The organism is Sphaerotilus montanus, from assembly GCF_013410775.1.
GTDB classification, from domain to species: Bacteria; Pseudomonadota; Gammaproteobacteria; order Burkholderiales; family Burkholderiaceae_C; genus Sphaerotilus; species Sphaerotilus montanus.
Genome location: NZ_JACCFH010000001.1, coordinates 1,357,226 through 1,411,771, shown reverse-complemented (window position 1 = coordinate 1,411,771; position 54,546 = coordinate 1,357,226). Strand labels below are relative to the sequence as shown.

Here is a 54,546-nt window from a genome sequence, read left to right as displayed (position 1 = left end):
GGTCTCCAAGTTCATCAACGGCGGCCAGCGCTTCACCCGCGAGGTCGAGGAGCGCGTCACGACCGCCGTGCGCGAGCTGGGCTACAGCTCCAACCCGATGGCGCGCGGCATGATCACCGGCCAGACCGGCAACGTCGGCATCGTCATCCTCGACATCTGCAATCCGCACTTCACCAGCCTCGTGAAGGGCTCGTCCCGCGTCGCGGAGCGGGCGGGTCTCAACCTGCTGTTCACCGACACGGCCGAGGGCCACACGCCCGAGCTGACCATGCTGCAGGCGCTCAGCCGCCGGGTGGACGGCATCATCGTCAGCGCGCGCCTGTCGGAGGCGGCGATCGAGTGGCTCAAGCATTCCGGCCTGCCGGTCATCTACTACGGTGGCCAGCAGCCTGATCCGGCCTGCTACAGCGTCGGCGTGGACAACCGGGCGGCGGCGCAGATGCTGGGGCGCCACCTGCGCGACCTGGGGCACCGCCGCATCAGCTACGTCGGGTTCAGCGGTGCGCGCTGGAGCAGCGAGCGCTGGAAGGGGCTGCAGGACGCCTTCGACGGCAGTGACGGCGTGCTGCGGCTGTTCGACGTCGAATCAGCGGTGGCGGACGAGGGCGAGCGGATCGCCTCCTCGGTGCTGCTCTGTGCCGAGCCGCCGGACGCGGTGGTGACCTACAACGATCTGGTGGCGCTGGGCCTGCTCGGCCAGGCGCAGCTGCTCGGGTTGCGGGTGCCGGACGATGTCTCGATTGCCGGCTTCGACAACATCATCTACGGGCGTTACGCGAGCCCGGCGCTGACCACTGTCGACACGGCCAGCGAACTGACGGGCGAGACGGCCATGCAGCGCCTCATCGAGCGCATCCGGGGCGATGCGGCGGTGTCAGGTGGCGGACACGAGACGCTGGCTTCGCGGGTCATCGCCCGTGGTTCGACCGCGCGGCGTGCGCCAGGGCGCTGAGGCCGGGACTTGACTTGGTACAGTGACGCGACCTCAGCCTGCTTCTCCCCCCATGTCCTCCATGTCAATTCCTGCCCGCCGCCGCCCGCGTACCCTGGCGCTCGAATTGGTCGAATCCCTGGGCGACCGCATCCGCAGCGGCCAGTTCGCCCCCGGCGACAAGCTGCCGACCGAGTCGGCGATCATGGTCGAGTTCGCTGTCAGCCGCACCGTCGTGCGCGAGGCGATCTCGCGGCTGCAGGCGGCTGGCCTGGTCGAGACGCGCCACGGCATCGGCACCTTCGTGCTGGGGCTGGGCGACACGCCGGGGTTCCGCATCGCGCCGGAGCAGATGGCCACGCTGCGCGACGTGATCGCGGTGCTGGAGTTGCGGATCGGCGTCGAGACCGAATCGGCCGCGCTGGCGGCACAGCGGCGCACCGACGAGGACCTCCAGGCCATGCGCACGGCGCTTGACACGGTCGTGCAGGCGGTGGAGGACGGGCGGGACGCGATCGGCGCCGATTTCCAGTTCCACCTGGAGATCGCCCGTGCGACCCGCAACCACCACTTTGCCGACCTGATGACGGCGCTGGGCAGCATGATCATTCCGCGGGCGCGGCTGGAGCCGTCCGCGGCGCTCGATCCGGAGCGGCTGCGCTACCTGCGCCGCGTCAATGCCGAGCACGAGAGCATCTTCGACGCCATCGCCAGCCAGGACCCGGACGGTGCGCGCGCCGCCATGCGCACGCATCTGGCGAACAGCCGCGAGCGGCGCCGCCGCGCGCAGGCCGAGGCCGGCTGAGCCGCGCGGGGATATTGGAGAATGGCGGGATGATTTCAGACGATGCCCTCCAGCAGTGGACCCCGACCGAGCGCCGTGAAGCCCAGGCGCTGGTGCGGGCGGTGCTTGACCGCGCACGGACCCTGGGGGTGGCGCTGTCCGATCCCCCGCCCGAGCCGACCAACTGCTGCGACAGCGACTGCATCGGCTGCGTCTGGGAGGCCTACTGCGGGGAAGTCGCCTACTGGCGGGACGAGTCGATCCTGCGCTGGACGGACTGAGACCATGGTGGATGGGACCGATGCGGCCTTGCTGGCTGTCCGCCCGGCGTTGAAGACCGAGGCCGAAGCGCTGATCGCTGCGGTGCAGGCGCGTGCGGCCGAGCGTGGCGTGGCGTTGCCTGTGGCGCCTGAAGCGCCGGTCAGTTGCTGCGGGCGTGGCTGCACGGATTGTGTCTGGGCCTTCTTCTACAGCGAAGTGCGCTACTGGCGCGACGAGGCGGTGCTGCGCTGGTCCGCGTGAGCCGCCAAGGCGCTCGCTCGCGGCTCGCTTGCTGGTAGTTCTTGCGCCAAGCCGCACAGCTGTGTGATAATCGCGAGCTTTTCGGGCTGCAATTAAAATTGCGCCCATTTTCGTCGTTCCGGTTCGTTCGACCGTCCGCCCTTCAGGCGGGTGTGCGGGTGAAGCGGCAACAACTTAGTCAGCCCGGCCAATCGTTGTCGGGTTATTGGAGAAGAACCATGAGTCTTAGCAATCGTCTCGGATTGCTGGGCCGCAAGGTGGGCATGATGCGCATCTTCACGGACGACGGTGATACCGTGCCCGTGACCGTGCTGGACGTGTCCAACAACCGCGTTGCCCAGGTCAAAACCGTGGAAACGGATGGCTATACCGCACTGCAGATCACGTTCGGCGCCCGCAAGGCCTCCCGCGTGAACAAGCCGGAAGCCGGACACCTGGCCAAGGCCGGTGTCGAAGCTGGTGAGCTGCTGCAAGAGTTCCGCGTGACTGCCGATGTGGCCGCGGAATACAAGGCCGGCGCTACCCTGCCGGTCACGATGTTCGCTGCTGGCCAGACCGTCGACGTGCAAGGCACCTCGATCGGCAAGGGCTTCGCTGGCACCATCAAGCGCCACAACTTCAGCTCGCAGCGCGCGTCGCACGGCAACAGCCGTTCGCACAACGTGCCGGGCTCGATCTCCATGGCGCAGGATCCGGGTCGCGTGTTCCCGGGCAAGAAGATGACCGGTCACATGGGCGACGAAACCGTCACGACCCAGAACCTGGACATCGTGCGCGTTGACGAAGCCCGCCAGCTGCTGCTGGTGAAGGGTGCCGTCCCGGGTTCGAAGGGTGGCTTTGTCACCGTGCGTCCCGCCGTGAAGGTCAAGCTCAAGAAAGGGGCCAACTGATGCAGCTCGAGCTCCTGAATGAACAAGGCCAAGCGTCCGCCAAGGTCGATGCTTCGGACGCCGTGTTCGCCCGTGACTACAACGAATCCCTGATCCATCAGGTCGTCGTTGCCTACCAGGCCAATGGCCGCCAAGGCACCCGCGCCCAGAAGGACCGCGAGCAGGTTCACCACTCGACCAAGAAGCCCTTCCGCCAGAAGGGCACCGGCCGCGCACGCGCCGGTATGACCTCGTCGCCGCTGTGGCGCGGGGGCGGTCGGATTTTCCCGAACCTGCCGGAAGAAAACTTCTCGCACAAGATCAACAAGAAGATGTACCGCGCCGGCATGGCCGCCATCTTCTCGCAGCTGGCCCGCGAAGGCCGTCTGGTGGTGGTCGACACGCTGTCGGTCGAAGCCCCCAAGACCAAGCTGCTGGCCGCCAAGCTCAAGGCCATGAACCTGGATCACGTCATGGTCATCGCTGACCAGATCGACGAGAACCTGTTCCTGGCTTCGCGCAACCTGCCGAACGTGCTGGTTGTCGAGCCGCGTTTCGCCGATCCCCTGTCGCTGGTCTTCTACAAGAAGGTCGTCGTCACCAAGGGTGCGATCGACAAGCTCCAGGAGATGTTCGCATGAGCCGCGCTCCCATCAATCGCAATTTCTCGGAAGGCCGTCTGGCCCAGGTGCTCGTCGCACCGATCATCTCCGAGAAGGCCACCAGCATTGCCGAAAAGAACAACCAGGTGTTGTTCAAGGTGCTGCAGGACGCCACCAAGCCCGAGATCAAGGCCGCCGTCGAACTGATGTTCAAGGTCGAAGTGGACTCGGTGCAGGTCGTCAACCAGAAGGGCAAGACCAAGCGCTTCGGTGGACGCATCGGTCGCCGTGACCACGTGCGCAAGGCGTATGTGTCGCTGAAGGCCGGGCAGGAACTCAACTTCTCCGGGGAGGCCGCGTAATGGCTGTCGTCAAGGTCAAACCGACTTCGCCTGGCCGCCGTGGCGTCGTCAAGGTCGTTCACAAGCACCTGCACAAGGGCGCTCCGGAAGCTTCGCTGCTGGAACCCCAGAAGCAGAACTCCGGCCGTAACAACAACGGTCACATCACGGTTCGCCACAAGGGCGGTGGTCACAAGCACCACTACCGCGTGGTCGATTTCGTGCGCAACAAGGACGGCATCCCCGCCAAGGTCGAGCGCATCGAGTACGACCCGAACCGCACGGCGCACATCGCTCTGGTGTGCTACGCCGACGGCGAGCGTTCGTACATCATCGCTCCGCGTGGTCTGGAAGCCGGTCAGACGGTCCTGAGCGGCGCCGAGTCGCCGATCAAGGCCGGCAACACGCTGCCGATCCGCAACATCCCCGTGGGCTCCACGATCCACTGCGTCGAGATGATGCCCGGCAAGGGCGCCCAGATCGCCCGTTCGGCCGGCACCTCGGTGACGCTGATGGCGCGTGAAGGCGTCTACGCCCAGGTGCGTCTGCGCTCGGGTGAAGTGCGCAAGATCCACATCGACTGCCGCGCGACGATCGGCGCAGTCTCCAACGAAGAGCACAACCTGCGCCAGTACGGCAAGGCCGGTGCGATGCGTTGGAAGGGCATCCGTCCGACGGTTCGCGGCACCGCCATGAACCCGGTGGACCACCCGCACGGTGGTGGCGAAGGCCGCACCGGCGAGGGCCAGGCGCCTGTTTCGCCGTGGAACACCCTGACGAAGGGCTACCGCACCCGCAACAACAAGCGCACGCAGAACATGATCGTGTCGCGTCGCAAGAAATAAGGGGTAGTAGCTCATGTCTCGTTCACTGAAAAAAGGTCCGTTTGTTGACCACCACCTGCTGAACAAGGTCGAGAAGGCTGTCGCTATCAAGGACAAGAAGCCCATCAAGACCTGGTCGCGCCGTTCGACGATCCTGCCCGAGTTCATCGGTGTCACGATCGCCGTGCACAACGGCAAGCAGCATGTGCCCGTGTACGTGACCGACCAGATGGTCGGCCACAAGCTGGGCGAGTTCGCGCTGACCCGTACGTTCAAGGGTCACCCGGCGGACAAGAAAGCCAAGCGCTAAGGAGCGGCGACGATGGAAACTCAAGCAATCGTCCGCGGCGTCCGCCTGTCCTGCGACAAGGGTCGTCTGGTGGCTGACCTGATCCGCGGCAAGAAGGTCGGTCAGGCCCTCGACATCCTGGCCTTCACGCAGAAGAAGGCCGCCGGCATCATCAAGAAGGCGCTGGAGAGCGCGATCGCCAACGCCGAGCACAATGACGGCGCTGACATCGACGAACTCCGCGTCACCTCGATCTACGTGGAGCAAGGTGCCACGCTGAAGCGTTTCTCCGCACGGGCCAAAGGCCGCGGCAACCGCATCAGCAAGCCCACCGCGCACATCTACGTGACCGTTGGCAACTAAGGCAGGAAGAAATCCATGGGACAGAAAATCCATCCGATCGGTTTCCGCCTGCCGGTCACGCGCAACTGGTCGTCGCGCTGGTACGCCGGCAACCGTCAGTTCGCGGCCATGCTGGCTGAAGACATCGAAGTTCGCGAGTTTCTGAAGAAGAAGCTCAAGAGCGCCGCCGTCTCGCGCGTCCTGATCGAGCGCCCCGCCAAGAACGCCCGCATCACCATCTTCTCGGCACGTCCGGGCGTGGTGATCGGCAAGAAGGGCGAGGACATCGAGAACCTCAAGCTGCAACTCGCCAAGATGCTCAAGGTGCCTGTCGCCGTGAACATCGAGGAAGTGCGCAAGCCGGAAGTCGATGCGCAGCTGATCTCCGAATCGATCACCCAGCAGCTCGAAAAGCGCATCATGTTCCGCCGCGCGATGAAGCGTGCGATGCAGAACGCGATGCGTCTGGGCGCCCTGGGCATCAAGATCATGTCGGCCGGTCGTCTGAACGGCATCGAAATCGCGCGCACCGAGTGGTACCGCGAAGGCCGCGTGCCGCTGCACACCCTGCGTGCGGACATCGACTACGGCTTCTCGGAAGCCAAGACCACCTACGGCATCATCGGTGTCAAGGTGTGGGTCTACAAGGGCGACCGCCTGGCCAATGGCGAAGCACCGGCTGCCGCACGCGAAGAGCGTCCGGAAGACGACCGCCGCCGCCGTGGTCCGCGCAGCGACCGTCCGGGCGAACAGCGCCGTGGCGCGCCGCGTGGCAACAACGACCGCCGTCCGGGTGCCGCTGCTGGCGCCCCGGCGGGCGAAGCGGGCGTCAAGCGCGTGGTCCGTGCTGCTGCACCGGCCGCCCCCAAAGGAGAATAAGGAATGTTGCAACCGTCGCGTCGCAAGTTCCGTAAGGAACAAAAGGGCCGCAACACCGGCGTCGCCACCCGTGGCGCTCTGGTGTCGTTCGGTGAGTTCGGTCTGAAGGCCACGGAGCGTGGCCGCATCACCGCTCGCCAGATCGAAGCCGCCCGTCGTGCCATCTCGCGCCACATCAAGCGCGGTGGCCGTGTCTTCATCCGCATCTTCCCGGACAAGCCGATCTCGCAGAAGCCGGCCGAAGTGCGTATGGGTAACGGCAAGGGCAATCCGGAGTACTACGTGGCTGAAATCCAGCCGGGCAAGGTGCTCTATGAACTCAATGGCGTGCCTGAAGCGCTGGCCCGTGAAGCCTTCACGCTGGCTGCCGCCAAGCTGCCGCTGCGCACGACCTTCGTGTTGCGCCAGTTCGGTACCTGAGCAAGGGGAACATGAATGAAAGCTTCTGAACTCCGCGCCAAGGACGTCGCCGCGCTCGAAAAGGAAATCAGCGATCTGCTGAAGGCCCATTTCGGTCTGCGCATGCAAAAGGCGACGCAGCAACTGACCAACCACACGATGCTGCGCAAGACGCGTCGTGACATCGCTCGCGCCAGGACCATCCTGACCGAGAAGAAGAAGGGAGCCGCCCAATGAGCGAAGCCCAAGTCCAGACTGCTGCCGCTCCGGCGCAGAAGAACACCCGCACCCTGGTCGGTCGCGTGGTCAGCGACAAGCGCGCCAAGACGGTCACCGTCCTGGTCGAGCGTCGCGCCAAGCACGAGCTGTACGGCAAGATCGTGGCGCGTTCGCGCAAGTACCACGCCCATGACGAGACCAACCAGTTCAAGCTGGGTGATCTGGTCGAGATCTCGGAAAGCCGCCCGCTCTCCAAGACCAAGAACTGGGTTGTGACGCGCCTGATCGAAAAGGCCCGTCTGGTCTGAGAACGACCTGATACGCGACAGTTTCCGGGGTCTTGCTGACCTCGGATGACGCGAAAACCGGCACGCTGGGATACTGGCGGCCGGTTTTTTTTATTCTGGCTCTTTCCTTTTCCCACCTGAACGGAGAACTCTTCCATGCTGAAGATTGGCGACCAACTGCCCGCGGGCACCCTGTTCGAATACGTCGAAGTCGAGGGCAATGGCTGCTCGATCGGCCCGAATGCCTTCGATGTGACCAAGGAAACCGCAGGCAAGAAGATTGCCATCTTCGCGCTGCCGGGCGCCTACACCCCGACCTGCTCTGCACAGCACCTGCCGGGCTACATCGCCCAGGCCGATGCCTTCAAGGCCGCAGGCGTGGACGAGATCTGGTGCGTGTCGGTCAACGATGCCTTCGTGATGGGCGCCTGGGGCCGCGAGAACGGTGCTGCCGGCAAGGTGCGCATGATGGGAGACGGCGGCGCGCTGTTCACGCAGGCGACCGGCCTGGTGCTGGACCTGACCGCCAAGGGCTTCGGCGTGCGCTCGCAGCGCTACTCGATGCTGGTGGACAACGGCGTCGTGAAGACGCTCAACGTCGAAGGCCCGGGCAAGTTCGAGGTCAGCGACGCAGCGACGCTGCTGGCCCAGGCTCAGGGATAAAACGCGGCGAGCGTGTAGCCGGCGATGCGCTGGTTGGTGCTGGTGAACTCCAGGCTCCAGCTCGCATCGCTGGAGGCCGCCAGCAGGTCCGGCTGCCGGAATTCGGTCGGGGCCAGTACCCGGCGTACCACCACGGCACCCGACAAGTCCGTCAGGCTCAGTTCGATGTGCGGCGCGGCAACGGTGTGACTGGCCCGGTTGTGCAGCGTCACCCCCAGCAGGTAGCTGTCGCTGCCGGGCGGTCGGCTGAGGGCGGTGCTGTCCACGACCAGTGCGTCGAGTTGCTGTGGTGGCTGCAACTGGCATTGCCATTGCGCGCAGGCGTGCTCCAGCAAGGGGCGCGTGACCGGCCAGCGAGCCGCGATCAGGTCATGCCACTGGTGACCGATCTGTGCCACCAGCACACCGCCCAGCAGCAGCGCGCCCAGGCCCAGTGCGGCGCGGACGATCGGACGGTGCCAGCGTGCCTGCTTGTCGGCACGGCGCACGAAGTCCGGCAGTACAGCGACCTCTTGGGTTGTGGACGTTCCGTCCTCCACCGCCGCAGCGGCCTCCTTGGGCTCGGCAGTGGCCTCCTCTGCGGTCGTCGGTGCGGGGCGCTCCTCCACAGATGCGCCATGGCTGGACATGCGCTCGGCACTCAGGTCCAGCGTCTTTTCCAGATCGTCGATGAACGGCAGGGTCGGGCTGGGTGGCGGGGTCGCTGCTGGTGATTCCGGGGCGGTTTCGCCAGACTCCTGCGGGCTGGTGTGCACGACTTCGGCCGCGGCGACCGGTTCGGAGGCTGGGGGCGGCTCTGTCGATGGCGGCAGTGGCATGGGTGCCGAAGGCCAGTCCAGCGGCAGATCGACGTCCGGCCGGCCTTCGCGCTGCAGGCGTGCTGCCGCGAAGGCGCTGAACGCTTCGGAGCGGAATTCGAGGGTCGTGGCCGGGTAGACGGTCTCGTCGCCTGAAGGAAAGGGGTCCGGATCCGCCAGCACGTCCGGTGGCAGCGTCGGCAGTGTCGTGTCGGCGCTTGTCGTGCGCCAGGCACCAGGATCCGGCTGGGTGGGCGCCATGCCGCGCTCCGGCTCCTGGACCGATGGATCCCAGGTAGCGGCGCGGCGGGTGCTGATCTCGACCCGCGTGGCGGGCACGCTGCGTGCTGGCGCCGGCAATGGTGCTGCCGGGGCGGGTGAGGGGGGTGTTGCGGGAGGCGGCGGTGCGCGGTTTTGCAGCGCTTCCTGTCGTTCGCGCAGCACCTTGCCGTCCGAGAACATCGCCGGCCGGGTTTCCAGCCACGCGGGATCGGTCGGGTTGGTCGTTGCGGGCGTGGCGAGATCCGGTGCACCGCTCCTGGTGTCCCGCCGTGCGAGGTCGAACAGCCCCTCCAGCGCGTTGAACACCTCCTGGCAATGCCCGCAGCGGACCCAGCCCTCGGAGATCTTCAGTTGGTCCTGCACTACCCGGAAGACGGTGCCGCAGGAGGGGCAGGAAGTGGCCAGACTCATGCCGGAATCATGCCATTACCACCCGATTTCAGGGGCGGCGCGCCGTCAGCAGCACCCAGCCATCTTCACGATCTGCCACTTCCAGCGCGAGCCAGGGGGCATACGTCGCCTGCAGTTCCTCGATCTGGCGTTCCAGCAGGCCTGCCATCACCAGCGAACCGCCCGGTGCGACATGACCGCTCAACAGCGGCGCCAGCAGCTTCAGCGGTGCGGCCAGGATGTTCGCCAGCACGACCGGGTACTGCCCTTCGGCCAGGTCCGGCAGACCGACCCGGTGCAGGGTCACGCCATTCGCTGCTGCATTGGCCCGGCTCGACTCCACGGCGGCGAAGTCGATGTCCACCGCGTCGATGTCACGGGCGCCGTGCAGTCCGGCGCCGATGGCCAGGATGCCCGAGCCACAGCCGTAGTCGAGCACACGTGGCCACGGGTTTGCCAGATCGGCGTGGCGGGCGATCCAGCGCAGGCACATGCGGGTGGTCGGATGCGTGCCCGTGCCGAAGGCCAGGCCGGGATCCAGCCGCATCACGCGCGTGGCGCCTGCCGGTGGCTTGTGCCACGAGGGCACGATCCAGAACTCGGACGTGATCAGCACCGGCTCGAACTGCGACTGTGTCAGACGCACCCAGTCCTGGTCCGCCACGGGGTAGAGCCCCTGGACGTGCAGATCGGTGAAGGCGCTGTCGCCATCCTCGCCGTCCTGGGCCAGCAGCAGGGTGCAGGCGTCGGTGGCGGCATCCTCGTCGTTGAACAGGGCCTTGACGACCGAACGCTGCCAGCCACCAATGCTGGCCGACAGCGTCGCGGGCATGCCCGGCTCGCCGAAGATGGGGGCTTCGTCGGGCGTGTCGGCGTCCGCGTCCTCGACGGTGACGGCCAGCGCGTCCAGCTCCTCCATCAGCGCATCGGACACCGCATCGACCTGGTCGGCCGGACAGAGCAGGGTCAGCTCGATCATCCCAGCGACTTCCGTGCGGCCAGCCAGCCTTCGAGGTAATGGATGCTGGTGCCACCCTCCACGAAGGCGGCGTCGGACATCAGCTGCCGGTGCAGCGGGATGTTGGTCTGGATGCCTTCGACCAGCATCTCGCTCAGCGCGCTGCGCATGCGGGCCAGCGCCTGGTCGCGCGTGTCGGCGTGCACGATGATCTTGCCGATCATCGAGTCGTAGTTCGACGGCACGAAGTAGTTGCTGTAGGCATGCGAATCGACGCGCACGCCCGGTCCGCCCGGCGGGTGCCACATCGTGATGCGACCCGGCGACGGCGTGAACTTGAACGGATCCTCGGCGTTGATGCGGCACTCGATGGCGTGGCCGCGCTGGGTGATCTGCTTCTGCGTGAAGGGCAGCTCCTCGCCGGCGGCGATGCGGATCTGCTGCTGCACGATGTCGATGCCGGTCACCAGTTCGGTCACCGGATGCTCGACCTGCACGCGGGTGTTCATCTCGATGAAGAAGAACTCGCCGTTCTCGTACAGGAACTCGAAGGTGCCCGCGCCGCGGTAGTTGATCTTGCGGCAGGCCGCCGCGCAGCGTTCGCCGATCTTCTCGATCACCTTGCGCGGAATGCCCGGTGCCGGCGCTTCCTCGATGATCTTCTGGTGGCGGCGCTGCATGGAGCAGTCGCGCTCGCCCAGCCAGACGGCGTGGCCGTGCTGGTCGGCGAGGACCTGGATCTCGATGTGGCGCGGGTTCTGGAGATATTTCTCCATGTAGACGGCCGGGTTGTTGAAGGCCGCGCCCGCTTCCGCCTTGGTCGTCTCCACGGCGTGCAGCAGGGCCGCCTCGGCGTGCACCACGCGCATGCCCCGTCCACCACCGCCGCCGGCCGCCTTGATGATCACCGGATAGCCGGTCTCGCGGCCCATGCGGATGATCTCCTTCGGGTCGTCGGGCAGTTCGCCCACCGAGCCGGGCACGGTCGGCACACCGGCCTTGACCATCGCGTCCTTGGCCGAGACCTTGTCGCCCATCAGACGGATCGATTCGGGGCGCGGGCCGATGAAGGCGAAGCCGCTCTTCTCGACACGTTCGGCGAAGTCGGCGTTCTCGGACAGGAATCCGTAGCCCGGGTGGATCGCCTCGGCGTCCGTCACCTCGGCGGCCGAGATGATGGCGGGCATGTGCAGATAGCTCTTCTGCGACGGGGCGGGGCCGATGCAGACGGCTTCGTCGGCGAGCTTGACGTACTTGGCGTCGCGGTCCGCTTCGGAATACACCACCACCGCCTGGATGCCCATCTCGCGGCACGCCCGCTGGATGCGCAGCGCGATCTCGCCGCGGTTGGCGATCAGGATCTTCTTGAACATGATGGCGCGGGCCTTATTCGATGATGAACAGCGGCTGTCCGTACTCGACGGCCTGGCCGTTCTCGACGAACACCTTGGTGACCGTGCCGTCCACGTCCGACTCGATCTCGTTCATGATCTTCATGGCCTCGATGATGCACACCGACTGGCCCTTCTTGATGACCGTGCCCACGTCGGCCAGCGCCTTGGCGCCGGGGTTGGAGGCGCGGTAGAAGGTGCCGACCATCGGCGACTTGACGACATGGCCGGTGATGACCTCGGCCACCGGTGCCGCCGGCGCGGCAGCCGCCACCGGTGCGGCAGGTGCCGGATGGGCCATGGGCTGACCGGGGTAGTGCGCGGCCATCACCATGGCGGGTGCCGTACTTTGCTTGACGATGCGCACCTTGCCGTCGGCTTCGGTGATCTCCAGTTCGGAGACGTTGGATTCCGACACCAGATCGATCAGGGTCTTCAGCTTGCGAAGGTCCATGGGGGCTCCGTGATACTCGGGTTGCAGTGAGCGGGGCAGTCGGATGCGTGCCCCGCTGGCCGGCGGCGGCCCTGTCGCGTCGGTTCGCGTGCAGGACTCGCGTCAGATGGGCCGTGTTGCCGCGGGTTTGTCAGCCAAACCCCAGACTTTACGCGCTTTTCTGTTCCATTCGATGACGGTCTTCACAAATTGAGACCCGGTCGGCGAGGTCCGCGATGATGCCACGGGCCGAGGTTCGCGCAAGAACCAAACCGTTCATCCTGTGGTGCCTGCGCCTGCAGCACCGACCCACTCTTGCAGTTCTTTCAGATTGGTCTCACCCAGTTTGCGGTGGAGCACCTGACCGTCCGCACCCAGCACCACGGTATAGGGCAAGCCCCCGGTCGTGTTGCCCATCTGGCGCGCCAGTTCGGTGCCGCCGAAACCGGCCAGTCCGATCGGAAACCCCACCGGCGTCTTCACCAGGAACTCGCGCACGGGCGTGGGGCCGTCCACGGCCAGTCCGATGACTTGCCAGCCGGCCTGTCCGCGTGCGGCCTGGGTACGGGCGAAGGTGTCGAGCAGCGGCATTTCCTTGACGCAGGGTGGGCACCAGGTCGCCCAGAAATTGATCAGCAGCGGCCGCCCGCGCAGGTCAGCCAGTGCCAGCGTGCCGCCCTCGGGCCGGTCGAAGCGCAGGGACCACGGCGCTTGCGCACCGCTGCCCGACGCCGACGCGGCGGCCGGGGCTGCCGTCTGGAGGGCCGGCGTGGCCGCACGCTGCCGGGCCCACCAGCCCGACCCGCCGGCCACCACGGCCACGCCGGCGCTCAATCCGATCCAGCTTCTGCGGTTCATGGGGTGTTCTCCTCGTTCATCAGGCGGCGCAGACCGGCCAGGTCGCCGCGCTGCGTGCGGCCCTGGGCGTCGGCCTTGAGGGCGCCGCGCAGGTCGTCATGGTCCAGGATGGTGAGAAACACCGTCACGGGTTCGCCCAGCGCATCGCAGCGCTGCGCCAGGCTCAGCACGTCGACCGGCTGGTGGCGCGGCCCGTTCACGCTGCCCACGTCGTAGTCCACGCCCTGGTTGATCAGCGCCAGCTCGGCCGACTTGCAGTCGTCGCAGTAGAGCTGCAGGTGGACGGCGGACAGCCGGGTGGCGGTGCCGCGCCAGACGGCGCCGGTCAGGTGCGGGCGGAACTCGGCCAGCCGCTCCATCCACAGCGCGGCCACGCTGCGCAGCGCGGCCAGCTCGGCCGGCTGCGTGTCGGCGCAGAACACCGCCAGGTACTCGCGCACGGCGTCCTCCACCGCGTCGTTGTCCGGCATGTGCACGCTGCGTGACGCGCCCCGGCCCAGGTCGCGGGCGGCACGGCGCTTGGCGGGGCCGTACTCCAGGCCTTCCTCGACCACCAGCCGGGCGGCACTGGCGGCAATTTCTTCGGTCAGGGTGTTGTAGGCAGTCATGGCAGTGGAACGGCCCCCATGCGCGCAGTGATCGTCGCGGCGCGGCTGACGAGGTAGGGCGAGCCGGGGCGCTGCTCGAAGCGCTTGGGCGCCGGCAGCATCACCGCCAGCCGCGCCGCCTGCGCCGGAGCGAGCCGGGCGGCGTCGACGTGGAAGTAGTGCTCGGCAGCAGCCTGCGCGCCGAAGACGCCTTCGCCCCACTCGACGTTGTTGAGGTAGATCTCCAGGATGCGCCCTTTGTCCAGCAGGCCTTCGAGCATGAAGGTGAGCAGGAACTCCTGGCCCTTGCGTGCGGCGGTGCGCTCGCCGGACAGGAAGAGGTTCTTGGCGAGCTGCTGGCTGATGGTGGAGCCGCCGACCACCTTGGGCTCGACCCGGCGCAGCGGCGTGGCCAGCGGCTTGCCGCGGCTGGCCGCCTTCTGCTCGCGCTGCTCGATCAGCCCGTTGCGCTTCTCTGCCGAAGCTTCGGCGCGCTGGTTGCGTTCCCAGGCCTTTTCCAGCGCATCCCACTCGACGCCGCTGTGCTCGTTGAAGCCGGCGTCCTCGCTGGCGATCACGGCACGCTGCAGGTGCGGGCCGAGCTGGTCGCGGTCGCGCCACGCCTGGCTCCACAGCACCTGGCCCTGTTCCGTGGCCAGACGCCAGATCTCGCTGCGCTGGAAGGGCGTCGACTGCGGATCGACCACCACCATCAGCGCGATGCGCAGCACGAAGTAGAGCTGCAGCGCCACCGCGCTCAGCAGCAGCAGGGCCAGCAGCCGCCAGAGGTGGCTGCGCCAGAGCGGGGCTGTGGCCGTCATCGCGGGTTCAGCGGACGCCGTCCACCTGCGCCCGCAGCGCGGCCAGCACCGGCGCCGTGTCCGGCCGCACGCCGCGCCAGGCGAAGAAGGCTTCCGCAGCCTGCTCGACCAGCATCCCCAGCCCGTCCCGGCCGGTGGCGCCATGCTGCGCCGCCCAGTCGAGGAAGGCGCGCGCACCGGCGCCGTACATCATGTCCACCGCCAGCCCGTCTGCCTGCAGCACGCTGGCGGGCACGGGCACGCCAGCGCCAGACAGGCTGCTGGCCGTGCCGTTGATGACGATGTCGAAGGCCGTGCCGGGTGCGTCCAGCGGCGCGGCGCTCAGCGCGACGCCGTGGTCACGTGCCAGATCGGCGTGGCGATCGACCAGCGCCTGCGCCTTCTCTGCGGTGCGGTTGGCGACGACCAGCGCGCTGGGGCCGGCCTCGATCAGCGGCCCGAGCACGCCTGCTGCCGCGCCGCCCGCGCCGATCAGCAGCACACGCCGGCCTGCCAGCGCCACACCGGCGTTGACCGTGATGTCGCGCACCAGCCCGATGCCGTCGGTGTTGTCGCACCACCAGCCGTCGGCGTCGAAGCGCAGCGTGTTGGCGGCTTCGGCGCGCTGGGCGCGTGGCGTGCGGCGCGGGGCGAGCTGCCAGGCCTCGAACTTGAAGGGCACGGTGACGTTGCAGCCATGCGCGCCGTCCGCGGCGAACTGGCGCACCGTCGCGGTGAAGCCGTCGAGCGGGCTGCGCAGGCGGGTGTAGTCGATCGACTGGCCGGTCTGGGCCGCGAAGCGGGCCTGGATGTCGGGGGAGCGGCTGTGCTCCACGGGGTGGCCGATCACGGCGTAGCGGTCCATGGCGGGCGTGGGGAAAGTGAAACGGTGGGTGGGGTGTCCGGGGCGCTCACTGCGCGGGGGCGTTCTTGGGCGTGGCATCCTCGACCGAGGCCTGCACGCCCTGGTCCCGCGTGAAGCGGAAGCGCGACACGAACACCAGCCGGTCGAACTGGCTGCGCATGGCCGGCGTGAAGTGGCCGTACGGTGCAGCGCCGCGCACGATGGACTGCGCCTTGCGGTCGAGTGCACGGTTGCCCGAGGTCTTGATCACCTCGGCCTCGACGACCCGGCCCAGGCTGTCGACTTCCATCAGCATGCTGAGTTCGCCGTAGAGCTTGGCGCCGTCGGCTTCGGGGAAGTTGCGGGTGCCGATGTCCTCGATGCGGCGGCGCAGCGAGTCGTAATAGATCGCGTGCACGCCTTCGCGCGCGGCGGGGCTGACGTAGCGGCGGCGCGGGCGGGCGTTTTCGTCGTTGATGCGCTTCTCGATCTGTGCGAGCTGGTCGATGAGCTGGCGGCGGCGCTCCTCCTCGGCGTGCGCGGCGGAGGGGGTCTTGTCGGCCGCCTGCACGGGGTCGGGGGTGTTGAGCCGGGCCAGCTCGCGCTTGATCTGGGTGAGCAGCTGCGTCTGCTGGGCCTGCATCTGCTCGATCTGGCGCGTGGCGTCGTCGATGGCGTTGCCGGCCTGGTCGGCAGGCGAGGGCGGCAGTGGCGAGGTGGCGACGCCCTTGTCCGCATCACCACCGCCCGCCAGGTTGCGCTGGGCGATGACCTGGGCCTTGGTGGGAGCCTCGGCCGAACTGGCGTTGACGAGCACCACCTCCAGCGGTGTGTCCTGCAGGATCCGGTCGAAGGCCTGCGGATCCACGACCCGCACCATCAGCACCGCCGCGTGCAGGCCGACCGACAGGAGCAGGGCGGTCTGGAGGGTCGAGAGTTGCTTGAGACGCTGCATCGTGGATCGGCGGGTCGGCGGGTCGGCGTGTCGGCGTGTCGGACGTGGGTCAGGATGCCGATGGTACTGGCGCCGCGGTGTCGGTGGATGCATCGGCGTCATGCACGTCGATCGCCAGGGCCAGTCCGGTCGCGGCGGCCTCGGCACCTTCCTCGGCATCGTCTTCGAGCACGGCGTCGTCGTCGCTGCGGGTCGAGTCATCCAGGCGGGTGAGCACGCTGCCGCCGACTTCCAGCGTCAGCAGGTCCGGCTCGCCCAGCCGCACACGGACCCGGGCACCGCGTGGCATCGCGTCCGCCCCGGCGGCGCGCAGCACCAGCGGCAGCGTGTCGGCGCGCACCAGCCCGTCCTTCATCACGGCGCAGTCGAGTTCGGTGATGCCGTTCTGGGTCAGCCAGCGCAGCGTCCAGAAGCGCTCGATGGCGTTCTGGAAGCCGTTGTAGGCCGAGTACGCGGTGTCGAAGCCGGAGATGATCGCCATCAGCATCATGTCCTTGGGCTTGAACGGCGCGACCAGCGCGGCGGTGCGGCCGTGGCGGGCGCAGGCGATGATCTGCCACTGGTTCACGAGGTCCACATAGCGCCGCAGCGGCGAGGTGGCCCAGGTGTAGTGCGCCACACCCATGCCGGCGTGCGGCTGCGCGCGGGTCGACATGCGGACCTTGACGCCCGGCGCCATGCTCGCCTGGCTGCGGTAGATGCCCGGCACGCCCAGCTCGGCCAGCCAGCCGCCCCAGGTGTTGTTGGCCAGGATCATGGCCTCGGCGACGATGGTGTCCAGCGGTGCGCCGCGGCGGCGTTCGCTGATCTGCACCGTCTCGTGGCCGCTCGGCGGCTCCACCGGCGACTGGCCGGCAGCATCGACGAGCTTGAAGTTGTAGTCCGGCCGGTTGAAGTTTTCCGGCTTGCCGCGCACGACCTCGCGCTGCGCCTTCAGGTGCCTGGCCAGCCGGAAGCCGAAGGACAGCTCGGCCGCGAACGGGAAGTCCGCCGGCGCCGCGCCCGTCAGCGCCGCCTCGGTCACCACCGCGTCGAGCTTGTCGTGGCGCAGGTTGGCGGCGATCGGCACGCGCTCCAGCTTCGTCTCGCTGGACTTCACTTCGAGCGTCGCCTCGTCCATCGTCACGTACAGCGACACGGCCGGGCAGTCACGCCCTTCCTGCAGCGTGTAGGCCTGCACCACGTCGTCCGGCAGCATGGTCAGCTTCCAGCCGGGCATGTAGACGGTGGACAGCCGGTCGCGCGCCACCTTGTCGATGGGCGAATCGGGGGCGATGGCCAGTGCGGGCGCGGCGATGTGCACGCCGAAGATGACGGTGCCCGTGCCCAGTCCCTGCACCGACAGCGCGTCGTCGATCTCGGTCGTGGCCGAGTCGTCCACCGAGAAGGCACGCACGGAGGCCAGCGGCAGCTCGTCCTTGATGGCGGGGGCCGTGAGCGCGGCGGGGAAATTCGTGCCCTTGGGGAAGGTCTCGAACAGGAAACGCCGCCAGTGGAACTGGTAGGGGCTGTCGATGGCCTTGCAGTCGAGCAGCAGGTCGAGCGGTGCGCGCTGCGAGCGCTTGGCGGCTTCGACCACGGCCTTGTATTCCGGCCCGTTCTTGTCTGGCTTGAACAGGATCTTGTACAGCTCGTTGCGCACCGGCTCCGGGCACTGGCTGGCGATCAGCGCGGTGGTCCAGACCTCGATCTGCGCGGCGACCTGCGCCTTCTTCTCGATCGCGAGCAGCGCGGCCTTGACGATGTCCTCGGGCGCCTTGCGGAAGAGCCCCTTGCCCATGCGGCGGAAATAGTGCGGCGCGTGGAACAGCTTGAACAGGGCGGCCGCCTGCTGGGTCGGGCCGGCCTTGGCGTCGAAGTAGTCGCGCGCCAGATCGGCGAAGGCGAACTCGTCCTCGGGCGCGAATTCCCACGCCAGCTCCAGCTCGATCTCCTCGGCCAGACGCTGGCCCTCGGCGATCAGCTCGGCGGGCGAGGGCTTCTCGAACTTGAGCAGCACATTGGCGGCCTTGACCTTGACACGCTTGCCGGAGTCCAGCTCGATCTGCATCGAGCTTTCGGCTTCCGACATCACGCGTCCGGCGAGGAATTTTCCGGCGTCTTCGAAGAGGGCATTCATAGGGGCGGGATTGTCGCCGATGGCCGCTGGTCCCGTGGCGCATCAAGTCCCCATCGATTCCGACGGACTGCCATACAGCCGGTACGTCCGCCGCCCTGCGCCCTTGGCGGCGTAGAGCGCCATGTCGGCGTGCTTGAGCAAGGTGCTGGCGTCGCGGCCGTGCTCCGGATGCAGCGCGATGCCGATCGAGACCGAGACCTGCACCGGCGGAGCGTCCGCTTCGAGGTGGAAGGGCTGCTCCAGCGCATGGATGATCTTCTGCGCCAGCCGCTGCGGCGCCAGCGGCGGGCCGTCCGCATGCGCGATCAGCACGAACTCGTCACCCCCGAGCCGCGTCACGTCCTCCCGGCGTCCGACCAGCCGGACCAGCCGCTCCGACGCCTCGCACAGCAGCGCGTCGCCGACATCGTGGCCACGCTGGTCGTTGACCTGCTTGAAGCCGTCGAGGTCGAGGAACAGCAGCGCCCAGTCCTCGCCCGGCTGTTCGGCCAGCCGGTTCGACAGCATGCGCATCAGGCAGCCCCGGTTGGGCAGGCCGGTGAGCGGGTCACTGTCGGCGGCATGTTCGGCCAGCACCTTGGCGCGGTGCAGCGCCTCGTGGTGTCGGGCCACCGAGCGGGCCGTGTGGTCGAAGACGTGTTCCAGCGCGTCGAGTTCGCAGCCACCGCTGGCGAAGGGCAGGCTCCTGCCCGCAGGCCTCACGTGGACCTCGCCCGTGATGTCCCGGGCCAGGTGCTCGGCCTGGGTCTTGATCTGGCGCAGCCGCCGCCCCAGCGTCATCGCGAACAGGCTGGTCGCCACGATCGCCAGCCCGAACATCGTCATGGCCGAGCGCGTGGCCTCGCGGGCGGCGACGACGACATGGGCCTGTGCCGCCTGCGCGTCCCCCTGGACGATCAGCACGAAGGTCTCGTCGCCCAGCCGGACCGGCACGTACTGGCGCAGGTTGTCCTGGTCCAGGTCGAAGACGAGCACCGGTCGGCGCTCGAACAGGGCCTGTTCGAGCGGCTTCTGGTGCAGCGTCGGGGTCATGTGGAACCGGTCGGACGAGCGGGCGACGACGCCGATCGGGGTGGCGATGGCCAGCTCGACCGTGCTGTCCTGTGCGATGCGGCGTGCGAACGGGTTGTCGAAGCGTGTCCCCGCCATCACGACGCCGACCACGCGCCCGTCGAGGTCCGGCACCGGAACGATCGAGCGCACGATCAGGCCGCCGCTGGCCTCCTTGGCGGTCTGCAGCATCGCCTCGCCGCCCAGCGCCTCGGCGACGCCCCACACCGATGCCTTGAGCCCGCGCACGGCCGTGGTGGGCGCGCGGTGGACGATCACGCGGCGGCGGTCGATCAGGTCGAGGGTCGAGAGGCCGGTGCTGTCGAAGACCGCCTCCATTTCCTTGCCGACCGCGGCCAGCACGCCCGGCGTGGTGCCTTCCTGCAGCGCCTCGCGCACGGCAGGGTGCCGGGCCAGCGACTGCGTCGTGCTCACCAGCACCCGCGACTCGGCCTCGATGCGCGCCCGGGCCACCAGTGCCGCGCCGATCAGGTGTTCGCTTTCGGACTCGCGGATGAGCGCCTGTGCCGAGTCCACATAGGCCCGGTAGCTCGACCCGATGACCACCACCGCCAGCACGCTGATGAACCCCAGCACCTGCAGGCCCAGCGGAAAGCGGCTCAGCCAGCGTGCTTGTCCCGAAGCCTGTGCGCCCGGTGGAGCCGGACCGCCGCACACCACTTGCACGGCCCGCGCCAGGGCACTGGTCATTTCGGCTGGGCGCGGGGCACGGCGATCTGCAGCTTGCGCAGCACCTGCGCGCCTTCGGCCGACGTGACGAAGGCCAGGAAGCGCCGCAGGTCCTCGTCGAGCTGCGATTCCCGCCAGGCCAGCACGTGCTCGACCTTCATCGGGTAGCGACCGCTGGCCACCGTGTCGGCACTGGCGGCGATGCCGTTGAAGTGCAGCGCCCGGATCCGGTCATCGCGGACATCCGAGGTGGACAGCGTCATCCAGCCGAGCGCGGTGCGGTAGCGCGCCAGCCCCTCGCGCATCTCGGTGTCCGAGTTCGCGAGCTTGGCCGAGGCGGTGAACTTGACCTGCGCGAAGGCCGGGATGTGGCGCCGCAGGGCCTGGTGCGCGATTTCGCTGGCCTCGCGGTAGAACACCAGCACCGGCGCGGGCGGGCCGCCCAGCGCCTCCCAGTCGTCGGTGGCGCCGCTGAACAGCGCCAGCGCCTGGGCTTCGGTGAGGTTGGTGACGGGCACATCGCGGCCGGTCACGAACACCACCGCGTCCGCGCCGTAGACCACCTGCTGCAGGCCGCCACTGCGCAGCTCGTCCTCGGTCAGCCGCCGCGCCAGCCGTGCAACCGATGCTTCGCCCGATTGCAGGGCGCGCAGACCCCCGGCAATGCCGACGCTCGGGGGGATGTCGATGACGGTGCCGGGTCGCTGGCGCGTGAATTCCGCGGCCAGGGCGCGCAGGCCGATCTCCGGCGGGCCCGCACCCGGAATGATGTGTGGGGCCGCTGCGGCCAGTCCGTTCCACAGCAAGGCCATGGCCATGGCCACCTGCCGAACATTCCGCCATCCGATCGCCGTCTGCTGCATGCCTGAAACGCTCCCGTGTTGTCACGGCAGCGCCCGTGTGCACAGGACCGTGTCTCAGGTCGTATCGGCGGTCTGCAGGGAGAGTTGAGTGCGGCGTCTCGTGGCTAGACCGTCAGCCCGCCCGCCACTTCCAGCACCGCCCCGTTCACATAGCTCGCCTCGTCGCTCGCGAGGAAGGCGTACACGTTGGCGATCTCCTCCGGCTTGCCGAGGCGGCGCAGCGGCACTTCGGCGCGCATGCCGTCGAGCACCTTGTCGGGAATGGTCGAGAGGATCGGCGTCTCGATGAAGCCCGGCGCGACCGCGTTGACGCGGATGCCCTTCGGCCCGAGTTCGCGGCTCCAGGTCTTGGTGAAGCCGATGACGCCGAACTTGCTGGCGGCGTAGTTGGTCTGGCCGAAGTTGCCGTAGATGCCGACGACCGAGCTGGCGTTCAGGATCACGCCCGAGCCCTGCTCGACCATCGTGTCCGTCACCGCCTGCGCGCAGTGGAAGACGGCGCGCAGGTTCACGTCGATCACCGCGTCGAACTGCTCGATGGTCATCTTCTGCAGCCGCGCGTCGCGGGTGATGCCGGCGTTGTTGACCAGCACGTCGATGCGACCGAACTGCGCCTTCACGGCGGCGACCATCGCATCGACCGCGGCCCGGTCGGTGACGTTGACGGCGAAGCCTGCCGCCCGTGCGCCCGCCGCGCGGCACTGCGCGACCGCGGCGTCCACCGCCTCGGGCTTCATGTCGCAGACGATGACGACGGCGCCTTCGCGGGCGAACTTCAGTGCGGTGGCCAGGCCGATGCCCTGGGCGGCGCCGGTGATGATCGAGACCTTGTCTTGGAGTCGCATGGTGGAGTGGCTTTCTCTCGTTTTCGGGGTGTTGGAATCGGTGGTCAATCCAGGTGCAGGAAGCCGCGCATGGCCGGCAGGTGCGTGTCGAAGTCACTGAGCGCGTGGTCACCGCCGTCGAGCAGGTGCAGCTCGGTCCCGGCGTAGCGGGCCGACATCTCGCGCCAGTCCAGCACCTCGTCGCCCTTGGCGACCCAGGCCTGGTAGCGCGCCGGCTCGCGTAGCGCACCCGGCGCCATCGCCTGTAGTTCATCGATGAACTCGGCGCGGAAGAAGAAGCGGTCGGCCGGGTCGTGCCACGCGGTCAGCTCGCCGATGTACTTCGTCAGGTCGCGGGCGGGGTCGATGGCCGGGTTGATCAGCACGGCGCGGCAGCCATGCGCCTCGGCGAACACGGTGGCGTAGAAACCGCCCAGCGAGCTGCCCATCACGGCACGGGTGTCGGTGGGCCAGTCGCGGGTGCCGGCCGCGACCAGCGCCATGGCCTCGGCGGGCGAGGGCGGCAGTTGCGGGCACCACCACGTCAGGTCCGGCCGGTGCGCCGCGACCCAGGCGGCCATCTTCTGCGCCTTCATCGACTGCGGCGAGGAGCGGAAGCCGTGGAGGTAGAGCAGGTGGGTGGTGTGGGGCGTGGCGGGGTGCATGCCGTCACGCCTTCTTCGCCAGCGCCTCCAGCAGCTTCGCGTGCACGCCGCCGAAGCCCCCGTTGCTCATGCACAGCACCTGGTCCCCCGGGCGCGACAGCCGCACGACGGCGTCCACCAGCTCGGGAATCGTGTCGCAGACCCGCGCCTGCTTGCCCATCGGCGACAGCGCCTCGCGGGCGTCCCAGGTGAGTCCTGCGCTGTGGCAGAAGGACAGATCGGCCTCCTCCAGCGCCCACGGCAACTGCGACTTCATCGCCCCGAGCTTCATCGTGTTGGAGCGCGGCTCGAACACCGCCAGGATGCGCGCCGTGTCGCCGATGCGCCGGCGCAGGCCGTCGACGGTGGTGCGGATCGCCGTCGGGTGGTGGGCGAAGTCGTCGTAGACCTTCACGCCGCCGGCCTCGCCGCGCAGCTCCATGCGGCGGCGGACGTTCTCGAACAGACTCAGCGCCTCGCCCGCCACCGCGGGGCTGACGCCGACCTGTTCGGCGGCGCCGATGGCGGCCAGCGCGTTGAGCTGGTTGTGTTCGCCCAGCAGCGACCAGTCGACGCGGCCGACCTTCATGCTGCCGCGCAGCACGTCGAAGGCGTGTGGCTCGCCGCGGCTGCGCAGCGCGCCGGGTTCTTCCTTGCGGGCGCCGAAGAACTGCACCGGTGTCCAGCAGCCGCGGGCGAGCACCGTCTTCAGCGCGTCCTCGCGGATGTTGACGACCAGCCGCCCCTGCGACGGCACCGTGCGCACGAGGTGGTGGAACTGCGTCTCGATGGCGGCCAGATCCGGGAAGATGTCGGCGTGGTCGTATTCGAGGTTGTTGAGGATGGCGGTGCGCGGGCGGTAGTGGACGAACTTGCTGCGCTTGTCGAAGAAGGCGGTGTCGTACTCGTCCGCTTCGATCACGAACGGCGCGCCCGGCGCCACGCGGCCGAGCCGGGCCGAGACGCCGAAGTTCTGCGGCACGCCGCCGACCAGGAAACCCGGCTCCAGCCCCGCGTGTTCGAGGATCCACGCCAGCATCGAAGTGGTCGTGGTCTTGCCGTGCGTGCCGGCCACCGCCAGCACGTGCCGGCCCTGCAGCACGTTCTCGGCCAGCCACTGCGGGCCGCTGGTGTAGGGCAGGCCGGCGTCGAGGATGGCCTCCATCAGCGCATTGCCGCGGCTGACGACGTTGCCGACGACGTAGAGGTCGGGGTTCAGCGCCAGCTGGTCGGGCGAGAACCCTTCGATGAGGTCGATGCCGAGGGCGCGGAGCTGGTCGCTCATCGGCGGGTAGACATTGGCGTCGCAGCCGGTGACGCGGTGGCCGGCTTCGCGGGCCAGTGCGGCGACACCACCCATGAAGGTGCCGCAGATGCCGAGGATGTGGATGTGCATGGGCGGCCATTCTAGGAGCGCACCGGTGCCGTGATCACACGGACGCGCCCTAGACTGGGCGGACAGTTTGAAAGGACCTGTTCATGCGCATCGGACTCCTCACCGGCGGCGGCGACTGCCCCGGTCTCAACGCGGTGCTGCGCGCCGTCACCAAGTCGCTGATCCGCCAGTGCGGCGCCGAGGTGATCGGCATCGAGGACGGTTTCCTCGGCCTGATCGAGCGCCGCGTGCGCCCGCTGGGCTGGGACGACGTCAGCGGCATCCTCGCCATCGGCGGCACCATCCTCGGCACCAGCAACACCGCCAGCCCCTTCGCCTGGCGCGGTGCCGATGTGTCGGCCGATGTGGTCGCCTACCAGCGCGAACTCGGCCTGGACGCGCTGGTTGCCATCGGCGGCGACGGGACGATGACGATCGCCGCGCGGCTTGGCGCGGTGGGCGGCGTGCCGATGGTGGGCGTGCCCAAGACGATCGACAACGACATCGCCGGCTGCGAGCGCAGCTTCGGCTTCGACACGGCGGTCGCCACCGTCACCGACGCGCTGGAGCGCGTGCAGACCACCGGCCAGAGCCACGGCCGCGTGATGATCGTCGAGACCATGGGCCGCTACGCCGGCTGGATCGCGCTGGAGGCGGGCATCGCGGGTGCGGCCGACGTGATCCTGCTGCCGGAGATCGACTACGACGTGGCCCGCATCGCCGAGGTCTGCCGCGCCCGCAGCGCCCGGCGGCGCGCCACGCTGGTCTGCATCGCCGAAGGGGCGAAGCCGGCCGGCGGCGCGATGACGGTGGAGCGCACCGTCGCCGGCAGCCCCGATCCGATCCGCCTCGGCGGTGTCGCCCACAGGCTGCGGGCGCAACTGCAGCCGCTGCTGGCCAGCGAGGTGCGCGCGACGGTGCTGGGCCATGTGCAGCGCGGCGGCAGTCCGACGCCCTTCGACCGCGTGCTGGCGACGCAGTACGGCAACGAGGCGGCGCGGCTGCTGCGGCGCGGCGAATTCGGGCGGATGGTGACGCTGCAGGGCGGGCGCCTGAGCAGCGTGGCGCTGGCGTCGGTGGCGGGGCAGAACCGGTGTGTGCCGGCGGACCACGCCTTGCTGGCGTGTGCGCGGGAGATCGGGGTGTGTCTGGGCTGATGTTCCGCCAGCGGGCAACCACGTCCGACCATGAATTTCTGATCGGTAATTTTCCGATAGACGTCGCGCGATGTTCGTCTTAAATTACCGAACGGTAATTTCGGAGATCACCGATGCCTGATGAATCTCAAAAAATCCCGATCGGTCATTTTGATCATCCTGTGGTGCTGCGCACCGCCGCCGACATCGGCCAGGTGGTGCGTGCGCAGCGCCAGTCCCAGGGCTTGCGTCAGATCGACCTGGCCGGCATCGGCAACACCGGCAACCGCCTGATCGTGGACATTGAGAAGGGCAAGCCGACTGTGCAGTTGCAGAAGGTGCTGGATGTGCTGGAGCTGCTGGGCCTGGAGGTGACGGTGCGGTCGAAGGCGTCGAGGTCGGCGCTGTGACCGCGTTGGATGTCTTCCATGACGACGAGTGCGTCGGCACGCTTCACGACACCGAGCCGGTGAGCTTCACGTATGCGCCGACCTGGCTGGCGCGTCCTGGTGCCTTCCCGCTGTCCGCGATCCGGCTGCAACCCGGCCTGATCACGTCGCCCGAGGTGCTGGCGTTTTTTGAGAACCTGCTGCCGGAAGGGGACTTGCGGGTCTACCTGTCGCAGCAGCGCAAGGCGTCCACGCTGTTTGCCCTGCTGCGCGAAGTGGCGGGTGACACGGCGGGTGCCTTCGTACTGCTGCCGCAGGGGCAGTTGCCACAGCCCGCGGTGTACGAACCCACGACTTGGGCTGCCTTGGCCGACACGATCCGGAATCGATCGGCAGCCGCGATTCAGACCGAGGACGGCCACACCCGCATCTCCTTGGCCGGCGCACAGGACAAGGCCTCGATCGCGATCCTGGACGGCCAGACGCCGCTGCTGCCGAAGGGGGCGGCACCGTCCACGCACATCCTCAAGCCCGACATCCGGCGGCTGCCCAAGGTCCGCGAGTCCGCTGCCAACGAGGCGATCATCATGCGTACGGCGGCCCACTGCGGCTTGCGTACGGCCCAGGTGTTTTACGAGCCGCTGACCCGCGCCTGCGTCGTCGAGCGGTTCGACCGGTTCATCCGCGACGACGGCGCGCTGGGGCGGCTGATCCAGTACGACTTCTGCCAGCTCGCGGGCATCGCCTCGGAGCGGAAGTACGAGAAGGAAGGCGGTCCCGGCGTGGTGCGCTGCGCCCAGATCCTGCGCCAGTACAGCAGCAGCCCCGCCCAGGATCTGCAGGCCCTCGTGCAATGGCTCTTCTTCAACCTGTACGTGGGCAACAACGACAGCCACGCCAAGAACCTGTCGGTCTACTGGCGGCCAGGGCAGGGGGTGCGGCTCACGCCGTTCTATGACCTGATGTGCACGCGGGTCTATCCGGGGCTGTCGAAGGAGTTCGCGTTCAATCTCGGGGGCGAGGTGTTGCCCGGCCAGATGGGGGCGGCGCAGGTGCAGGGGTTGGCGGAACAGCTCGGCATGGGACCCCGCTACCTGCAATCGGTGGCGCGGACGCTGGCGGCTAAGGTGCCGGCGGCGATCGACCAGGCGGTGAGCGAGATCTCCCCTCAGCTCACCCCGAGTGGGCGGATCTTTGCGGGGCAACTGGCCGTGGAAGTGAAGTCGATGACACGGCGGCTGGTTGCGCGTCTGGGTGCCTAGAGCCTCTTCTGATCTCAGCCAAACCGCCCCGGCCAATACGCCCCCGCATCAATCCACGTCCGCTCCCCCGCCACCATCTCCGCCACCAGCCGCCCCGCCACCGGCCCCAGCGTGAACCCCTGGTGCGCATGCCCGAAGTTGAACCACAGCCCCGGATGTCGCGGCGCCGGCCCCATCACGGGCAGCATGTCCGCCGTGCAGGGCCGCGCGCCCAGCCACGGCGCGCCGGCCACGGGTTCGCCCAGGTCGACCCACTCGCGGGCGAGGGCTTCCGCCTTGGCGAGTTGCACCGGGGTGGCGGGCGCGTCGATCGGCGCGAACTCCGCGCCCGTGGTCAGCCGCAATCCCTGCTCCATCGGCGCCAGCACATAGCCCCGCTCGGCGTCCAGCAGCGGCTGGCGCAGCGTGACCGGGGCGCGGTAGTGCTGGTGGTAGCCGCGCTTGAGGAACAGCGGGAAACGGTAGCCCAGCGTGCGGATCAGCCCGTCCGCCCACGGCCCGAGCGCGAGGACGGCCTGTGCCGCCTCCACGCGGCCGGCGTCGGTCTGCACGCTCCAGGCGGCGCCCGCGCGTTGCAGCGTGGTCGCGTCGCCGGTCAGCACCCGCCCACCGCGGGCGACGAACAGCGCGGCATAGCGTTGCACCAGCGCGCCCGGGTTGCGCACCGCCCAGGGATCGAGCCAATGCACGGCGCCGGCCAGCGTCTGGCGCAGCGCGGGTTCGGCCTTGGCCAGCGCCGCGCCGTCCTCGACCCGGTGCCGCACGCCGAAACCCGCTTCCAGCGCCCGGGCCCGCTGCACCCCCTCGTCAAAGGCCCGCGCTGTGCGGAACCCGAAGCGGAATCCCTCGCGCACCACCAGATCCTCCGCCCCGGCGGCGGCGATCAGCGGCGCGTGTTCGGCCGTGGCGTGAGCGATCAGGCGGCTGTAGTGCTGCGTCGCCACGGTGTGGGCCTGCGGGTGGGAGTTCCGGAAATACCGCAGCAGCGGCCCCGCCATCTGCCACAGGCCGCGCAGATGCCAATGCACCTCCGCCCCACGCCCGAGCGCCACGTCGAGCAGGAAGCCGGGGTCACGCGGGAAGGGATACGGCTCGACCGACTCGCCCTGGATCAGCCCGGCGTTGCCGAAGGAGGTTTCCTGGCCGGGCGGGCGGCGGTCGATCAGCGTGACGTCGAAGCCGCGTTGCTGGAGGTGCAGCGCGGTGCAGGTGCCGACCATGCCGGCGCCGAGCACCAGGATGGTGGCGGTCACGTCAGTCCGCGATCACCAGCGTCTGCATCGCCGCCCACTCCTGCCCACCCGCCAGCCGCACCCGGTCGCCGATCTGCGCGGCCTCGACGCAGAGCATCTGCAGCCAGTCGTCGTCCGGCATGTCCGGCAGCGCGGCGCATTTCTCCGGCCCCGGATTCCACACCACCACGTCATCGAACGCATGCGACTGGATCAGCAGTCGCCGGCCCGTTTCGCGCAGGGTCAGCTCCTTCGGGGCGTTCCAGTAGATGCGGTCGATTTCCTGCGCGATGGTGACGACGTCGATCCACTGCTGGCGCGGCTGGTCGAGCACGGCGTCGTGGTAGTTCTGGTCGAGCAGGCCTTCGAGCTGCGCGTGGCGCACGTCGCCGCAGCCGAGGTAGGTGTGCAGCGCGGCCTGGAACTCGATCGTGGTCTCGCCGGTGTTGAGCACGGCCAGTTCCATCTCCAGCCGGCGGTCGTCGACGCTGACGGTCATCTCCAGCGTGAAGGCGTGCGGCCAGATCGCGCGGGTGGCCTCGTCGTCGCTGAGCGTCAGCACCGCGAAGGCGTGTTCGCCGCGGACCTGTGCCTCCTGCACCTGCCACGCCCGGTTGCGGGCGAAGCCGTGCTTGGGCAGCGGGCCTTGCTGGTTGAACTGCGGAAAGATCACCGGCACGCCGCCGCGCACCGCCGCACTGTCGCCGTACTTCGTCTCGGGCGACAGATAAAGCTGTTCCTCGTGGCCGGCCGGGATCCACGACACGACGTGGGCGCCGTGCAGCAGGATGGTCGCCTGCGCGCCGTTGGGCGAGCGCAGGTGCACGGCAGGCTGGCCGTTGAAGGAGATCAGGCCGGTGGGATACAGCGCGCGGGGCTGGTCGTGTGCGTCAGACATGGCGGTCGGTCCTTCGCTCACAGGCTGCGCAGCACGTCGGCGGCGACGGCGACCGTCTCGGCGATGTCGGCGTCGGTGTGCGCGGCGCTGACGAAGCCGGCTTCGTACAGCGCGGGCGCCAGATACACGCCGCGGTCCAGCAGACCGTGGAAGAAGCGGTTGAAGCGCGGCTGGTCGGTGGTCATCACTGTGGTGTAGTTCTGCGGCAGCTCGGGCATGAAGAAGAAGCCGAACATCCCGCCCTGGCTGTCCACCGAGAACGGCACGCCGGCCGCGTCCGCAGCGCCCTTCAGGCCATCGACCAGCGTGCGCGTCTTGCGCGACAGGTCATCGAAGAAGCCCGGCTTGCGGATCTCGCGCAGCGTGGCCAGCCCGCAGGCGGTGGCGACCGGATTGCCGCTGAGCGTGCCGGCCTGGTAGACGGTGCCGAGCGGGGCGAGGTGTTCCATGACCTTGCGCGAGCCGGCGAACGCGGCCAGCGGCATGCCGCCGCCGATCACCTTGCCGAACACGCTGATGTCGGGCGCGAAGCCGGGGATCGCGGCGGCGTACAGGCTCTGCGCGCTGCCGAGGGCGACGCGGAAGCCGGTCATCACCTCGTCGAACACGAACAGCGCGCCGTGCTGGTCACACAGCTCGCGGATGCGCTTGACGAACGGCACCTGCGCCCGCACGAAGTTCATGTTGCCGGCGATCGGCTCGATCATCACGCAGGCGAGTTCGGGGCCGTGCAGCCGGAACGCCTCTTCGAGCTGTTCGAGGTTGTTGTATTCGAGGACCAGCGTGTGCTGCACGACTTCCGGCGGTACACCGGCGGAGGTCGGGTTGCCAAACGTCGCCAGACCCGAGCCGGCCTTGACCAGCAGCGGGTCGGCGTGGCCGTGGTAGCAGCCTTCGAACTTGATGAACTTGGAGCGGCCGGTGGCGCCACGGGCCAGGCGGATCGCGGTCATCGCCGCTTCGGTGCCGGAACTGACGAGGCGGATCTGCTCGCAACTCGGCACCAGCGACAGGATCTCCTCGGCCAGTTCGATCTCGCGCTCGGTCGGGGCACCGAAGCTGAAGCCTTCGGTCGCGGCCTGCTGGACCGCCGACAGCACCGCCGGGTGGCCGTGGCCGAGGATCATCGGGCCCCAGGAGCCGATGTAGTCGATGAAGCGCTTGCCTTCGGCGTCCCACATGTAGGGACCTTGGGCGCGGGCGATGAAGCGGGGCGTGCCGCCGACGGCGCGGAAGGCGCGCACGGGGGAATTCACGCCGCCCGGAATCACCTTCCGGGCACGTTCGAACAACTGGTCGTTGGTGGTCATCGGTCTCGCGCCGGGCGGACCGGCGCCTGGTTGGTTCAGTGGATGCTGCGCGGCTTGGTGGGCGAGTCGATGTCGGCGGTCATCGCGTCGATGATGTCCTCGTCGCCTTCGCCGTCCTCGTCTTCCGGAGGCATGGCCCAGAAGAAGCGGTCGGGCACCACATTGCCCATGCCGGGGCGGAAGCCCGAGTCGAGCGACTGGTCGAGGAAGGCCAGCGCTTCGGAGACGGCGATGTGCAGTTCCTGCCCGGTCGCCATCAGCGCGGCGATCGAGGCCGACAGCGTGTCGCCGGCACCGATGAACGAGGTCTCGAAGCGCTCGAACTTCTCGCCCGTGATGGCGCCCTGCGGCGAGGACAGCACGTTGTCCACCTGGTTGTTGGGCAGCTGCAGGCCGGTGACGAGCACGTACTGCGTGCCGTGCTTGCCGGCGGAGACCGCGAGTTCGCGCGCCGACGGCGGGCGCTCGGAGTCCCAGTCGGGCAGCAGGAAGTCGGTGAGCGTCTTCTGGTTGCCGACCAGCACCAGCGTCTGCGGCAGCACGAGTTCGCGCAGCGCGTCGTGGTAGGCGGTGGCCTCGTCCTCGTCGTCCATCCAGGACAGCGTGGGCAGGTAGGTCACCAGCGGCACGTCCGGGTAGTCGGACAGGATCTCGGCCACGGCGCCGACGTTCTCGGCGTTGCCGAGGAAGCCGACCTTCCAGGCCGAGATGGTCACGTCTTCCAGCACGCTGCGGGCCTGCTCGACGACGGTCTCGGGGTCGAGCGCAGTGTGCTCGAAGATCTCGGCCGTGTCGCGCATGACGATGGTCGAGATCACGGGCAGCGCGTGCGCGCCCATGGCGGCGATGGTGGCGATGTCGCCAGCGACACCGCCGGCGCCGGTGGCGTCACTGGCATTGAAGCTCATCACGCAAGCCGGGGCCGGCAGGTCCTGGGGGTCGTCGCTGACGATTTCGGTTGCGTTGGGGTTCATCCGGGAGGGCCGAGGGACTCTGGCCGTTTTCTGAGAATTGTTGTGAAGGGGTCCGTCTGTTCTCGCCGGGCAGGCGGGGCCAGTGGCTACAATCTTTGTCCATTGTAGACAAGCTGAACACACGCCGTGAGCCCTTCGAAAACCTGGATGTGTCTGATCTGTGGGTGGATCTATGACGAAGCGATCGGTGACCCGGAACATGGCATCGCACCGGGCACGGCCTGGGCGGACGTGCCGATGAACTGGGTCTGCCCGGAATGCGCCGCCCGCAAGGAAGATTTCGAGATGGTCCGGATCTGACCTGACCCTGCCAACCCAGCGAGCCCAGTCGTGGAACACCTGCCTGACACCCCTAGTTCCGAACGCACGCGCTCGGTCACGCGTGTGCTGGTGATCGACGACAGCAACACCATCCGCCGCAGCGCCGAGATCTTCCTGAAGCAGGGCGGCTGCGAGGTCGTGCTGGCCGAGGACGGTTTCGACGCGCTGGCCAAGATCAGCGACCACCGCCCGGACCTGATCTTCTGCGACATCCTGATGCCGCGGCTGGACGGGTACCAGACCTGTGCCATCATCAAGCGCAACCCCGAATTCGCCACCGTGCCGGTGATCATGCTGTCCTCCAAGGACGGTCTGTTCGACAAGGCGCGCGGGCGCATGGTGGGGTCGGAAGACTATCTGACCAAGCCCTTCACCAAGGACCAGTTGCTCCAGGCGGTGCAGTTGCACTGTCGGGTGGTGTCCTGATGTGCCGTGCCCGGGTCGGCACGCGCTGAGCCGGGCCCCGACGCTTCGCACCCAAGACGACCCGCCATGCCGATACACAACATCTTGTTGGTGGACGACTCCAGGACCGAACTGCACGTCCTGACGGACCTGCTGGTGCGCCAGGGGTTCCGTGTGCGCACGGCCGAGAACGGCGAGGAGGCCCTGCGCCGCATCGCCGAGGAAAAGCCCGATCTGATCCTGATGGACGTGGTGATGCCGGGCCAGAACGGCTTCCAGCTCACCCGCACCATCACCCGCGATCCGCGCTACGCCGATGTGCCGGTGATCATGTGCACCAGCAAGAGCCAGGAAACCGACAAGGTCTGGGGCATGCGCCAGGGCGCGCGCGACTACGTGGTCAAGCCCGTCAATCCTGACGAGCTGGTCCAGAAGATCCGGGCCTTCGGCTGAACCCCATCCACCAGGAGCCCTCATGGCCAACAAGGAAGCGCTGAGGGAGCTGCAAGGCCGACTGGCCGAGCGCTTGCAGGAAGTCCGCAGCATCGAGCACACCGTGGGCTGGCTGGCGGTCGAGTGCGCCGGACACGCGTTCCTGTTTCCGCTGGCCGAGGCCGGCGAGATCTTCCAGCCGGGCACGCTGCTGGGCGTGCCGCACACCGAGCCGTGGTTCCTGGGGGTCGCCAACCTGCGTGGCGCCCTCACCGGCGTGGTGGATCTGGCCGGATTCCTTGGATTGCGCGAGCGGATTCCACCCGCCGTGCGCGAACAGGCGCGTGTCGTGGCGTTCAATCCGATGCTGGAGCTGAACGCCGCGCTGCTGATCGACAAGCTGGCCGGACTGCGCCACGCGGACCAGATGACCCCCGTGGTGCCGGATGAACTGCCGCAGCCTGCCTTTGCCGGCGGACGCTGGCTCGATGCGTCCGGCCGGCTCTGGCAGGAACTGCGCCTGTCGATGTTGCCGCGGGACGAGCGTTTCCTGCGCATCATCGGCGCTGAATGACAGCCGTCCTGTGGCACGGTCGCGGACGCAACGGTTGAAAGACGAGGCGGGGATGGGTTTCATTGACAGGCTCAAGGGCAAGAACCAGCGGCACGGCGGGCCGGAGGCGCCCGTGCCCGACGACGAGTCCTATGCCGGTCCGTACACGGTCAGTGGCGAGGAGTCCGACGATCTGCGCGACACGGTCCAGGACGCATCGCTCCAGACCACCATCTCGGTCCCCGAGGGCTCCATCATCAGCGAGGCTTCGCCGTCCAGCCTGCGGGTGCCGTTCCACGAGCGCCGCCCGTCCTCGGGTGCGTCGCCACGGCGGGCGCCGCTGGGTGCGCGGGTCCGGTTGCCGCTGATCGGTGGCTGGTCGTCCGACCGGCAGCAGCGCCTGCTGGGCGGGTTGCTCGCGCTGGGCGGGCTGGGTCTGGTGCTGGCGTCGGTGATGGCGGTGCGCTCGGCGGGGGGCAGTTCCGCGCAGATCGGAGCCACCGGGCAGGCCCTGATGCAGTCGCAGCGGCTGGCCAAGGCGGTGCTGCAGGCGCTGGCCGGGCAGCCCCAGGCCTTCGCCGAGGTGCGCGAATCGACGGCGGTGCTGGCCGCCAATGTGCGCGGCCTGCACAGCGGGCAGGCCGACGCCGGCCTGCAGGCCGTCTCGCTGACCACGCGTGGCCTGGTCGATCCGCTGCTGGCGGTCGTCGACAAGACCGAGAAGAATGCCGGCATCGTGCTGGCCCAGGAAACGCTGCTGACCCAGGTCGGGCAGGCGCTGAAGGCGATCAACCGCCAGTCGGGCGAGTTGCTCGACTCCACCGAGGCCATCGCCGCCGCCAAGGTGCAGCAGGACGCGCTGCCGACCGAGGTGTCCGCCGCCGGCCGGCTGGTGATGCTGACGCAGCGCATCGGCAAGTCCGCCAACGAGTCGCTCACCGTCGAAGGCGTGTCGCCCGAGGCGCTGTTCCTGCTTGGCAAGGACCTCAACACCTTCCGCGACGTGGCCCGCGGCCTGCTCGACGGCAATCCCGATCTGCGCCTGACCGCCACCAAGGATCCACAGATGCGCGCCCGGCTGGAGGCGCTGCTGAAGTCGCACGAGGCGCTGCGCACGCACGCCGGGGCCATCCTCGGCAACCTGCAGGGCCTCGTCTCGGCCCGCGAAGCCGAGACGGCCATCATCGCCGACACGGAAGCGCTGCGGCAGGGCCTGACCAGGGTGCAGTCCAGCGTGTCGTCGGTCGGCGGCATCGGCTGGTTCAATGTGGGGCTGCTGGGCCTGTCGCTGCTGCTCGGGTTGCTGGGCGGCCTGGGGCTGTTGCTGGTGTTCACGGCCGACCAGCGCCAGCGCGCGTCGGTGTCGGACGTGCAGCGCCTGGAGGCCGAGCGCCAGGAGCGCGAAGCCAAGCGCGTCAACGATGCGAACCAGGCGGCGATCCTGCGGCTGATGAACGAGCTGCAGGCGGTGGCCGAAGGCGACCTGACGCAGCAGGCCACCGTCACCGAGGACATCACCGGCGCCATTGCCGACTCGGTCAACTACACCGTGGAAGAGCTGCGCTCGCTGGTGTCGCAGGTGCAGGGCACGGTGGCGCGGGTGACCGACACGACGCAGCAGGTCGAGGCCACCTCCACCGAGCTGCTGGCTGCTTCCGACGAGCAGCTGCGCGAGATCCGCGAGACCGGCGAGGCCGTGCTGCAGATGGCTGGCCGCATCCAGCGGGTGTCGGGCCAGGCGCAGCAGTCGGCCGACGTGGCACGGCATTCGATGTCGGCGGCCAACTCGGGCCTGACCGCGGTGCTCGACACCATCGGTGGCATGAACACCATCCGCGAGCAGATCCAGGAAACCTCCAAGCGGATCAAGCGGCTGGGCGAGAGCTCGCAGGAGATCGGCGAGATCACCGAGCTGATCTCCGACATCACCGAGCAGACCAATGTGCTGGCGCTGAACGCCGCGATCCAGGCCGCGTCCGCGGGGGAGGCGGGGCGCGGTTTCTCGGTGGTTGCCGAGGAAGTGCAGCGGCTGGCCGAGCGTTCCGGTGACGCCACGCGCCAGATTGCCGTGCTGGTCAAGACCATCCAGACCGACACCGCGGACGCCGTGGTGGCGATGGAGCGCTCGACGCAAGGGGTGGTCGAAGGCGCCAGGCTGTCCGACAACGCCGGCACCGCACTGACCGAGATCGACCGCGTCTCGCGCCAGCTCGCCGAGCTGATCGAGGCCATCTCGGCGCAGGCCCGCCAGGAGGCGGAGAACGCCACGGTCGTGGCGCAGAATATCCAGCACATCTTCGCCGTCACCGAACAGACCGGCGAAGGTACCCGCTCCACCGCGCAGCTGGTGCGCCAGTTGTCCCGCACGGCCGAGGAATTGCGGCAGTCGGTGGCGCGTTTCAAGATCAGTTGAGCCCGATGGACCAGCACCACACCGCCGTGACCGATGACCTCAGCGCCCTTGCCTGGGTGCTGGAGGAGCTCCGCAAGACGCTGGAGGCGGCGCACAAGTCGCTGCGCCGCTACCTGCGCGAGGTCGGCGCGGCCGCGGGCTCGGACCTGGACGATGTCGAGCCGGCTGTCCTGCGCACGGCCCGCCAGCACATCCACCAGGGCGTGGGTGCGCTGGAGCTGGTCAATCTGCCCGAAGGAGCGCTGTTGCTGCGCTCGGCCGAACAGCTGGTGCAGCGCTTTGTCGCCAGGCCGCAGCGGCTGGATGCCGCCGGGGTCGAGGCGATCGAGAAGGCCTCGCAGGCGCTGCTGGACTATCTGGCGCAGAAGCTCGCCGGCAAGCCGGTGCAGGCCGTGGGGCTGTTTCCGCAGTGGCGCGTGCTGCTGGAGCTGAACAGCGCCGAGCGCATCCATCCGGCCGACCTGTGGGCGCACGACTGGCGCCTGCGCGAGGTGCCGGACACGACCGGCAGCGTGGCGCACCCGGCCGATGCGGCGATGCTCGCCAGCATCGAGCGGGCGCTGCTCGGGCTGATGCGCCAGAACACGCCGGCCGCGGCCGTCGCGCTGTCCCGCGACTGCGCGCGCCTGGCCCAGGCCGCCGCCGGAGCCGAGGAGGCCACGCTGTGGCGGCTGGCGAGTGCGTTCTTCCAGGCCTGGTCGCTCGGGCTGCTGCCGCCGGACATGTTCCTCAAGCGCACGGCGTCCCGCGTCATGGCGCAGCTGCGCAGCCGCCTCAAGGGCGAGGAGGGCTTCTCGGAGCGGCTGGCGCAGGACCTGCTGTTCTATTGCGCCCGCGCCTGGCCGCAGCCCGGCGTGCAGGCGCCGATGCTCGGGGCGGTGCACGCCGCCTACGACCTCGTGCCGCTGACACCGGTCGACTACAACACGCCGCTCTACGGCCGCAGCGACCCGGCGCAGGTCCAGCAGACCCGCAAGCGTGTGAAAGCGGCCAAGGACGCCTGGAGCCTGGTGTCGTCGCCCGAGGCCTTCCGCGATCCGCACCGGGGGGTGCCGCTGCTCGACGTGTTCACGCTGGTCGGCGAGTCGATCAGCCGCCTCTATGAAGATGGCGGTCAGCTCGCGCGGGCGCTGCTCGCGGCCGCCACGGCGGTCGTGCGCGCCAACCGGCCGCCCGGCCCCGAACTGGGCATGGAGGTCGCCACCAGCCTGCTCTATCTGGAAGCCGCGCTTGACGAAGCCGATGTCGACCGCAATGGCCACGCCGACCATGCCGTCCGCCTGGCCGAACGCATCGACCGGGTGACCGCCGGACAGCACTCGCAGCCGCTGGAGCCGTGGATGGAGGCGCTCTACCGCCGTGTCAGCGAGCGCCTGACGCTCGGCAGCGTGGTGCAGGAGCTGCGCGCGACGCTGGGCGAGGTCGAGCAGCAGATCGACCAGTTCTTCCGCAGCCCGCAGGAAAGCGGCTTGCTCGCCGGCGTGCCGGGCCTGCTCGGCTCGATGCGCGGCGTGCTGTCGGTGCTGGGCGTCGATGCGGCCATCGAGACGCTGCACCGCATGCGCGAGGACGTCGAGCACCTGCTGCACAGCGAACACCTGCCGCAGGAGGCCCGCACGCTGAGCGCCTTCCAGCGTCTGGCCGCCAATCTGGGTGCGCTGGGCTTCCTGATCGACATGCTGAACGTGCAGCCGGTCGTCGCCAAGTCGCTGTTCCAGTTCGACCCGCTGCTGGGTGTGCTGTCGCCGGTGATGGGCCGCTCGGCGGTCTCGGCCGACGTGATCAGCCGCGCCGAGGCGATCGCCGACGCCGTGCAGCACGACGAAGTCTCGCTGGACGCGGTCGCGGCCGACCTGCGGGCGCTGCAGGACGATGCCCAGGTCACCGCGCTGCCGGCGCTGGCGGCCCACCTCAGCGCCGCCCGCTTCGCCATCGACCACGACCACGACGAGGGCCGCGCACAGGTGCTGCAGGTGATGCAGGACTTTGTCGCGACCGCCACGGCGCCGCTCGGCCTCGATCCGCTCGGCCCGCCGCTGACCGCGCGGCCGCCGGCACCGGGCCCGCTCGACATGCCGGTCTTCCAGCCCACCGGACTGGAAGACGACGACGAGATGCGCGAGGTCTTCCTCGAGGAGGCCCGCGAGGTGGTGGTGGAAGGTCTGGCGGCGCTCGACGCGCTGTCGCAGACGCCCGGCAACCTGCCGCTGCTCACGCACCTGCGCCGCGCCTTCCACACGCTCAAGGGCAGCGCGCGCATGGTCGGCTTCAATGCCTTCGGCGAGGCGGCCTGGTCGTGCGAGCAGCTCTACAACCACTGGCTGGCCGAACAGACGCCTGCCAGTCCCGAGCTGCGCACCTTCACCGGCGACGCGCTGCGCTATTTCGAGGGCTGGACCGAGGCGATCGCCCGCCGGGATGCGGCCGACTTCCTGCCCGAGCCGATCATGGCCAGTGCCGAGGCGCTGCGCCATGCTGGCGAGCTGATGCGGGTGTGTCTGCCGGGGGTTTCGTCGCCGCCCGTGCCGTCGCCGACGATCTCGCGGTCTGGCGGGCTGTCCGACGCCGGACTGGTCGATCTGGAAGTGCCGCTGGATGAACCGGCCCGGCCACTGATGGAGCCGCTGCAGGCGACCCGTCCGATGGAGCTGGGGGGCGCCATGTGGCGTGCGTCCGCGCCCGCACCGGCTCCGGTGCAGGACGACTTGACGATGCTCATCGACCTGCCGCTGGACTTCAGTGCCCCGGCGGTGGATGTCTCGTTCGACGACTTCGAGCTCCCTGCGGGTCCGGTCGAGCGCATCGAGGTCGAGACCTCCGGTCTGGACGATGAACACCACAGCTGGCGCGCGCCGCTGCAGACCAGCACCACCTCGGAACACGCCACGCTGAGCGGCCCGCTGCCCGAGGCGGATCTGGCCCGCCCGGCCGAACTCCCGCCCCAGATCGAGCCGCTGGACCTCGATGTGGGCGAGGTACCGGCTCCGCCCCCGGTGCCAGCGCCAGCGCAGCAGACCGCCGACGTGATCGACCTGGACGGCGTGCGGGCCCAGATCGCCGCCGATGTGCTGCGCGCCGCGCAGCCCGACCGGCAGGGCGACGACGACCAGATCAAGGTCATCGGCCCGCTGCGGCTGCAGATTCCGCTGTTCAACATCTACCTCAACGAGGCCGACGAGGTCTCGCGCCGCCTGGGTACCGAACTCACGCTGTGGGCGATGGAGCTGCCGCGTCCGCTTGGCGAGGAGGCCGTGGCGCTGGCCCACACGCTGGCCGGCAACTCGGCGACCGTCGGCTTCACCGAACTGGCGCAACTGGCGCGCGCGCTGGAACATGCGCTGGACCAGGTGCTGGCGCTGCAGGCCGTCGGTCCGGTCGACCCGTCCGAGGCGGAGCTGTTCGTGATGGCCAGCGATGACGTCCGCCGTCTGCTCCACCAGTTCGCGGCCGGTTTCCTGCAGGTGGCCTCCCCGCTGGTCAGCGAGCGGCTGCAGGCCTGGAGCCAGGCGGCCCAGCAGCGTCTGACCAGGACCGCGGGGTCCCTCGACACCGAGGCGCCCGCGCCGGTCCCGGCCTCCATCCCGCTGGCTGCGCCCGTCGCCGCCCCGGGGCCGGTGACGACCACCGCTGCCGCCACGATCGTGCTCGACCATGCCTTCGATGCCGACATCGACCAGGTCGACCAGGTCGATGCCGACCTGTTCCCGATCTTCTCCGAGGAGGCGCAGGAGTTGCTGCCGCGGCTGGAGTCGCAGGTGGTGGCCTGGCTGCAGAATCCCGGCCATGCCGGTGCACCGACCGCGTGCATGCGCACGCTGCACACCTTCAAGGGCAGCGCCCGCCTGGCCGGCGCGATGCGTCTGGGCGAGCTGGCGCACCGGTTCGAGTCCGCGATCGAGGCGCTGCTGGCAGGGCGCGTGGAGGCGCAGGTTGCCGGCTTGTCGGTGCTGGCGCAGCGGGCCGATGCGCTGCTCGCCGCCTTCGAGGCGCTGCGCGAGCGCCAGTCCACACCGCTGTCCACGGTGGTGGTCGCTCCCTGGGCCCAGACCACGCTGGCGCCGCCCCGGCCGCTGGCGGTCGAGACGCGGGTGCCCGCGCCTCCCGCACCAGGCGCTGCCCAGCGCGCAGCGACGGCTCCCCCGGTGGCGCTGCCAGCCGACACTGCCGGCACGATCGACTGGTCGCGCTTCACCGTGCCACCGGCTGGTGTGCCGGTCACGCCGGCCGAGCGTGTCGTGCTCAACCCGCAGCCGGTGCGCGTGCGCGCGGCGCTGCTGGACCGGCTGGTCAACCTGGCCGGCGAGGTCAGCATCACCCGCTCGCGGCTGGATGCCGAAGTCGGCCACATCCGCAGCTCGCTGGGTGACCTGACCGACAACCTGGAGCGCCTGAGCCGGCAGCTGCACGACGTGACGCTGCAGGCCGACACCCAGCTCGAATCGCGCCGCGAGGCCGCCCGCGCGGCGGCGCAGGAATTCGACTCGCTCGAACTCGATCGCTACACCCGGCTGCAGGAGCTGACGCGGATGATGGCCGAGTCGGTCAACGACGTGGCCACCGTGCGCAGCGCCCTGCAGCGCACCCTGCAGACCGCCGAAGACGAACTCGCCGTCCAGGCCCGCCTGACCCGCGAACTGCAGGGCGACCTGCTGCGCACGCGCATGGTCGAGTTCGAGAGCCTGTCCGAGCGGCTCTACCGCGTCGTGCGGCTGGCGGCCAAGGAGGTCGGCAAGCAGGTGCGTTTCGACATCGTCGGTGGTGGCGTCGAGGTCGATCGCGGCGTGCTCGACCGCATGACCGCCGCGTTCGAGCACCTGCTGCGCAACGGCGTGACCCACGGCATCGAGTCGCCCGAGCAGCGGGCCGCCGCGGGCAAGGATCCTGTGGGCCGCATCACGATGTCGCTGGTGCAGGAGGGCAACGAGGTCTGCGTCGAACTCCGCGACGACGGTGCCGGGCTCGACCTGGGCCGCATCCACGAACGCGCGGTCGCGATGGGGCTGATCCCCGGCGGGGTCGTCGTGGCGGATGCGGTGCTGACGGACCTGATCTTCGCCCCCGGCCTGTCCACGGCGGCCGTGCTGTCCGAGGTGGCCGGGCGCGGGGTCGGCATGGACGTGGTCAAGTCCGACGTGCAGTCGCTGGGCGGGCGCATCGAGATCCGCTCCGAGACCGGCCGCGGCACCTGCTTCAAGCTGGTGCTGCCGCTGACGACCGTGGTGACGCAGGTCGTGATCCTGCGCGCGGGCACGCGCTCGATCGCCGTGCCGTCCAACCTGATCGAACTGGTGCAGCGCACGCCGGCCGAGCGGGTCGAGCAGGCCTACCACGAGGGGCATTACCTCTATGGCGGGCAGCCGCTGCCGTTCTACTGGCTCGGCGCGCTGCTCGACAGCCCCGGCCGCAGCCTGGAGATGAGCGGGCGCACGCTGCCGGTGGTGATCGTGCGCTCGGCGCAGCAGCGCGTGGCGCTGCATGTCGACGACGTGCTTGGCAACCACGAAGTGGTGGTGAAGAACCTGGGCGCGCAGCTGGCGCGGGTGCCGGGGCTGGCGGGCATGACGCTGCTGGCCTCGGGTGCGGTGGCGCTGATCTACAACCCGGTCGCGCTGGCGGCGGTCTACGGCGTGCAGGCGCAGCGGCTGATGCAGGTCGCCGCGCTGAAGGGCCCGGACGATGCCGCGCCGGTCGAGCTGGCCAGGCCGGCGCCGCTGGTGCTGGTGGTGGACGACTCGCTCACCGTGCGCCGCATCACCAAGCGCCTGCTGGAGCGTGAAGGCTACCGCGTGGCGCTGGCCAAGGACGGCCTGGAGGCGCTCGACCTGCTGGCGGGCGAGCGGCCGGTGGTCGTGCTCTCCGACATCGAGATGCCGCGCATGGACGGCTTCGACCTGCTGCGCAACATCCGCAGCGACAGTGCGCTGACGGGGTTGCCGGTGGTGATGATCACCTCGCGCATCGCCAGCAAGCACCGGGATCTGGCGCTCGAACTCGGCGCCAGCCACTACCTCGGCAAGCCCTACAGCGAGGACGAGCTGCTGCGGCTGATCGCGTCCCACGCCGGGGCCTTGCCCGGCCCCTCTTCCTGAACCAGCCAGGGCGACTCCGCATGCCATCGACCACCCCTGATCTGCTCGATACCCTGCTGGCGATGACCCGGAGCCGCGAGCGGGTCGAAGTCGACGCGCTGCTGCTCACGGCACTGGCCGTGCGGACCGCAGCGATCCGCGTGCGGCTCTGGCGCGTCAAGGGGGAGGCGGGCCAGCCGCGCCACTGGGTTCTCTGTGGCGAGCACCACCAGGGCCAGGACCGTGCCGCCCCGGTCGAGCACCTCGGCGATGCGGCGCGCATTCCCGTGCCGTGGCACGCGCTGCCGGATCTGGTCCGCTGTGCCGACGCGCGGGCCGTGGTGGCGCGACCGCAGGCCGATGCCTCCGGCTGGCACACCGGCCTGCCGCTGCTGCTCGACACCGACATCGAGGGCCTGATCGAGCTCGACAGCGTGCAGCCGCTCGACGCACCCGCGCTGGAAGCCGCCGAGCGCCTGCTGCAGGGCCACCGCAACGTGCTCGGCCTGCTCGACTACAGCGAGCGCGACACGCTGACCCGGCTGCTCAACCGCAAGCGCTTCGACACCGCCTTCATGCAGGCCACGGTCGCCGAGGCGCGGCGCATCTACGGGGTGCCCGACGAAGCCTCCGATCCGCAGGACCGCCGCGCCGTCCCGGTGGTGCGCCGCCACTGGCTGGGCGTGGTCGACATCGACCATTTCAAGCTCGTCAACGACCGCTTCGGCCACATCGTCGGCGACGAGGTGCTGTCCATGGTGGCGCGCATCATGACCAGCGTGTTCCGCTTCGACGACCAGCTCTACCGCTTCGGTGGCGAGGAGTTCGTCGTGCTGCTGACCGCCCGCGACGAGGCCGGCGCCCGCAAGGCCTTCGAGCGCTTCCGGCTGGCCATCGAGGGCTGCGCGTTCCCGGCGATCGGCCGCGTCACCGTCAGTATCGGCTTCAGCGACGTGCGCCCCGGTGACACGCCGCAGGCCTGCTTCGACCGCGCCGACAAGGCTGTCTACCACGGCAAGACCCATGGCCGGAACCAGATCCACTCCCACGAGGTGCTGGTCGAGCAGGGGCTGATCGAGGACACGAGCCACTGCGGGGACATCGAGCTGTTCTGATCCTGCGCAGGCCGATTCCGGCGTTCAGCGGGCTTTCTTGAGGGCGTCGAACCGCTCCAGCGTCTTCGCCCGCGCCTCCTCATGCACGACCACCGGCGCCGGATAGGTCTTCCCCAGTTCCACCCCCGCCGCCAGCCGCTCCATCGGCTTGGCCTCCCACGGCGCGTGGATCTCGTCGTCGTTCAGCCCGGCGATCTCCGGCACATAGCGGCGGATGAAGCGCCCGGCCGGGTCGAACTTCCGGCTCTGCGTCATCGGATTGAAGATGCGGAAATACGGTTGCGCGTCGCAGCCGGTCGAGGCTGCCCATTGCCAGCCGCCGTTGTTGGCGGCCAGATCGAAGTCGTTGAGGTGCAGCGCGAAATACGCTTCGCCGCGCCGCCAGTCGATGCCGAGGTGCTTCGTGAGGAAACTCGCTGCGACCATGCGCAGCCGGTTGTGCATGTAGCCGGTCTGGTTGAGCTGGCGCATCGCGGCGTCCACGAGGGGGTAGCCGGTGCGGCCTTCGCACCAGGCGGCGAACAAGGCGTCGGCGTGGTGGCCGTGGTCCCATTTGACGGCGTCGTAGTCGGGCTTGAAGCAGTGGCCGACCACGCGCGGGTGGTGGTGCAGGATCTGGAAATAGAAATCGCGCCAGATCAGCTCGGACAGCCAGACCTCGGCCCCCCGCGAGCCGCCGACCATGCGCTCGTGCGCGAGCCGCGCCAGCTGGCGGATCGAGACGGTGCCGAAGCGCAGGTGCACGCTCAGGTAGCTCGGGCCTTTCACGGCGGGGAAGTTGCGGGTGTCCTCGTAGTGGTCGATGCGCTCCAGGAAGTCGAGCAGCAGGTGCGCGCCGCCGCTGGCCCCCGGGTGCAGCCGGGTGGCCATGTCGGTGGGCAGGAAATCCAGGTCCGACAGCCGCGGCAGCCCCCGCTCCAGCGCGGCGGGTGGCGCAACCAGCGCGTGGGCGTGGCGCTCGACCGGGTAGGCCTTCAGGTAGAACGGATCGAGCTTCTTCAGCCAGGCGTTCTTGTAGGGCGTGAAGACCGAGAAGGGCGTGCCCCCGGCGGTCATCACTTCCTCGTGCTCGAAGACGACCTGGTCCTTCCAGCTCAGGAAGGAGATGCCGGCTTCCGCCAACGCGCCGCGCACCTTGGCGTCGCGCGCGACTGCGGCCGGCTCGTAGTCGCGGTTGACGTGCACGGCCTGCACGTGCAGCGCCCGCGCCAGCGCCGGGATCTCGCTGCGCGGATCGCCATGGCGCACCAGCAGGCCGCCGCCGCGCTCGCGCAGCAGCCGGTCGAGTTCTTCCACGCTGTGCCAGATGAACTCGACACGCCGGTCTGCGCGGGGCAGGCTGTCGAGGATGGTCGTGTCGAAGACGAAGACGCACCAGACCTGCCGCGCGTGGCGCAGGGCGCGGTGCAGCGCGGCATGGTCGTCGAGGCGCAGGTCACGGCGGAACCAGACCAGGGCGCGGTCCACGGGGTCAAGGCGGGGAGGGGGCGGGAGCAGGCTGTGCATGCCGCCCAGTTTGCGCGATCGCTACAATCCCTGCCATGTCCGCCCTTGGTCGTATCAACTTCACCAACCAGTTCCTGATCGCCATGCCCGGCGTGGCGGACGACAGCTTTGCCGGCTCGGTCGTCTACCTGTGCGAGCACACCGAACGCGGTGCGCTGGGCCTGGTGATCAACAAACCGATCGACATCACGGTCAGCAACCTGTTCGAGCGCGTGGACATGACGCTCGACCGCCCGGACCTGGCCGATACACCGGTGTACTACGGCGGCCCGGTGCAGACCGAACGCGGTTTCGTGCTCCACGACCGCCAGGCCGACGACCACGCGCCCTACACCTCCTCGCTCTCGGTCCCCGGCGGACTGGCGATGACGACCAGCCGCGACGTGCTCGAAGCGCTGTCGGGCGGCGAAGGCCCGAAGCGGGTGCTGATCACGCTGGGCTATGCCGGCTGGGGCGCCGGGCAGCTCGAAGACGAGATGGCGCGCAACGGCTGGCTCAATGTCGACGCCGATCCCGCCGTCATCTTCGATACGCCCGTCGAGCAGCGCTACCACCGTGCGCTGGCGCTGCTGGGGGTCGATCCGGCGATGCTGTCGCAAGACGCAGGACACGCATGACCGCGGCGGACACTCCGCCCGCGCGCACACCGCTGCCGCCGTCCCGCCCGCACCAGACCTTCCTCGCCTTCGATTACGGGCTCAAGCGCACCGGCGTGGCCAGCGGCAACCGCCTGCTCGGCCACGGCACGCCGCTGACCACGGTCACGGCCGAAGGCGACGCGCGCTTCGTGAAGATCGCCGCGTTGATCCGGGAGTGGCAGCCGGATGCGCTGGTGGTCGGCGTGCCCTTCCATCCAGACGGCGCTGCCCACGACAATACCCGCCGCGCCCAGCGCTTCGCCCGCCAACTGCAGGGGCGCTTCCGCCTGCCGGTGTTCGAGGTCGACGAGCGCTACAGCACCACCGAGGTGCTGGCCAATGGAGCGCGCGATGCCGACGCGGCGGCGGCGGCCCTGTTGCTCACGCAATACCTGGACGAACAAGAACGAAAGGAATCCCGATGAGTCTGCACCTTGACGCCGAGGCGCTCTACACCGAGCTGCTGGCCGGTGTGCGTGGCCTGATCGTGCCCGATGTGGTGCTGGTGGGCGTGTGGTCGGGCGGGGCCTGGCTGGCCGAAAGGCTGCAGCGCGACCTCGGCTTGGCCACCCCGCACGGCGTGATCTCCAGCACCATGCACCGCGACGACTTCGGCTCGCGCGGCCTGGGCTCGACCACCGACGCGACGAACCTGCCGTTTTCCGTCGATGGTCGCCCGATCGTGCTGATCGACGACGTGCTCTACACCGGCCGCACCATCCGCGCCGTCATCAACGAGCTGTTCGACTTCGGCCGCCCCGCCTCGGTGCAGCTCGCGGTGCTGGTCGACCGCGGTGGTCGCCAGCTGCCGATCCAGCCGGCGTTTGCCGCGGCGCGTCTGACGCTGCCGGCCACGCAGCAGCTGGCACTGGACCGTGACGATGCCGGTCGTTTCCGCTTCACCGTCCAGGAGACCCGCTGATGCTGTCGCGCCGCAATCCCCAGCTCAACAAGCACGGCGAGCTGGTCCACCTGCTGTCGATCGAAGGCCTGCCCCGGGCCGTGCTGCACCACATCCTCGACACCGCGTCCACCTTCCTGTCGGTCAGTGACCGCGAGGTGAAGAAGGTGCCGCTGCTGCGCGGCAAGTCGGTGTTCAACCTGTTCTTCGAGAACTCGACCCGCACCCGCACCACCTTCGAGATCGCCGCCAAGCGCCTGAGCGCCGACGTGATCAACCTGGACATCGCCAAGTCGAGCGCGTCCAAGGGCGAGAGCCTGCTCGACACGATCGCCAACCTGTCCGCGATGCACGCCGACATGTTCGTGGTCCGCCACAGCGAGTCGGGCGCCCCGTACCTGATCGCGCAGCACTGCGCCCCGCATGTCCACGTCGTCAACGCCGGCGACGGCCGCCACGCGCACCCGACGCAAGGGCTGCTCGACATGTACACGATCCGCCACTACAAGAAGGACTTCACCAAGCTGCGCGTGGCCATCGTCGGTGACATCGTGCATTCGCGTGTGGCGCGCTCCGACATCCATGCGCTGACGACGCTGGGCGTGCCGGAGATCCGCGCCGTCGGGCCGAAGACGCTGGTGCCCGGCGACTTGCGCGAGATGGGCGTGCGCGTCTGCCACGACATGGCCGAAGGGATCAAGGACGCCGACGTGATCATCATGCTGCGCCTGCAGAACGAGCGCATGAGCGGCGCGATGCTGCCGAGCGCGGGCGAGTTCTTCAAGAGCTACGGCCTGACCGAGGAGAAGCTCGCGCTGGCGGCGCCGGACTGCATCGTCATGCACCCGGGCCCGATCAACCGCGGCGTGGAAATCGACTCGTCGGTGGCCGACGGGCAGCACAGCGTGATCCTGCCGCAGGTGACCTTCGGCATCGCGGTGCGCATGGCGGTGATGAGCATCATTGCGGGGAACGAGGCATGAAGATCCTGATCAAGAACGGCCGCGTGATCGACCCGGCCTCCGGGCGCGACGAGGTCACCGATGTGGCCATCGCCGCCGGCCGCATCGTCGGCATCGGCCGCACGCCCACCGATTTCCACCCGAACCGCACGCTCGATGCCAAGGGCTGTGTGGTCGCCCCCGGTCTGGTCGATCTGGCCGCGCGCCTGCGCGAGCCCGGCCAGGAGCAGAAGGGCATGCTGGAGAGCGAGCTGAACGCCGCCGCCGCCGGTGGCGTGACCAGCCTCGTCTGCCCGCCCGACACCGACCCGGCGCTCGACGAGCCGGGCCTGGTCGAGATGCTCAAGTTCCGCGCCCGCAAGCTCAGCCTGTGCCGGCTGTTTCCGCTGGGTGCGCTGACCCGGGGCCTCAAGGGCGAGACGCTGACCGAGATGGTCGAGCTGACCGAGGCGGGCTGCGTCGGCTTCTCGCAGGCGGAAGTGGCGGTCCGGGACACGCTGGTGCTGCAACGCGCCATGCTCTATGCCGCGACCTATGGCTACACCGTCTGGCTGCGCCCGCAGGACTACTGGCTCGGCAAGGGCGTCGCGGCCAGCGGTGGCGTGGCCACGCGCATGGGCCTGTCCGGCGTGCCGGTGGCGGCCGAGACGATCGCGTTGCACACCATCTTCGAGCTGATGCGCTCCACGGGCGCGCGGGTCCACCTGTGCCGGCTGTCGAGCGCCGCGGGCGTCGAGCTGCTGCGCCGCGCCAAGGCCGAAGGCCTGCCGGTGACGGCCGACGTCAGCATCAACTCGCTGCACCTGACCGAGATCGACATCGGCTACTTCAACCCCGCGATGCGCCTGACGCCGCCGCTGCGCCAGGGCCGCGACCGCGACGCGCTGCGCGCTGCGCTGGCCGACGGCACGATCGACGCGCTGGTCTCCGACCACACACCGGTCGAGGGCGACGCCAAGACGCTGCCCTTCGCCGAGGCCGAGCCGGGCGCGACCGGGCTGGAGCTGCTGCTGAGCATGGCGCTGAAGTGGGGTGCGGACGTGGGCCTGTCGCTGCCAGCGACGCTGGCGCGGGTCACCTCCGAGCCGGTGCGCGTGCTGGGCGATGCGCTGGGCTCGCTGTCGTCGAGTGCCGGCCGGCTGGTCGAGGGCGGCGTGGCCGATGTCTGCGTGTTCGACCCGGACGCGCTGTGGCCGGTCACGCCGGATGCCCTGCTCAGCCAGGGCAAGTACACACCCTTCGCCTTCGCCGACACCGGCATGGCGCTGCCTGGCCGCGTGCGCACCACGCTCGTGGCCGGCACCGTCGCCCACGAGACGCGCTGATGCTCCTGCGCCGCTTGCGGGCGGTCTGGCGCCTGGGCCGGGTGGTCGTGCACATCCTGCACGGCGTCTGGGTGGCCTGGCGCGAGTTCGACGGCGCCAGTGCCGCGCACCGCTGCGCCCGCATCCAGTGGTGGTCCGCCAAGCTGCTGGCGCTGCTGGGCATGCGCCTGCAGCCCATGGGGCGCTTCCAGCTCGGCCCGCAGCTGGTGGTCGCCAACCATGTCTCGTGGCTCGACATCACCGCCGTGCATGCGGTCTGTCCGCAGGCGCGCTTCGTGTCCAAGTCCGACGTCAAGGCCTGGCCGGTGCTCGGCTGGCTGATCGGCGCGGCCGGCACGCTGTTCATCGAGCGCGAGAACAAGCGCGATGCGCTGCGCGTGGTGCACCAGTCGGCGCAGGCGCTGCGCGAGGGGGACACGGTCGCCGTCTTCCCCGAAGGCACGACCTCCGACGGCCACCACCTGCTGCCCTTCCACGCCAACCTGCTGCAGGCGGCGGTCGCCACCGGCACGCCGCTGCAGCCGCTGGCGCTGCGCTTTTCCGACCCGGACCATGCCGTCAGCCCGGCGGCGGCCTACATCGGCGACATGACGCTGGCCGAGAGCCTCTGGACCATCGTCTGCGCCGAGGGGCTGGTGGTGCACATCGACATCCTGCCGCAGCAGCCCGTCGATGGCCTCGACCGGCGCGCGCTGGGCGAGGCGGTGCGCACGCAGATCGCTGCTGCACTCGGCGTGTCCGCTGACAGCGCGGCGCACTGAGCCTGCTGCACAATCGTTCCATCCCATCGACCCCGATGACGCAGGAGGATCGCCATGCTCTACAAGTTCAAGTCCAAGGTCGCCGGTGACCTGATCATGACCGCCCCCGTTGGCGACCGCATCATGGCGCTGGTGGGCCGCGAGCCGGCGGCGCAAGGCATCTTCCTCCCGGATCAGATGCCCGCCGCCATCGCCGCGCTGGAGCACGCCGTGGCCGATGAAGAGCGCGCCCGCCGTACCGCCGAGGCCGATGCCGCCGCGGAGGGCCACACGATGCCCCCGCCCAAGGAAGTCAGCCTGCGCCAGCGCGCCTGGCCGTTCATCGAGCTGCTCAAGCTCGCCCACGCGGCCGGCAAGGACATCGTCTGGGGCGTCTGATACACCCCGCATCCCCCGCACTTCGAAGGAGACCCGACATGCAGCTGCACAGCGCCAGCCTGACCGATGGCGCCGCCATCCCCGCCCGTTTCGCCGCCGGCCGCCCGGACGATGCCAGCATCGTCACCTTCTCGGACAACGTCAGCCCGCACCTCGCCTGGAGCGACCTGCCCGCTGGCACGCGCTCGCTGGTGCTGGTCTGCCACGACCCGGACGTGCCGAGCCGCGGCGACGACGTGAACCAGACCGACCGCGAGGTGCCGGCCGACCTGCCGCGGGTGGACTTCTTCCACTGGGTGGTGGTCGACCTGCCGGCGACGCTGACCGGCGTCGCCGAGGGCGCGTTCAGCCAGGGCTTCACCGCACGCGGCAAGCCCGGTCCGGCCACGCTGCACGGCGCCCGCCACGGCCTGAACGACTACACCGGCTGGTTCGCCGGCAACCCCGACATGGCCGGCGACTATTTCGGCTACGACGGTCCCTTCCCGCCGTTCAACGACAGCCTGCTGCACCACTACGTGTTCACGCTCTACGCCACCGACCTGGAGCGCTGCCCGGTCGACGGCGCGTTCACCGGGGCGCAGGTGCGCGCGGCGATCGAAGGCCACGTGCTCGGCCAGGCCAGCCTCACCGGCAGCTACACGCTGAACCGCCGCCTCGGCGCGGGAGCCTGACGCGATGGGCCACGGCAGCAGCACCCGCATCCTGGCGATCCGCCACGGCGAGACGGCATGGAACGTCGACACCCGCATCCAGGGCCAGTTCGACATCCCGCTGAACGACACCGGCTTCTGGCAGGCCGAGCGTGTCGCCGAGGCGCTGGCGGACGAAGACATCGCGGTGCTGTATGCGTCGGACCTGGTGCGCGCTGCCGAGACCGCCAATGCGATCTCGCGGCGCATCGGCCTGCCGGTGCTGCACGATGTTGGCCTGCGCGAGCGCAATTTCGGGCTGTTCCAGGGCCGCACCGTCGCCGAGGTCGAGGCGATCCATCCGGAACTGGTCCAGCGCTGGAAAGCCCGCGAGCCGGATTTCGAGCCCGAGGGCGCCGAGTCGCTGCGGACGTTCTACGCCCGCTCGATCGACACCGTGCACCGGCTGGCCGCGGCCCATCCCGGGCAGACGGTGGTGATGGTGGCCCACGGCGGCGTGCTCGACTGCCTCTACCGCGCCGCCTGCGGCATGCCGATCGAGGCGCCGCGCACCTGGCAGCTCGGCAATGCGAGCATCAACCGGCTGCTGTTCACGGGGACGCGGCTGACGATGGTCGGGTGGGGAGATACGCAGCACCTGGACGGCGCAGCACTGGAAGAAAGCAGCGATGGCGGGCGCGATGGCAGCACGCCCGCGCACAGCCTGTCCTGAAAAAACCTGAGTGGCTGGCTGGACGGCGGTCTACTCGCCGAACAGATCACCCGCCGCGCCCAGCGCCCCCGCCTTCGCCGGCGGCGTGACCCCCAGATGCCGATACGCCGCCAGCGTCGCGATCCGACCGCGCGGCGTGCGCTGCAGGTAACCCTGCTGGATCAGGTACGGCTCGATCACATCCTCGATCGTCCCCGAATCCTCGCCGATCGCCGCCGCCACGTTGTCCAGCCCGACCGGCCCGCCGTCGAACCGGTGCACGATCGCTTCGAGCACCTTGCGGTCCATCACGTCGAAGCCCTTCGGATCCACGTCCAGCATCGTCAGCGCCTTGTCGGCGATCAGCTTGACGATGCGCCCGTCGCCCTTGACCTCGGCGTAGTCGCGCACGCGGCGCAGCAGGCGGTTGGCGATGCGCGGCGTGCCGCGTGAACGGCGGGCCAGCTCCATCGCCCCTTCCGCGTCGATCGGCGCGCCCATCAACCCGGCCGAGCGCGTCACGATGCGGCACAGTTCCTCGGGCGTGTAGAACTCCAGCCGCGCGATGATGCCGAAGCGGTCGCGCAGCGGGTTGGTCAGCATGCCGGCGCGCGTGGTGGCGCCGACCAGCGTGAACGGCTGCAGGTCCAGCTTGATCGAGCGCGCCGCCGGGCCTTCGCCGATCATGATGTCGATCTGGTAGTCCTCCAGCGCGGGGTAGAGGATTTCCTCGACGACCGGGCTCAGCCGGTGGATCTCGTCGATGAAGAGGACATCGTTCTTTTCCAGGTTGGTCAGCATCGCCGCCAGGTCCTTGGGTTTTTCCAGCACCGGCCCGCTCGTCTGGCGCAGGTTCACGCCGAGTTCGGCCGCGATGATGTGCGACAGCGTCGTCTTGCCCAGCCCCGGTGGGCCGAAGAGCAGCACATGGTCGAGTGCCTCGCTGCGCTTCTTGGCCGCACCGATGAAGATCTCCAGCTGCTCGCGCGCCTTGGCCTGACCGACGTATTCATCGAGCAGCTTCGGGCGCAGGGCGCGCTCGATCGCCTCTTCCTGCGGGGTGCTGGGCGCAGCGCTGACGATGCGCTTGGACGGGGCGGGGGCGAAGTCGTCGGTCTGGATGGCCATGCGGGCGATTGTCCGTCAAAGCCCCCGGCGCGGGTGCGCAGGACTGGTTATTTCGCCAGTGATTTCAGCGCTGCCTTGATCCCGTCGCTCACGCCGATGTCCACCGGCAGCAGCTTGATCGCCGCCGCCGCTTCCTTCTCGTTGTAGCCCAGCGCGATCAGCGCCTGCACGATGTCGGACTGCGCATCGGTCTGCACCGCCGCACCCGGCAGCGCGAGATCCGGACCGAGCTTGCCCTTGAGTTCGAGCAGCAGCCGCTCGGCGGTCTTCTTGCCGATGCCGGGCACCTTGACGAGCCGGCCGGCCTGCTGCGTGCTGACGGCCTGCGCCAGCTCACCCGCGCTCATGCCCGACAGCACCGCCAGCGCGATGCGCGGGCCGACGCCGGTGATGCGGATGAGCTGGCGGAAGGTCTCGCGCTCGGCGGGCGTGAGGAAGCCGTAGAGCAGCTGCGCGTCCTCGCGCACGACGAAGTGCGTGTGCAGCGTGACACGCTCGCCGAGGTGCGGGAGGTTGTAGAAGGTGCTCATCGGGACGTCGACTTCGTAGCCGACGCCGTTCACATCGATGAGGATCTGGGGCGGGGATTTTTCCGCCAGGGTGCCGGTGAGTCGTCCGATCATGGGGCGCGATTATGCGCGGGGCGACCCGCCGGCCTGGACCACATCAGCGGCGGAACAGACCCAGGCGCTGCGCTTCGAGCGCGGCCTCGGCACGCGAACTCACGTTGAGCTTGCGGTAGATCTGCTTGACGTAGTCGGCGATGGTGTGGCGGCTCAGGCCGAGCTGCACGCCGATTTCCGGCAGCGTGAAGCCCTTGGCCACGCGCAGCAGCACCTCGCGCTCGCGCTCGGTCAGCTGCACGTTGGGCATCAGCGTGTCGGCCGCGGGGTAGGGCTGCAGCGCCGGCTTGTTGGCCTGGGCCGAGAAGTAGGAAATCATCCGGCGCGCGATCGACGGCGACAGCGGCGGCTCGCCCTGGCTGATGCGCTGCAGGTGTTCCATCAGCTGCTCGCGCGGCTGCTCCTTCAGCAGGTAGCCGTAGGCGCCGGCCTGCAGCGCGGGGAAGAGGTGGTCGTCGTCGTCGTGGATGGTGACCACCACCGACTGCGCATCCGGCTGCGACTCGCGCAGCGCCTGCACCACCTTGACGCCCGAGCCGTCCGGCAGGCCCAGATCGATCATCGCCAGGTCGAAGCGGTGGGCGGTGACCTGTTGCAGCGCGTCGTGCACCCGGGCGGACTCGACCACGGTGGAGCCAGGGAACACCTGCATCACCAGGGCGCGCAGCCAGGCGCGGATTTCGGGAAGGTCTTCGAGCAGCAGAATGGTTTTCATGGGCTTTCCTCGGGCGGACCAGGTGGCCTGCGCACTGTTCTCAAGGGGGTTCTCAAGAGAGTAGGGCAGTGTGACGGCTATATCGGTCGCTGTAGGGTGAAGATGAACACGGTTACGAAAATGACGGGAATTCGTGAACGATGACGACCTGTTGGACTCGGTAGCCTCACAGCGGCAGGGTCAGGCGGATCGTCGTGCCGTAGCCGGGGCCGGATTCGACCAGGCACTGGCCCTGCAGCTGCTTGGCGCGGCCCTTCATCGTGGACATGCCGTGGCCGCGGTCGAGCTTGCCATCCAGCTCCATCGGGATGCCCTTGCCGTTGTCCGAGATCGTCAGCTCGAAGTCGTTGATGTCCTGGCGGATCGAGATCTCGGCGTGGGTCGCGCCGCTGTGCTTGAGGATGTTGCTCACCGCCTCGCGCAGGATGCGCGTGGTCTGCACATAGGCGCGTGCGCTCATGGCCCGCTCGCTCATCAGCAGGTCGTCGGGCGTGTTCCAGGCCAGCTCCACGCCGCCCTGCGACATGCGCATCATCACCTCGCTGCGCCAGTCGCCGATGGCGTCCCCAAGCTGCATCGCGCGCCCGCCCAGGCCGCGCACCGACAGCCGCATCTCTTCGAGCGCCTCGCGGCCGAGGGTGGCGATGCGCTCGTTGTCGCTGGTGTGCACGATGGTCAGCAGCTTGGCGCCGAGGTCGTCGTGCAGGTCGGCGGCGATGCGCTTGCGCTCCTTGGCGGTGACCTGCTCGACGCGCAGTTCGGCCATGTGGCTGTAGTTCTTCTCGATGTCGGCGGAGATTTCCTGCACCCGGCGCTCGGCCTGCGCGCGGCCCTGTTCGGCAACGAGCACCTCGCTGTGCAGTTGCTGGTACAGGCGCAGCACCATGCCCGAGAACATCACCACGGCCGCGATGCTCAGCGCGTGGTTGCCCGGCAGCAGCAGCGTGACCGGCACGAACAGGGCTTCGAAGACCAGCACGAACAGCCCCGTGATCAGGGCCGAGGCGACCACCCAGAAATCGGCCGGCGAGAAGTTCCAGGCCCGGTGCAGGAAGGCGATGGTCGCGGCGGCGACCTCCAGCGACAGGATCACCATCCAGGGATGGGTGATCGTGCTGATGCGGTCGGGTGCCGCGATCACCAGGCTCAGCGGCACGACGATGCTCTGCAGCGCCACCGACAGCTCCAGCCAGCGCACCTTGATGCCGCTGTAGCGCATCAGCGAGAGGATGCTGGCCACGGCCACCGGTGGCATCAGCGCGCCGATCAGCCACTCGTGGGCGACCACCGACATCGGCAGCCGTGCGCCCGTCAGCAGCGCGCACAGCAGCGCCCAGCCCACGCTGGCCGCGCCGAAGTAGCCGAGGTAGGGCAGGCGGCTCAGTGTCGCCAGCGCCAGCGCGGCGGCGCCGACCAGCCCGGCCAGCAGGGCCAGTGCCTGGGTCGCGCTGACGTTGAAGGTGCGGGCGCGGCGCAGTTCCTCTTCCAGCACGTCCATGCGCCCGATGCGCACCGGCGAGAGGTAGCCGGCGTGCTCGCTCACGGCGACCTGCGAGCGCACCTGCGCGGAAATCTGGATGTCGAGCTGGTTGTCGGCGCGTTTCAGCAGTGCGGGCGGCAGCGTGATCAGCACCGGATCCAGGCAGTTGTGGGGCCGTGGCGACGACACGTTGCCGCGGGCGGCGAGGCGGAATCCGTTGATGCGGACCTCCCAGGCGGCGCACAGGCGTTCGAAATAGATCCCCTGCATCGTCCCCGGAGACGGGGCGGCGGGCAGGTCGAAGCGCAGCTGGTACCACAGCGGTGCGGTGAGCTTGGGGGAATGGTCCCAGGCGTCCGGCAGCGTGATGAGCCTGGCGGCGCCGGTGACCGGCACTTCACGGGTCGGGGCACGCACCACCACGGCGTTGCGCACGGTGGTGATGCCCTCCGGGCTGGCACGGCCG

General features: G+C 69.2%; 58 protein-coding genes (2 of these 58 only partly in view). 34 read left to right on the top strand and 24 right to left on the bottom strand.

Going from position 1 to position 54,546, the window contains the following annotated elements:
- From BDD16_RS06265 to BDD16_RS06195, 15 genes are all read left to right on the top strand, one after another.
- Positions 1-952, top strand: partial view of a LacI family DNA-binding transcriptional regulator gene (locus tag BDD16_RS06265; RefSeq protein ID WP_179633158.1) — the 3' portion only. It extends 83 nt beyond the left edge of the window; 952 of the gene's 1,035 nt are visible here — the last part of the coding sequence; the start codon falls outside the window, past its left edge; it ends in the stop codon at positions 950-952.
- A gap of 52 nt (positions 953-1,004) precedes the next feature.
- The gene (locus BDD16_RS06260) at positions 1,005-1,736 is read left to right on the top strand and encodes a FadR/GntR family transcriptional regulator (protein ID WP_179633157.1); all 732 of its coding nucleotides are present in this window, start codon (positions 1,005-1,007) and stop codon (positions 1,734-1,736) included.
- A 29-nt stretch (positions 1,737-1,765) separates the two neighbouring features.
- Positions 1,766-1,996 (top strand): oxidoreductase-like domain-containing protein, encoded by a 231-nt coding sequence (locus BDD16_RS06255; protein ID WP_179633156.1) that lies wholly within the window; start codon positions 1,766-1,768, stop codon positions 1,994-1,996.
- A gap of 4 nt (positions 1,997-2,000) precedes the next feature.
- Positions 2,001-2,237, top strand: a complete 237-nt coding sequence (locus tag BDD16_RS06250; RefSeq protein ID WP_179633155.1) for an oxidoreductase-like domain-containing protein — start codon at positions 2,001-2,003, stop codon at positions 2,235-2,237.
- A gap of 218 nt (positions 2,238-2,455) precedes the next feature.
- Positions 2,456-3,127: a 50S ribosomal protein L3 gene (rplC, locus tag BDD16_RS06245; RefSeq protein ID WP_179633154.1), complete on the top strand. Its 672-nt coding sequence runs from the start codon at positions 2,456-2,458 to the stop codon at positions 3,125-3,127.
- Positions 3,127-3,747: a 50S ribosomal protein L4 gene (gene rplD, locus BDD16_RS06240; protein ID WP_179633153.1), complete on the top strand. Its 621-nt coding sequence runs from the start codon at positions 3,127-3,129 to the stop codon at positions 3,745-3,747. Before rplC ends, rplD begins: the two co-directional genes overlap by 1 nt.
- Positions 3,744-4,070: a 50S ribosomal protein L23 gene (rplW, locus tag BDD16_RS06235; RefSeq protein WP_179633152.1), complete on the top strand. Its 327-nt coding sequence runs from the start codon at positions 3,744-3,746 to the stop codon at positions 4,068-4,070. The genes rplD and rplW overlap by 4 nt, the downstream gene beginning before the upstream one ends.
- On the top strand, positions 4,070-4,894 hold the full coding sequence (rplB, locus tag BDD16_RS06230) for a 50S ribosomal protein L2 (RefSeq protein ID WP_179633151.1): 825 nt from the start codon (positions 4,070-4,072) through the stop codon (positions 4,892-4,894). The genes rplW and rplB overlap by 1 nt, the downstream gene beginning before the upstream one ends.
- A 13-nt stretch (positions 4,895-4,907) precedes the next feature.
- A complete protein-coding gene (rpsS, locus tag BDD16_RS06225) occupies positions 4,908-5,183 on the top strand; it encodes a 30S ribosomal protein S19 (protein WP_179633150.1) in 276 nt (91 codons plus the stop codon).
- Between the two features lie 12 nt (positions 5,184-5,195).
- Positions 5,196-5,525 carry a 50S ribosomal protein L22 gene (gene rplV / locus BDD16_RS06220; protein ID WP_179633149.1) on the top strand — a complete coding sequence of 110 codons (330 nt, stop codon included), beginning with the start codon at positions 5,196-5,198 and terminating at the stop codon, positions 5,523-5,525.
- 15 nt (positions 5,526-5,540) lie between these two features.
- A complete protein-coding gene (gene rpsC, locus BDD16_RS06215) occupies positions 5,541-6,383 on the top strand; it encodes a 30S ribosomal protein S3 (protein WP_179633148.1) in 843 nt (280 codons plus the stop codon).
- A gap of 3 nt (positions 6,384-6,386) precedes the next feature.
- Entirely contained in the window at positions 6,387-6,803 is a 417-nt protein-coding gene (gene rplP / locus BDD16_RS06210; protein ID WP_179633147.1) for a 50S ribosomal protein L16, read from the top strand.
- A 15-nt stretch (positions 6,804-6,818) separates the two neighbouring features.
- Positions 6,819-7,019: a 50S ribosomal protein L29 gene (rpmC, locus tag BDD16_RS06205; RefSeq protein ID WP_179633146.1), complete on the top strand. Its 201-nt coding sequence runs from the start codon at positions 6,819-6,821 to the stop codon at positions 7,017-7,019.
- Entirely contained in the window at positions 7,016-7,309 is a 294-nt protein-coding gene (gene rpsQ, locus BDD16_RS06200) for a 30S ribosomal protein S17 (protein WP_179633145.1), read from the top strand. The genes rpmC and rpsQ overlap by 4 nt, the downstream gene beginning before the upstream one ends.
- 135 nt (positions 7,310-7,444) lie before the next feature.
- Positions 7,445-7,951 carry a peroxiredoxin gene (locus tag BDD16_RS06195; protein WP_179633144.1) on the top strand — a complete coding sequence of 169 codons (507 nt, stop codon included), beginning with the start codon at positions 7,445-7,447 and terminating at the stop codon, positions 7,949-7,951.
- On the opposite strand, the gene BDD16_RS06190 is transcribed toward BDD16_RS06195, so the two are convergent.
- The 15 genes from BDD16_RS06190 to mpl form a co-directional block, all read right to left on the bottom strand.
- Positions 7,942-9,441 (bottom strand): zinc-ribbon and DUF3426 domain-containing protein, encoded by a 1,500-nt coding sequence (locus BDD16_RS06190; RefSeq protein WP_179633143.1) that lies wholly within the window; start codon positions 9,439-9,441, stop codon positions 7,942-7,944. The two genes, BDD16_RS06195 and BDD16_RS06190, sit on opposite strands and share 10 nt — an antisense overlap.
- Before the next feature lie 28 nt (positions 9,442-9,469).
- Entirely contained in the window at positions 9,470-10,399 is a 930-nt protein-coding gene (gene prmA, locus BDD16_RS06185) for a 50S ribosomal protein L11 methyltransferase (protein ID WP_179633142.1), read from the bottom strand.
- A complete protein-coding gene (gene accC, locus BDD16_RS06180) occupies positions 10,396-11,751 on the bottom strand; it encodes an acetyl-CoA carboxylase biotin carboxylase subunit (protein WP_179633141.1) in 1,356 nt (451 codons plus the stop codon). The genes prmA and accC overlap by 4 nt, the downstream gene beginning before the upstream one ends.
- A gap of 13 nt (positions 11,752-11,764) precedes the next feature.
- Positions 11,765-12,223 carry an acetyl-CoA carboxylase biotin carboxyl carrier protein gene (gene accB / locus BDD16_RS06175; protein ID WP_179633140.1) on the bottom strand — a complete coding sequence of 153 codons (459 nt, stop codon included), beginning with the start codon at positions 12,221-12,223 and terminating at the stop codon, positions 11,765-11,767.
- Positions 12,224-12,478: 255 nt separating this feature from the next.
- Complete coding sequence (locus BDD16_RS06170) at positions 12,479-13,060, bottom strand: TlpA family protein disulfide reductase (protein ID WP_179633139.1); 582 nt, start codon at positions 13,058-13,060, stop codon at positions 12,479-12,481.
- Positions 13,057-13,668 carry a hypothetical protein gene (locus tag BDD16_RS06165; RefSeq protein WP_179633138.1) on the bottom strand — a complete coding sequence of 204 codons (612 nt, stop codon included), beginning with the start codon at positions 13,666-13,668 and terminating at the stop codon, positions 13,057-13,059. The genes BDD16_RS06170 and BDD16_RS06165 overlap by 4 nt, the downstream gene beginning before the upstream one ends.
- On the bottom strand, positions 13,665-14,468 hold the full coding sequence (locus BDD16_RS06160) for a transglycosylase domain-containing protein (RefSeq protein WP_179633137.1): 804 nt from the start codon (positions 14,466-14,468) through the stop codon (positions 13,665-13,667). The genes BDD16_RS06165 and BDD16_RS06160 overlap by 4 nt, the downstream gene beginning before the upstream one ends.
- Before the next feature lie 7 nt (positions 14,469-14,475).
- Positions 14,476-15,312 (bottom strand): shikimate dehydrogenase, encoded by an 837-nt coding sequence (aroE, locus tag BDD16_RS06155; protein ID WP_179633136.1) that lies wholly within the window; start codon positions 15,310-15,312, stop codon positions 14,476-14,478.
- 46 nt (positions 15,313-15,358) lie between these two features.
- The gene (locus tag BDD16_RS06150) at positions 15,359-16,246 is read right to left on the bottom strand and encodes a TonB family protein (protein ID WP_179633135.1); all 888 of its coding nucleotides are present in this window, start codon (positions 16,244-16,246) and stop codon (positions 15,359-15,361) included.
- A 49-nt stretch (positions 16,247-16,295) separates the two neighbouring features.
- Entirely contained in the window at positions 16,296-18,365 is a 2,070-nt protein-coding gene (locus tag BDD16_RS06145) for a ribonuclease catalytic domain-containing protein (protein WP_179633134.1), read from the bottom strand.
- A gap of 42 nt (positions 18,366-18,407) precedes the next feature.
- On the bottom strand, positions 18,408-20,126 hold the full coding sequence (locus tag BDD16_RS06140) for a diguanylate cyclase domain-containing protein (RefSeq protein WP_179633133.1): 1,719 nt from the start codon (positions 20,124-20,126) through the stop codon (positions 18,408-18,410).
- Positions 20,123-20,923 (bottom strand): substrate-binding domain-containing protein, encoded by an 801-nt coding sequence (locus tag BDD16_RS06135; RefSeq protein WP_179633132.1) that lies wholly within the window; start codon positions 20,921-20,923, stop codon positions 20,123-20,125. Before BDD16_RS06135 ends, BDD16_RS06140 begins: the two co-directional genes overlap by 4 nt.
- Positions 20,924-21,072: 149 nt before the next feature.
- A complete protein-coding gene (gene fabG, locus BDD16_RS06130) occupies positions 21,073-21,813 on the bottom strand; it encodes a 3-oxoacyl-ACP reductase FabG (RefSeq protein WP_179633131.1) in 741 nt (246 codons plus the stop codon).
- A gap of 44 nt (positions 21,814-21,857) precedes the next feature.
- The gene (locus BDD16_RS06125) at positions 21,858-22,457 is read right to left on the bottom strand and encodes a YqiA/YcfP family alpha/beta fold hydrolase (protein ID WP_179633130.1); all 600 of its coding nucleotides are present in this window, start codon (positions 22,455-22,457) and stop codon (positions 21,858-21,860) included.
- Between the two features lie 4 nt (positions 22,458-22,461).
- Positions 22,462-23,832, bottom strand: coding sequence for a UDP-N-acetylmuramate:L-alanyl-gamma-D-glutamyl-meso-diaminopimelate ligase (gene mpl / locus BDD16_RS06120; RefSeq protein WP_179633129.1), 1,371 nt, complete (start codon positions 23,830-23,832; stop codon positions 22,462-22,464).
- An 83-nt stretch (positions 23,833-23,915) separates the two neighbouring features.
- Between mpl and BDD16_RS06115 the strand changes: the two genes are divergently transcribed.
- The 3 genes from BDD16_RS06115 (at position 23,916) to BDD16_RS06105 (ending at position 26,598) form a co-directional block, all read left to right on the top strand.
- Positions 23,916-24,968 carry a 6-phosphofructokinase gene (locus BDD16_RS06115; protein ID WP_179633128.1) on the top strand — a complete coding sequence of 351 codons (1,053 nt, stop codon included), beginning with the start codon at positions 23,916-23,918 and terminating at the stop codon, positions 24,966-24,968.
- Positions 24,969-25,132: 164 nt separating this feature from the next.
- Positions 25,133-25,357: a helix-turn-helix domain-containing protein gene (locus tag BDD16_RS06110; RefSeq protein ID WP_310732801.1), complete on the top strand. Its 225-nt coding sequence runs from the start codon at positions 25,133-25,135 to the stop codon at positions 25,355-25,357.
- On the top strand, positions 25,354-26,598 hold the full coding sequence (locus BDD16_RS06105) for a type II toxin-antitoxin system HipA family toxin (RefSeq protein WP_179633126.1): 1,245 nt from the start codon (positions 25,354-25,356) through the stop codon (positions 26,596-26,598). The genes BDD16_RS06110 and BDD16_RS06105 overlap by 4 nt, the downstream gene beginning before the upstream one ends.
- 14 nt (positions 26,599-26,612) lie before the next feature.
- Here the strand turns inward: BDD16_RS06105 and BDD16_RS06100 are convergent, their stop codons facing one another.
- The 4 genes from BDD16_RS06100 to thiD are packed head-to-tail and all read right to left on the bottom strand — an operon-like array spanning position 26,613 to position 31,012.
- Positions 26,613-27,851: an NAD(P)/FAD-dependent oxidoreductase gene (locus BDD16_RS06100; RefSeq protein WP_179633125.1), complete on the bottom strand. Its 1,239-nt coding sequence runs from the start codon at positions 27,849-27,851 to the stop codon at positions 26,613-26,615.
- Between the two features lies 1 nt (position 27,852).
- Positions 27,853-28,728, bottom strand: coding sequence for a D-hexose-6-phosphate mutarotase (locus BDD16_RS06095; protein ID WP_179633124.1), 876 nt, complete (start codon positions 28,726-28,728; stop codon positions 27,853-27,855).
- A gap of 17 nt (positions 28,729-28,745) precedes the next feature.
- Positions 28,746-30,038 (bottom strand): glutamate-1-semialdehyde 2,1-aminomutase, encoded by a 1,293-nt coding sequence (gene hemL, locus BDD16_RS06090; RefSeq protein WP_179633123.1) that lies wholly within the window; start codon positions 30,036-30,038, stop codon positions 28,746-28,748.
- A gap of 35 nt (positions 30,039-30,073) precedes the next feature.
- Positions 30,074-31,012, bottom strand: a complete 939-nt coding sequence (thiD, locus tag BDD16_RS06085; RefSeq protein ID WP_179633122.1) for a bifunctional hydroxymethylpyrimidine kinase/phosphomethylpyrimidine kinase — start codon at positions 31,010-31,012, stop codon at positions 30,074-30,076.
- Positions 31,013-31,159: 147 nt separating this feature from the next.
- On the opposite strand from thiD, the gene BDD16_RS06080 reads away from it, so the two are divergent.
- The 7 genes from BDD16_RS06080 (at position 31,160) to BDD16_RS06050 (ending at position 42,319) form a co-directional block, all read left to right on the top strand.
- On the top strand, positions 31,160-31,312 hold the full coding sequence (locus BDD16_RS06080; RefSeq protein ID WP_179636024.1) for a rubredoxin: 153 nt from the start codon (positions 31,160-31,162) through the stop codon (positions 31,310-31,312).
- A 30-nt stretch (positions 31,313-31,342) separates the two neighbouring features.
- Entirely contained in the window at positions 31,343-31,759 is a 417-nt protein-coding gene (locus BDD16_RS06075; RefSeq protein WP_375139065.1) for a response regulator, read from the top strand.
- 66 nt (positions 31,760-31,825) lie between these two features.
- Positions 31,826-32,191 carry a response regulator gene (locus BDD16_RS06070; protein WP_179633121.1) on the top strand — a complete coding sequence of 122 codons (366 nt, stop codon included), beginning with the start codon at positions 31,826-31,828 and terminating at the stop codon, positions 32,189-32,191.
- Positions 32,192-32,213: 22 nt separating this feature from the next.
- On the top strand, positions 32,214-32,744 hold the full coding sequence (locus BDD16_RS06065; protein ID WP_179633120.1) for a chemotaxis protein CheW: 531 nt from the start codon (positions 32,214-32,216) through the stop codon (positions 32,742-32,744).
- Between the two features lie 52 nt (positions 32,745-32,796).
- Positions 32,797-35,136, top strand: a complete 2,340-nt coding sequence (locus BDD16_RS06060) for a methyl-accepting chemotaxis protein (RefSeq protein WP_179633119.1) — start codon at positions 32,797-32,799, stop codon at positions 35,134-35,136.
- Positions 35,137-35,141: 5 nt separating this feature from the next.
- On the top strand, positions 35,142-41,225 hold the full coding sequence (locus BDD16_RS06055; RefSeq protein WP_179633118.1) for a hybrid sensor histidine kinase/response regulator: 6,084 nt from the start codon (positions 35,142-35,144) through the stop codon (positions 41,223-41,225).
- Positions 41,226-41,245: 20 nt separating this feature from the next.
- Positions 41,246-42,319, top strand: a complete 1,074-nt coding sequence (locus tag BDD16_RS06050) for a GGDEF domain-containing protein (protein WP_179633117.1) — start codon at positions 41,246-41,248, stop codon at positions 42,317-42,319.
- 24 nt (positions 42,320-42,343) lie between these two features.
- Here the strand turns inward: BDD16_RS06050 and BDD16_RS06045 are convergent, their stop codons facing one another.
- Positions 42,344-43,825: a cryptochrome/photolyase family protein gene (locus BDD16_RS06045; protein ID WP_179633116.1), complete on the bottom strand. Its 1,482-nt coding sequence runs from the start codon at positions 43,823-43,825 to the stop codon at positions 42,344-42,346.
- A 35-nt stretch (positions 43,826-43,860) separates the two neighbouring features.
- On the opposite strand from BDD16_RS06045, the gene BDD16_RS06040 reads away from it, so the two are divergent.
- Genes BDD16_RS06040 through BDD16_RS06000 form a run of 9 tightly spaced genes read left to right on the top strand, consistent with a single transcriptional unit; the run spans position 43,861 to position 50,155 of the window.
- A complete protein-coding gene (locus tag BDD16_RS06040; protein ID WP_179633115.1) occupies positions 43,861-44,442 on the top strand; it encodes a YqgE/AlgH family protein in 582 nt (193 codons plus the stop codon).
- Entirely contained in the window at positions 44,439-44,888 is a 450-nt protein-coding gene (gene ruvX, locus BDD16_RS06035) for a Holliday junction resolvase RuvX (protein WP_179633114.1), read from the top strand. The genes BDD16_RS06040 and ruvX overlap by 4 nt, the downstream gene beginning before the upstream one ends.
- On the top strand, positions 44,885-45,385 hold the full coding sequence (gene pyrR, locus BDD16_RS06030; RefSeq protein ID WP_179633113.1) for a bifunctional pyr operon transcriptional regulator/uracil phosphoribosyltransferase PyrR: 501 nt from the start codon (positions 44,885-44,887) through the stop codon (positions 45,383-45,385). The genes ruvX and pyrR overlap by 4 nt, the downstream gene beginning before the upstream one ends.
- Complete coding sequence (locus tag BDD16_RS06025; RefSeq protein WP_179633112.1) at positions 45,385-46,347, top strand: aspartate carbamoyltransferase catalytic subunit; 963 nt, start codon at positions 45,385-45,387, stop codon at positions 46,345-46,347. The genes pyrR and BDD16_RS06025 overlap by 1 nt, the downstream gene beginning before the upstream one ends.
- Positions 46,344-47,651 carry a dihydroorotase gene (locus BDD16_RS06020; protein WP_179633111.1) on the top strand — a complete coding sequence of 436 codons (1,308 nt, stop codon included), beginning with the start codon at positions 46,344-46,346 and terminating at the stop codon, positions 47,649-47,651. The genes BDD16_RS06025 and BDD16_RS06020 overlap by 4 nt, the downstream gene beginning before the upstream one ends.
- The gene (locus BDD16_RS06015) at positions 47,651-48,412 is read left to right on the top strand and encodes a lysophospholipid acyltransferase family protein (RefSeq protein WP_179633110.1); all 762 of its coding nucleotides are present in this window, start codon (positions 47,651-47,653) and stop codon (positions 48,410-48,412) included. The genes BDD16_RS06020 and BDD16_RS06015 overlap by 1 nt, the downstream gene beginning before the upstream one ends.
- A gap of 54 nt (positions 48,413-48,466) precedes the next feature.
- Positions 48,467-48,790, top strand: coding sequence for a DUF1840 domain-containing protein (locus BDD16_RS06010; protein WP_179633109.1), 324 nt, complete (start codon positions 48,467-48,469; stop codon positions 48,788-48,790).
- A gap of 38 nt (positions 48,791-48,828) precedes the next feature.
- Positions 48,829-49,464 (top strand): YbhB/YbcL family Raf kinase inhibitor-like protein, encoded by a 636-nt coding sequence (locus tag BDD16_RS06005; RefSeq protein WP_179633108.1) that lies wholly within the window; start codon positions 48,829-48,831, stop codon positions 49,462-49,464.
- 4 nt (positions 49,465-49,468) lie between these two features.
- Entirely contained in the window at positions 49,469-50,155 is a 687-nt protein-coding gene (locus tag BDD16_RS06000; protein ID WP_179633107.1) for a histidine phosphatase family protein, read from the top strand.
- A gap of 30 nt (positions 50,156-50,185) precedes the next feature.
- On the opposite strand, the gene ruvB is transcribed toward BDD16_RS06000, so the two are convergent.
- The 4 genes from ruvB to BDD16_RS23270 all read right to left on the bottom strand — a co-directional run.
- Positions 50,186-51,262 carry a Holliday junction branch migration DNA helicase RuvB gene (gene ruvB / locus BDD16_RS05995; RefSeq protein ID WP_179633106.1) on the bottom strand — a complete coding sequence of 359 codons (1,077 nt, stop codon included), beginning with the start codon at positions 51,260-51,262 and terminating at the stop codon, positions 50,186-50,188.
- A 47-nt stretch (positions 51,263-51,309) separates the two neighbouring features.
- Positions 51,310-51,885, bottom strand: coding sequence for a Holliday junction branch migration protein RuvA (gene ruvA, locus BDD16_RS05990; RefSeq protein ID WP_179633105.1), 576 nt, complete (start codon positions 51,883-51,885; stop codon positions 51,310-51,312).
- Between the two features lie 43 nt (positions 51,886-51,928).
- Positions 51,929-52,600, bottom strand: a complete 672-nt coding sequence (locus BDD16_RS05985) for a response regulator (protein ID WP_179633104.1) — start codon at positions 52,598-52,600, stop codon at positions 51,929-51,931.
- 166 nt (positions 52,601-52,766) lie between these two features.
- Positions 52,767-54,546 carry the 3' portion of a sensor histidine kinase gene (locus BDD16_RS23270; RefSeq protein ID WP_179633103.1) on the bottom strand. Its footprint extends 173 nt past the window's final position, so only the last 1,780 of its 1,953 coding nucleotides appear in the window; its start codon lies off the right edge, out of view; it ends in the stop codon at positions 52,767-52,769.

Excerpts from the sequence above, each read along its gene's own strand:
- BDD16_RS06125 (WP_179633130.1), bottom strand. The coding sequence starts at position 22,457 with ATGCACCCCGCCACGCCCCACACCACCCACCTGCTCTACCTCCACGGC.
- BDD16_RS06040 (WP_179633115.1), top strand. The coding sequence starts at position 43,861 with ATGTCCGCCCTTGGTCGTATCAACTTCACCAACCAGTTCCTGATCGCC.
- rpsC (WP_179633148.1), top strand. The coding sequence starts at position 5,541 with ATGGGACAGAAAATCCATCCGATCGGTTTCCGCCTGCCGGTCACGCGC.
- rplB (WP_179633151.1), top strand. The coding sequence starts at position 4,070 with ATGGCTGTCGTCAAGGTCAAACCGACTTCGCCTGGCCGCCGTGGCGTC.
- ruvB (WP_179633106.1), bottom strand. The coding sequence starts at position 51,262 with ATGGCCATCCAGACCGACGACTTCGCCCCCGCCCCGTCCAAGCGCATC.
- BDD16_RS06115 (WP_179633128.1), top strand. The coding sequence starts at position 23,916 with ATGCGCATCGGACTCCTCACCGGCGGCGGCGACTGCCCCGGTCTCAAC.
- rpmC (WP_179633146.1), top strand. The coding sequence starts at position 6,819 with ATGAAAGCTTCTGAACTCCGCGCCAAGGACGTCGCCGCGCTCGAAAAG.
- BDD16_RS06150 (WP_179633135.1), bottom strand. The coding sequence starts at position 16,246 with ATGCAGCGTCTCAAGCAACTCTCGACCCTCCAGACCGCCCTGCTCCTG.
- BDD16_RS06135 (WP_179633132.1), bottom strand. The coding sequence starts at position 20,923 with ATGGCCATGGCCTTGCTGTGGAACGGACTGGCCGCAGCGGCCCCACAC.
- BDD16_RS06080 (WP_179636024.1), top strand. The coding sequence starts at position 31,160 with ATGTGTCTGATCTGTGGGTGGATCTATGACGAAGCGATCGGTGACCCG.
- rplC (WP_179633154.1), top strand. The coding sequence starts at position 2,456 with ATGAGTCTTAGCAATCGTCTCGGATTGCTGGGCCGCAAGGTGGGCATG.
- prmA (WP_179633142.1), bottom strand. The coding sequence starts at position 10,399 with ATGATCGAGCTGACCCTGCTCTGTCCGGCCGACCAGGTCGATGCGGTG.
- BDD16_RS06165 (WP_179633138.1), bottom strand. The coding sequence starts at position 13,668 with ATGACTGCCTACAACACCCTGACCGAAGAAATTGCCGCCAGTGCCGCC.
- rplW (WP_179633152.1), top strand. The coding sequence starts at position 3,744 with ATGAGCCGCGCTCCCATCAATCGCAATTTCTCGGAAGGCCGTCTGGCC.
- BDD16_RS06060 (WP_179633119.1), top strand. The coding sequence starts at position 32,797 with ATGGGTTTCATTGACAGGCTCAAGGGCAAGAACCAGCGGCACGGCGGG.
- ruvA (WP_179633105.1), bottom strand. The coding sequence starts at position 51,885 with ATGATCGGACGACTCACCGGCACCCTGGCGGAAAAATCCCCGCCCCAG.
- rpsS (WP_179633150.1), top strand. The coding sequence starts at position 4,908 with ATGTCTCGTTCACTGAAAAAAGGTCCGTTTGTTGACCACCACCTGCTG.
- pyrR (WP_179633113.1), top strand. The coding sequence starts at position 44,885 with ATGAGTCTGCACCTTGACGCCGAGGCGCTCTACACCGAGCTGCTGGCC.
- BDD16_RS06255 (WP_179633156.1), top strand. The coding sequence starts at position 1,766 with ATGATTTCAGACGATGCCCTCCAGCAGTGGACCCCGACCGAGCGCCGT.
- accB (WP_179633140.1), bottom strand. The coding sequence starts at position 12,223 with ATGGACCTTCGCAAGCTGAAGACCCTGATCGATCTGGTGTCGGAATCC.
- BDD16_RS06005 (WP_179633108.1), top strand. The coding sequence starts at position 48,829 with ATGCAGCTGCACAGCGCCAGCCTGACCGATGGCGCCGCCATCCCCGCC.
- BDD16_RS06140 (WP_179633133.1), bottom strand. The coding sequence starts at position 20,126 with ATGACCAGTGCCCTGGCGCGGGCCGTGCAAGTGGTGTGCGGCGGTCCG.
- BDD16_RS06065 (WP_179633120.1), top strand. The coding sequence starts at position 32,214 with ATGGCCAACAAGGAAGCGCTGAGGGAGCTGCAAGGCCGACTGGCCGAG.
- BDD16_RS06025 (WP_179633112.1), top strand. The coding sequence starts at position 45,385 with ATGCTGTCGCGCCGCAATCCCCAGCTCAACAAGCACGGCGAGCTGGTC.
- BDD16_RS06195 (WP_179633144.1), top strand. The coding sequence starts at position 7,445 with ATGCTGAAGATTGGCGACCAACTGCCCGCGGGCACCCTGTTCGAATAC.
- rplD (WP_179633153.1), top strand. The coding sequence starts at position 3,127 with ATGCAGCTCGAGCTCCTGAATGAACAAGGCCAAGCGTCCGCCAAGGTC.
- mpl (WP_179633129.1), bottom strand. The coding sequence starts at position 23,832 with ATGCACATCCACATCCTCGGCATCTGCGGCACCTTCATGGGTGGTGTC.
- BDD16_RS06020 (WP_179633111.1), top strand. The coding sequence starts at position 46,344 with ATGAAGATCCTGATCAAGAACGGCCGCGTGATCGACCCGGCCTCCGGG.
- BDD16_RS06000 (WP_179633107.1), top strand. The coding sequence starts at position 49,469 with ATGGGCCACGGCAGCAGCACCCGCATCCTGGCGATCCGCCACGGCGAG.
- BDD16_RS06055 (WP_179633118.1), top strand. The coding sequence starts at position 35,142 with ATGGACCAGCACCACACCGCCGTGACCGATGACCTCAGCGCCCTTGCC.
- BDD16_RS06250 (WP_179633155.1), top strand. The coding sequence starts at position 2,001 with ATGGTGGATGGGACCGATGCGGCCTTGCTGGCTGTCCGCCCGGCGTTG.
- BDD16_RS05985 (WP_179633104.1), bottom strand. The coding sequence starts at position 52,600 with ATGAAAACCATTCTGCTGCTCGAAGACCTTCCCGAAATCCGCGCCTGG.
- aroE (WP_179633136.1), bottom strand. The coding sequence starts at position 15,312 with ATGGACCGCTACGCCGTGATCGGCCACCCCGTGGAGCACAGCCGCTCC.
- rplV (WP_179633149.1), top strand. The coding sequence starts at position 5,196 with ATGGAAACTCAAGCAATCGTCCGCGGCGTCCGCCTGTCCTGCGACAAG.
- thiD (WP_179633122.1), bottom strand. The coding sequence starts at position 31,012 with ATGAACCCCAACGCAACCGAAATCGTCAGCGACGACCCCCAGGACCTG.
- BDD16_RS06095 (WP_179633124.1), bottom strand. The coding sequence starts at position 28,728 with ATGTCTGACGCACACGACCAGCCCCGCGCGCTGTATCCCACCGGCCTG.
- accC (WP_179633141.1), bottom strand. The coding sequence starts at position 11,751 with ATGTTCAAGAAGATCCTGATCGCCAACCGCGGCGAGATCGCGCTGCGC.
- hemL (WP_179633123.1), bottom strand. The coding sequence starts at position 30,038 with ATGACCACCAACGACCAGTTGTTCGAACGTGCCCGGAAGGTGATTCCG.
- ruvX (WP_179633114.1), top strand. The coding sequence starts at position 44,439 with ATGACCGCGGCGGACACTCCGCCCGCGCGCACACCGCTGCCGCCGTCC.
- BDD16_RS06190 (WP_179633143.1), bottom strand. The coding sequence starts at position 9,441 with ATGAGTCTGGCCACTTCCTGCCCCTCCTGCGGCACCGTCTTCCGGGTA.
- BDD16_RS06015 (WP_179633110.1), top strand. The coding sequence starts at position 47,651 with ATGCTCCTGCGCCGCTTGCGGGCGGTCTGGCGCCTGGGCCGGGTGGTC.
- BDD16_RS06070 (WP_179633121.1), top strand. The coding sequence starts at position 31,826 with ATGCCGATACACAACATCTTGTTGGTGGACGACTCCAGGACCGAACTG.
- rplP (WP_179633147.1), top strand. The coding sequence starts at position 6,387 with ATGTTGCAACCGTCGCGTCGCAAGTTCCGTAAGGAACAAAAGGGCCGC.
- rpsQ (WP_179633145.1), top strand. The coding sequence starts at position 7,016 with ATGAGCGAAGCCCAAGTCCAGACTGCTGCCGCTCCGGCGCAGAAGAAC.
- BDD16_RS06160 (WP_179633137.1), bottom strand. The coding sequence starts at position 14,468 with ATGACGGCCACAGCCCCGCTCTGGCGCAGCCACCTCTGGCGGCTGCTG.
- BDD16_RS06170 (WP_179633139.1), bottom strand. The coding sequence starts at position 13,060 with ATGAACCGCAGAAGCTGGATCGGATTGAGCGCCGGCGTGGCCGTGGTG.
- BDD16_RS06260 (WP_179633157.1), top strand. The coding sequence starts at position 1,005 with ATGTCCTCCATGTCAATTCCTGCCCGCCGCCGCCCGCGTACCCTGGCG.
- BDD16_RS06145 (WP_179633134.1), bottom strand. The coding sequence starts at position 18,365 with ATGAATGCCCTCTTCGAAGACGCCGGAAAATTCCTCGCCGGACGCGTG.
- BDD16_RS06010 (WP_179633109.1), top strand. The coding sequence starts at position 48,467 with ATGCTCTACAAGTTCAAGTCCAAGGTCGCCGGTGACCTGATCATGACC.
- BDD16_RS06045 (WP_179633116.1), bottom strand. The coding sequence starts at position 43,825 with ATGCACAGCCTGCTCCCGCCCCCTCCCCGCCTTGACCCCGTGGACCGC.
- BDD16_RS06050 (WP_179633117.1), top strand. The coding sequence starts at position 41,246 with ATGCCATCGACCACCCCTGATCTGCTCGATACCCTGCTGGCGATGACC.
- fabG (WP_179633131.1), bottom strand. The coding sequence starts at position 21,813 with ATGCGACTCCAAGACAAGGTCTCGATCATCACCGGCGCCGCCCAGGGC.